The 55250-nt window shown below is 59.5% G+C and carries 63 protein-coding genes (2 of these 63 only partly in view); 24 read left to right on the top strand and 39 right to left on the bottom strand.

Annotation, left to right across the window (positions count from 1 at the left end; all coding sequences use genetic code 11):
- From KIG99_RS16425 to KIG99_RS16385, 9 genes are all read right to left on the bottom strand, one after another.
- On the bottom strand, positions 1-734 hold the 5' end (the start) of the coding sequence (locus KIG99_RS16425; RefSeq protein WP_226461120.1) for a transglutaminase family protein. Its footprint begins 2629 nt before the window's first position; 734 of the gene's 3363 nt are visible here — the first part of the coding sequence; it begins with the start codon at positions 732-734; its stop codon lies beyond the left edge, outside the window.
- 154 nt (positions 735-888) lie between these two features.
- Complete coding sequence (locus KIG99_RS16420) at positions 889-2016, bottom strand: aminotransferase class V-fold PLP-dependent enzyme (protein WP_226461119.1); 1128 nt, start codon at positions 2014-2016, stop codon at positions 889-891.
- A gap of 853 nt (positions 2017-2869) precedes the next feature.
- Complete coding sequence (locus tag KIG99_RS16415) at positions 2870-3817, bottom strand: alpha-E domain-containing protein (RefSeq protein WP_226461118.1); 948 nt, start codon at positions 3815-3817, stop codon at positions 2870-2872.
- Positions 3818-3820: 3 nt separating this feature from the next.
- Positions 3821-5233, bottom strand: a complete 1413-nt coding sequence (locus KIG99_RS16410) for a circularly permuted type 2 ATP-grasp protein (protein WP_226461117.1) — start codon at positions 5231-5233, stop codon at positions 3821-3823.
- 204 nt (positions 5234-5437) lie between these two features.
- Positions 5438-6619: an acetyl-CoA C-acyltransferase family protein gene (locus KIG99_RS16405; protein ID WP_226461116.1), complete on the bottom strand. Its 1182-nt coding sequence runs from the start codon at positions 6617-6619 to the stop codon at positions 5438-5440.
- Positions 6620-6642: 23 nt separating this feature from the next.
- The gene (locus KIG99_RS16400) at positions 6643-7566 is read right to left on the bottom strand and encodes a CobD/CbiB family protein (protein ID WP_226461115.1); all 924 of its coding nucleotides are present in this window, start codon (positions 7564-7566) and stop codon (positions 6643-6645) included.
- A gap of 63 nt (positions 7567-7629) precedes the next feature.
- A complete protein-coding gene (locus KIG99_RS16395; RefSeq protein WP_226461114.1) occupies positions 7630-8223 on the bottom strand; it encodes a CoA pyrophosphatase in 594 nt (197 codons plus the stop codon).
- Complete coding sequence (locus KIG99_RS16390) at positions 8220-8477, bottom strand: hypothetical protein (protein ID WP_226461113.1); 258 nt, start codon at positions 8475-8477, stop codon at positions 8220-8222. Before KIG99_RS16390 ends, KIG99_RS16395 begins: the two co-directional genes overlap by 4 nt.
- 10 nt (positions 8478-8487) lie before the next feature.
- On the bottom strand, positions 8488-9123 hold the full coding sequence (locus KIG99_RS16385) for a retropepsin-like aspartic protease family protein (protein ID WP_226461112.1): 636 nt from the start codon (positions 9121-9123) through the stop codon (positions 8488-8490).
- 25 nt (positions 9124-9148) lie between these two features.
- On the opposite strand from KIG99_RS16385, the gene KIG99_RS16380 reads away from it, so the two are divergent.
- On the top strand, positions 9149-9862 hold the full coding sequence (locus tag KIG99_RS16380; protein WP_226461111.1) for a type 1 glutamine amidotransferase: 714 nt from the start codon (positions 9149-9151) through the stop codon (positions 9860-9862).
- 81 nt (positions 9863-9943) lie between these two features.
- Here KIG99_RS16380 and KIG99_RS16375 read toward each other — a convergent pair whose 3' ends face one another.
- The 6 genes from KIG99_RS16375 to KIG99_RS16350 all read right to left on the bottom strand — a co-directional run bounded on the left by KIG99_RS16375 (position 9944) and on the right by KIG99_RS16350 (position 14522).
- Positions 9944-10438: a YajQ family cyclic di-GMP-binding protein gene (locus KIG99_RS16375; RefSeq protein WP_226461110.1), complete on the bottom strand. Its 495-nt coding sequence runs from the start codon at positions 10436-10438 to the stop codon at positions 9944-9946.
- 73 nt (positions 10439-10511) lie between these two features.
- Positions 10512-10829 (bottom strand): pyrimidine/purine nucleoside phosphorylase, encoded by a 318-nt coding sequence (gene ppnP, locus KIG99_RS16370; RefSeq protein WP_226461109.1) that lies wholly within the window; start codon positions 10827-10829, stop codon positions 10512-10514.
- Complete coding sequence (locus KIG99_RS16365) at positions 10830-11054, bottom strand: DUF2788 domain-containing protein (protein ID WP_226442994.1); 225 nt, start codon at positions 11052-11054, stop codon at positions 10830-10832.
- A gap of 3 nt (positions 11055-11057) precedes the next feature.
- A complete protein-coding gene (locus KIG99_RS16360; protein WP_226461108.1) occupies positions 11058-12401 on the bottom strand; it encodes an argininosuccinate synthase in 1344 nt (447 codons plus the stop codon).
- A gap of 24 nt (positions 12402-12425) precedes the next feature.
- Positions 12426-13346: an ornithine carbamoyltransferase gene (gene argF / locus KIG99_RS16355; protein ID WP_226461107.1), complete on the bottom strand. Its 921-nt coding sequence runs from the start codon at positions 13344-13346 to the stop codon at positions 12426-12428.
- Positions 13347-13349: 3 nt separating this feature from the next.
- Entirely contained in the window at positions 13350-14522 is a 1173-nt protein-coding gene (locus KIG99_RS16350) for an aspartate aminotransferase family protein (RefSeq protein ID WP_226461106.1), read from the bottom strand.
- A gap of 140 nt (positions 14523-14662) precedes the next feature.
- Here KIG99_RS16350 and KIG99_RS16345 point away from each other — a divergent pair, with 140 nt between their 5' ends.
- Positions 14663-15424 (top strand): ParA family protein, encoded by a 762-nt coding sequence (locus KIG99_RS16345; protein WP_226461105.1) that lies wholly within the window; start codon positions 14663-14665, stop codon positions 15422-15424.
- A gap of 8 nt (positions 15425-15432) precedes the next feature.
- Here the strand turns inward: KIG99_RS16345 and KIG99_RS16340 are convergent, their stop codons facing one another.
- Positions 15433-15663, bottom strand: coding sequence for a hypothetical protein (locus KIG99_RS16340; protein WP_226461104.1), 231 nt, complete (start codon positions 15661-15663; stop codon positions 15433-15435).
- A gap of 181 nt (positions 15664-15844) precedes the next feature.
- Here KIG99_RS16340 and KIG99_RS16335 point away from each other — a divergent pair, with 181 nt between their 5' ends.
- A complete protein-coding gene (locus tag KIG99_RS16335) occupies positions 15845-16144 on the top strand; it encodes a DUF3579 domain-containing protein (RefSeq protein WP_226442988.1) in 300 nt (99 codons plus the stop codon).
- Between the two features lie 70 nt (positions 16145-16214).
- On the opposite strand, the gene rpsT is transcribed toward KIG99_RS16335, so the two are convergent.
- On the bottom strand, positions 16215-16484 hold the full coding sequence (rpsT, locus tag KIG99_RS16330) for a 30S ribosomal protein S20 (RefSeq protein WP_226442987.1): 270 nt from the start codon (positions 16482-16484) through the stop codon (positions 16215-16217).
- Between rpsT and KIG99_RS16325 the strand changes: the two genes are divergently transcribed.
- Genes KIG99_RS16325 through KIG99_RS16290 form a run of 7 tightly spaced genes read left to right on the top strand, consistent with a single transcriptional unit; the run spans position 16483 to position 22831 of the window.
- Positions 16483-16653, top strand: coding sequence for a hypothetical protein (locus KIG99_RS16325; RefSeq protein WP_226461103.1), 171 nt, complete (start codon positions 16483-16485; stop codon positions 16651-16653). The two genes, rpsT and KIG99_RS16325, sit on opposite strands and share 2 nt — an antisense overlap.
- Before the next feature lie 7 nt (positions 16654-16660).
- Positions 16661-17125, top strand: a complete 465-nt coding sequence (locus KIG99_RS16320) for a GspH/FimT family pseudopilin (RefSeq protein WP_226461102.1) — start codon at positions 16661-16663, stop codon at positions 17123-17125.
- Between the two features lie 16 nt (positions 17126-17141).
- The gene (gene pilV, locus KIG99_RS16315) at positions 17142-17570 is read left to right on the top strand and encodes a type IV pilus modification protein PilV (protein WP_226461101.1); all 429 of its coding nucleotides are present in this window, start codon (positions 17142-17144) and stop codon (positions 17568-17570) included.
- Entirely contained in the window at positions 17567-18400 is an 834-nt protein-coding gene (locus KIG99_RS16310) for a PilW family protein (RefSeq protein ID WP_226461100.1), read from the top strand. The genes pilV and KIG99_RS16310 overlap by 4 nt, the downstream gene beginning before the upstream one ends.
- A 3-nt stretch (positions 18401-18403) precedes the next feature.
- Entirely contained in the window at positions 18404-19003 is a 600-nt protein-coding gene (locus KIG99_RS16305; RefSeq protein WP_226461099.1) for a pilus assembly PilX family protein, read from the top strand.
- A 31-nt stretch (positions 19004-19034) separates the two neighbouring features.
- A complete protein-coding gene (locus tag KIG99_RS16300; RefSeq protein WP_226461098.1) occupies positions 19035-22439 on the top strand; it encodes a pilus assembly protein in 3405 nt (1134 codons plus the stop codon).
- A gap of 2 nt (positions 22440-22441) precedes the next feature.
- Positions 22442-22831 carry a type IV pilin protein gene (locus tag KIG99_RS16290; RefSeq protein ID WP_319002400.1) on the top strand — a complete coding sequence of 130 codons (390 nt, stop codon included), beginning with the start codon at positions 22442-22444 and terminating at the stop codon, positions 22829-22831.
- Positions 22832-22879: 48 nt separating this feature from the next.
- On the opposite strand, the gene ispH is transcribed toward KIG99_RS16290, so the two are convergent.
- Genes ispH through KIG99_RS16265 form a run of 5 tightly spaced genes read right to left on the bottom strand, consistent with a single transcriptional unit; the run spans position 22880 to position 28444 of the window.
- On the bottom strand, positions 22880-23809 hold the full coding sequence (gene ispH, locus KIG99_RS16285) for a 4-hydroxy-3-methylbut-2-enyl diphosphate reductase (protein ID WP_226461097.1): 930 nt from the start codon (positions 23807-23809) through the stop codon (positions 22880-22882).
- Entirely contained in the window at positions 23810-24241 is a 432-nt protein-coding gene (locus KIG99_RS16280) for an FKBP-type peptidyl-prolyl cis-trans isomerase (RefSeq protein ID WP_226442980.1), read from the bottom strand.
- A complete protein-coding gene (gene lspA, locus KIG99_RS16275; RefSeq protein ID WP_226461096.1) occupies positions 24238-24723 on the bottom strand; it encodes a signal peptidase II in 486 nt (161 codons plus the stop codon). The genes KIG99_RS16280 and lspA overlap by 4 nt, the downstream gene beginning before the upstream one ends.
- Positions 24716-27514: an isoleucine--tRNA ligase gene (gene ileS, locus KIG99_RS16270; protein WP_226461095.1), complete on the bottom strand. Its 2799-nt coding sequence runs from the start codon at positions 27512-27514 to the stop codon at positions 24716-24718. The genes lspA and ileS overlap by 8 nt, the downstream gene beginning before the upstream one ends.
- 9 nt (positions 27515-27523) lie before the next feature.
- Positions 27524-28444, bottom strand: a complete 921-nt coding sequence (locus KIG99_RS16265; RefSeq protein WP_226461094.1) for a bifunctional riboflavin kinase/FAD synthetase — start codon at positions 28442-28444, stop codon at positions 27524-27526.
- A 167-nt stretch (positions 28445-28611) separates the two neighbouring features.
- Between KIG99_RS16265 and KIG99_RS16260 the strand changes: the two genes are divergently transcribed.
- The gene (locus KIG99_RS16260; RefSeq protein ID WP_226461093.1) at positions 28612-29664 is read left to right on the top strand and encodes a GGDEF domain-containing protein; all 1053 of its coding nucleotides are present in this window, start codon (positions 28612-28614) and stop codon (positions 29662-29664) included.
- 51 nt (positions 29665-29715) lie between these two features.
- Here KIG99_RS16260 and KIG99_RS16255 read toward each other — a convergent pair whose 3' ends face one another.
- From KIG99_RS16255 to tsaE, 3 genes are all read right to left on the bottom strand, one after another.
- Positions 29716-30567: a hypothetical protein gene (locus KIG99_RS16255; protein ID WP_226461092.1), complete on the bottom strand. Its 852-nt coding sequence runs from the start codon at positions 30565-30567 to the stop codon at positions 29716-29718.
- 95 nt (positions 30568-30662) lie between these two features.
- The gene (locus tag KIG99_RS16250; RefSeq protein WP_226461091.1) at positions 30663-32009 is read right to left on the bottom strand and encodes an N-acetylmuramoyl-L-alanine amidase; all 1347 of its coding nucleotides are present in this window, start codon (positions 32007-32009) and stop codon (positions 30663-30665) included.
- Positions 31943-32458 (bottom strand): tRNA (adenosine(37)-N6)-threonylcarbamoyltransferase complex ATPase subunit type 1 TsaE, encoded by a 516-nt coding sequence (gene tsaE / locus KIG99_RS16245; RefSeq protein ID WP_226461090.1) that lies wholly within the window; start codon positions 32456-32458, stop codon positions 31943-31945. Before tsaE ends, KIG99_RS16250 begins: the two co-directional genes overlap by 67 nt.
- On the opposite strand from tsaE, the gene queG reads away from it, so the two are divergent.
- Both queG and KIG99_RS16235 read left to right on the top strand, forming a co-directional pair.
- A complete protein-coding gene (gene queG / locus KIG99_RS16240; RefSeq protein WP_226461089.1) occupies positions 32453-33508 on the top strand; it encodes a tRNA epoxyqueuosine(34) reductase QueG in 1056 nt (351 codons plus the stop codon). The genes tsaE and queG overlap by 6 nt on opposite strands.
- Before the next feature lie 93 nt (positions 33509-33601).
- Positions 33602-35011 (top strand): YdgA family protein, encoded by a 1410-nt coding sequence (locus KIG99_RS16235; RefSeq protein ID WP_226461088.1) that lies wholly within the window; start codon positions 33602-33604, stop codon positions 35009-35011.
- A gap of 36 nt (positions 35012-35047) precedes the next feature.
- On the opposite strand, the gene KIG99_RS16230 is transcribed toward KIG99_RS16235, so the two are convergent.
- The 4 genes from KIG99_RS16230 to KIG99_RS16215 form a co-directional block, all read right to left on the bottom strand.
- Positions 35048-35890, bottom strand: a complete 843-nt coding sequence (locus KIG99_RS16230) for a sulfurtransferase (RefSeq protein ID WP_226461087.1) — start codon at positions 35888-35890, stop codon at positions 35048-35050.
- Positions 35887-36234 carry a SpoIIAA family protein gene (locus KIG99_RS16225; RefSeq protein ID WP_226461086.1) on the bottom strand — a complete coding sequence of 116 codons (348 nt, stop codon included), beginning with the start codon at positions 36232-36234 and terminating at the stop codon, positions 35887-35889. The genes KIG99_RS16230 and KIG99_RS16225 overlap by 4 nt, the downstream gene beginning before the upstream one ends.
- Before the next feature lie 40 nt (positions 36235-36274).
- Positions 36275-37126, bottom strand: coding sequence for a DMT family transporter (locus KIG99_RS16220; protein WP_226461085.1), 852 nt, complete (start codon positions 37124-37126; stop codon positions 36275-36277).
- Positions 37127-37192: 66 nt separating this feature from the next.
- The gene (locus KIG99_RS16215) at positions 37193-38329 is read right to left on the bottom strand and encodes an aromatic ring-hydroxylating oxygenase subunit alpha (protein WP_226461084.1); all 1137 of its coding nucleotides are present in this window, start codon (positions 38327-38329) and stop codon (positions 37193-37195) included.
- Positions 38330-38434: 105 nt separating this feature from the next.
- On the opposite strand from KIG99_RS16215, the gene xseB reads away from it, so the two are divergent.
- From xseB to folE2, 4 genes are read left to right on the top strand one after another with little or no spacing between them, the layout of a single operon-like run.
- Complete coding sequence (gene xseB, locus KIG99_RS16210) at positions 38435-38674, top strand: exodeoxyribonuclease VII small subunit (protein WP_226442966.1); 240 nt, start codon at positions 38435-38437, stop codon at positions 38672-38674.
- A complete protein-coding gene (locus KIG99_RS16205; protein ID WP_226461083.1) occupies positions 38671-39564 on the top strand; it encodes a polyprenyl synthetase family protein in 894 nt (297 codons plus the stop codon). The genes xseB and KIG99_RS16205 overlap by 4 nt, the downstream gene beginning before the upstream one ends.
- 1 nt (position 39565) lies before the next feature.
- Complete coding sequence (gene dxs / locus KIG99_RS16200) at positions 39566-41431, top strand: 1-deoxy-D-xylulose-5-phosphate synthase (protein ID WP_226461082.1); 1866 nt, start codon at positions 39566-39568, stop codon at positions 41429-41431.
- Between the two features lie 14 nt (positions 41432-41445).
- Complete coding sequence (gene folE2, locus KIG99_RS16195; protein ID WP_226461081.1) at positions 41446-42246, top strand: GTP cyclohydrolase FolE2; 801 nt, start codon at positions 41446-41448, stop codon at positions 42244-42246.
- A 97-nt stretch (positions 42247-42343) separates the two neighbouring features.
- Here the strand turns inward: folE2 and rplS are convergent, their stop codons facing one another.
- Genes rplS through rpsP form a run of 4 tightly spaced genes read right to left on the bottom strand, consistent with a single transcriptional unit; the run spans position 42344 to position 44313 of the window.
- Positions 42344-42724 carry a 50S ribosomal protein L19 gene (gene rplS, locus KIG99_RS16190; protein ID WP_226442962.1) on the bottom strand — a complete coding sequence of 127 codons (381 nt, stop codon included), beginning with the start codon at positions 42722-42724 and terminating at the stop codon, positions 42344-42346.
- 25 nt (positions 42725-42749) lie between these two features.
- Positions 42750-43514, bottom strand: a complete 765-nt coding sequence (gene trmD / locus KIG99_RS16185; RefSeq protein ID WP_226461080.1) for a tRNA (guanosine(37)-N1)-methyltransferase TrmD — start codon at positions 43512-43514, stop codon at positions 42750-42752.
- Between the two features lie 19 nt (positions 43515-43533).
- Entirely contained in the window at positions 43534-44046 is a 513-nt protein-coding gene (gene rimM / locus KIG99_RS16180; RefSeq protein ID WP_226461079.1) for a ribosome maturation factor RimM, read from the bottom strand.
- A 12-nt stretch (positions 44047-44058) separates the two neighbouring features.
- The gene (gene rpsP / locus KIG99_RS16175; RefSeq protein WP_226442959.1) at positions 44059-44313 is read right to left on the bottom strand and encodes a 30S ribosomal protein S16; all 255 of its coding nucleotides are present in this window, start codon (positions 44311-44313) and stop codon (positions 44059-44061) included.
- A gap of 176 nt (positions 44314-44489) precedes the next feature.
- On the opposite strand from rpsP, the gene KIG99_RS16170 reads away from it, so the two are divergent.
- Positions 44490-46004 (top strand): hypothetical protein, encoded by a 1515-nt coding sequence (locus tag KIG99_RS16170; protein WP_226461078.1) that lies wholly within the window; start codon positions 44490-44492, stop codon positions 46002-46004.
- On the opposite strand, the gene KIG99_RS16165 is transcribed toward KIG99_RS16170, so the two are convergent.
- Entirely contained in the window at positions 45976-46725 is a 750-nt protein-coding gene (locus KIG99_RS16165; RefSeq protein WP_264180426.1) for a YhjD/YihY/BrkB family envelope integrity protein, read from the bottom strand. The genes KIG99_RS16170 and KIG99_RS16165 overlap by 29 nt on opposite strands.
- Before the next feature lie 105 nt (positions 46726-46830).
- Between KIG99_RS16165 and wrbA the strand changes: the two genes are divergently transcribed.
- On the top strand, positions 46831-47427 hold the full coding sequence (wrbA, locus tag KIG99_RS16160; RefSeq protein ID WP_226461076.1) for an NAD(P)H:quinone oxidoreductase: 597 nt from the start codon (positions 46831-46833) through the stop codon (positions 47425-47427).
- Complete coding sequence (locus tag KIG99_RS16155) at positions 47424-47783, top strand: DUF2069 domain-containing protein (RefSeq protein ID WP_226461075.1); 360 nt, start codon at positions 47424-47426, stop codon at positions 47781-47783. Before wrbA ends, KIG99_RS16155 begins: the two co-directional genes overlap by 4 nt.
- Positions 47784-47819: 36 nt before the next feature.
- Here KIG99_RS16155 and KIG99_RS16150 read toward each other — a convergent pair whose 3' ends face one another.
- The 5 genes from KIG99_RS16150 to ilvB all read right to left on the bottom strand — a co-directional run bounded on the left by KIG99_RS16150 (position 47820) and on the right by ilvB (position 53530).
- Complete coding sequence (locus tag KIG99_RS16150; RefSeq protein ID WP_226461074.1) at positions 47820-49364, bottom strand: 2-isopropylmalate synthase; 1545 nt, start codon at positions 49362-49364, stop codon at positions 47820-47822.
- Positions 49365-49380: 16 nt separating this feature from the next.
- Positions 49381-50133: a CDP-diacylglycerol--serine O-phosphatidyltransferase gene (gene pssA, locus KIG99_RS16145; RefSeq protein ID WP_226461073.1), complete on the bottom strand. Its 753-nt coding sequence runs from the start codon at positions 50131-50133 to the stop codon at positions 49381-49383.
- A 144-nt stretch (positions 50134-50277) separates the two neighbouring features.
- The gene (gene ilvC, locus KIG99_RS16140; protein WP_226461072.1) at positions 50278-51294 is read right to left on the bottom strand and encodes a ketol-acid reductoisomerase; all 1017 of its coding nucleotides are present in this window, start codon (positions 51292-51294) and stop codon (positions 50278-50280) included.
- A 24-nt stretch (positions 51295-51318) separates the two neighbouring features.
- Positions 51319-51810: an acetolactate synthase small subunit gene (ilvN, locus tag KIG99_RS16135; RefSeq protein WP_226442951.1), complete on the bottom strand. Its 492-nt coding sequence runs from the start codon at positions 51808-51810 to the stop codon at positions 51319-51321.
- 19 nt (positions 51811-51829) lie between these two features.
- Positions 51830-53530, bottom strand: a complete 1701-nt coding sequence (gene ilvB, locus KIG99_RS16130) for a biosynthetic-type acetolactate synthase large subunit (RefSeq protein ID WP_226461071.1) — start codon at positions 53528-53530, stop codon at positions 51830-51832.
- A gap of 118 nt (positions 53531-53648) precedes the next feature.
- Between ilvB and KIG99_RS16125 the strand changes: the two genes are divergently transcribed.
- The 4 genes in view from KIG99_RS16125 to KIG99_RS16110 are tightly spaced (each overlapping or abutting the next) and all read left to right on the top strand, a layout consistent with a single transcriptional unit that may run on beyond the window.
- A complete protein-coding gene (locus KIG99_RS16125) occupies positions 53649-54212 on the top strand; it encodes an RNA polymerase sigma factor (RefSeq protein ID WP_226461848.1) in 564 nt (187 codons plus the stop codon).
- A complete protein-coding gene (locus KIG99_RS16120) occupies positions 54209-54595 on the top strand; it encodes a DUF3619 family protein (RefSeq protein ID WP_226461070.1) in 387 nt (128 codons plus the stop codon). The genes KIG99_RS16125 and KIG99_RS16120 overlap by 4 nt, the downstream gene beginning before the upstream one ends.
- Complete coding sequence (locus tag KIG99_RS16115) at positions 54565-55110, top strand: DUF3106 domain-containing protein (protein ID WP_226461069.1); 546 nt, start codon at positions 54565-54567, stop codon at positions 55108-55110. The genes KIG99_RS16120 and KIG99_RS16115 overlap by 31 nt, the downstream gene beginning before the upstream one ends.
- Positions 55110-55250 carry the 5' end (the start) of an RDD family protein gene (locus KIG99_RS16110; RefSeq protein ID WP_226461068.1) on the top strand. The gene runs 276 nt beyond the window's last position, so 141 of the gene's 417 nt are visible here — the first part of the coding sequence; it begins with the start codon at positions 55110-55112; the stop codon falls past the right edge of the window. The genes KIG99_RS16115 and KIG99_RS16110 overlap by 1 nt, the downstream gene beginning before the upstream one ends.

Genomic DNA, 55250 nt, shown 5'->3' with positions numbered 1-55250 from the left:
TCGAGGCCGATCCAGCCGGCGCCCGGCAAATAGACTTCGGTCCACGCGTGCAGATCGGTAAAATCCTTTTCCGGACCGGACGGGCCATCCAGCGACTTGACGTCAGCGGTCAACTGGATCAGGTAGCCGGAAACGAAACGTGCCGCCAGACCAAGGTGACGCAACACCTGCACCAGCAGCCAGGCGGAGTCGCGGCAGGAGCCGGAACGCTTGGTCAGCGTTTCCTCCGGCGTCTGGACGCCGGGTTCCATGCGGATGGTGTAGCCGATGTCGCGCTGGACCTGGGCATTGATCGCGACCAGGAAATCGACGCTGCGCAGCGGCTCGCGCGAAATGCCGGCCACGTACTTGTCGAACTCGGGGCCGTAATTGACCTTGTAGAGGTAAGGCGCCAGTTCGTGGCGCTCACCGGCCTCGTAGGCAAAGGGAATCTTCTCGGCGTGCGGCTCGAGGAAGAAGTCGAAGGGATTGATCACCGACATCTCGGCGACCAGATCGACCTCGACACGGAACTCGCGGGTCTTTTCCGGGAAGACCAGGCGGGCCAGGTAATTGCCCTGCGGATCCTGCTGCCAGTTGATGAAGTGCTTTTCCGGCCCGACCTTCAGCGAGTACGAAAGAATGCGCGTCCGCGAATGCGGGCAGGGGCGCAGGCGGATGACCTGCGGCCCGAGATTGATCAGGCGATCGTAGGAGTAATGAGTGACGTGATTTAGTGCGACATGAATGGACACTGGCTTGCTCCGGGCAGATAGACTGACAGCTTAAAAGCAAGACATGAACCAGCTTGTAAGCCATTGATTATTGGCAACGCGCCGACCCAGAGGCACCAAGCCAAGGCCTGCTTCAGCATGGTGCGCACCAGGCCGGTGCGCACCTCTTGTCGCATTATTTTACTTGCACCAATGCGTCAGCCAGATGACGCAGCGTGCGCTCGATGTTGTGCAACTTGTCGAGGCCGAACAGGCCGACCCGGAACGTCCGGTAATCGGCCGGCTCGTCGCATTGCAGCGGTACGCCTGCCGCCGTCTGCAGACCGAGACCGATGAACTTCTTGCCGGTCTGGATATCGGGATCGGTCGTGTAGCTGACCACCACGCCCGGCGCGCCAAAGCCCTCGGCCGCGACGCTGGGGAAACCCTGGCTGGCAAGCAGCGCCCGCACCTGATCGCCCAGCGCCTGCTGCTCGTCCATGATGCGATCGAAACCGTAGGCTTCCATTTCGAGCATCACTTCATGCAGGCGCGCGATGCCGTCGGTCGGCATCGTTGCGTGATAGGCGTGCGCGCCGCCCTCGTAGGTTTCCATGATCTGCAGCCACTTCTTCAGGTCGCAGGCAAAACTGGTGCTGGTCGTCGTCTCGATCGCCGTCCGCGCCCGCTCGCCCAGCATCACCAGCGCGCAGCACGGTGAAGCGCTCCAGCCCTTCTGCGGCGCGCTGATCAGCACATCGACGCCACTCGCCTGCATATCGACCCAGATCGCGCCGGAAGCGATGCAGTCAAGCACGAACAAGCCACCCACGGCGTGCACGGCTTCGGCTACCGCCTGGATGTACGCAGTCGGCAGGATGATGCCGGATGCCGTCTCGACATGCGGCGCGAAAACCACGGCCGGCTTTTCGCGCAAAATGGCCGCCACCACGACGTCGACCGCTGGCGGCGCAAACGGCGCCTGGCTCCCCTCGCCCTGGCGCTGCGCCTTGAGCACGACAGCCTCGGACGGAATCCGGCCCATCTCGAAAATCTGCGTCCAGCGGAAGCTGAACCAGCCGTTGCGAATCACCAGCACCTTTTTGTCGGTCGCAAACTGCCGCGCCACCGCCTCCATCCCGAAAGTGCCGCTGCCCGGCACGATGGCTACCGAATGCGCGCCATAGACCTGCTTGAGTATCCGCGACACATCGCGCATCGTGCCCTGGAAGGATTGCGACATGTGATTCAGGGCGCGGTCGGTATAGACCACGGAATATTCGAGCAGGCCGTCGGGGTCGACGGCGGGCAGCAGACGGGACATGGGGTGGCTCCTGAGGGTGTTTTTGTTGATCCGGGAGGATAACGCCGAAGGGGGCTTTCGGGCTATTCCGGTTGGCGGCAAATTGAGTTCTGGTTTGATTGGCGGCTGGTTTCCGCTCGGCGGGGTGTCCGTCTCGCTTACGGAAAATGCTGCTCTTGTTTGGCGTGGGGGTTCCGCCTTGCGGGCGGGCGTACTTTCTTTTGCTTCGCCAAAAGAAAGTAGCCAAAGAAAAGGCGCCCCCAGGTTACGCGGTCGGCTACGCCGACTCCCCTGCGCTACTCGAAGGACCGGGCGGCTGCGGAACTCGGCCCTACGGGCCTCAAACAGTCCTCGCCGAAGGCCCCCGGCCCTTCTCCGTTGCTCGGCGCTCCACATGGGGACCCGGAAAAGCGTCTCGGAACGACGGCTCTGCCCAAGAACAGAAAATGCCGCTTTTTAACGGTCGACCGCTGGGAAAAGCCCAAAACCATCTCCACTAGTTCGGCGGCGACGCCTTTCGGGTCCCCCTGAGAGGCGCTGAGCAACGCAGGCTGGCCGGGGGTTTCGGCTTGCGTCTGTCTGAGCCGCAGGCGAGTTTAGCAAGCCGCCCGGACAACCGAGTAGCGCAAGGGACCCGCGCAGCGGGCGCCGACCCGGGGGTCGCCTTTTCTTTGGCTACTTTCTTTTGGCGAAGCAAAAGAAAGTACGCCCGCCCGCAAGGCGGAACCATCACGCCAAACAAAAACAACATCATCCGTAAGCGAGACAGACGCCTCACAAGGCGAAACAAAGCCGCCAAAAAACGAAACACCCAATTACAGAGGACACGCCAGCCACGACCCGAAACCGGATCGTGGCCGGAGAAAAACCAACCTTAAGCCGCCTCCGCCATCGGCGCCAAAAAGTCCTTGCTGATCCCATCCCCCAGCATATAGATGTGATCCATGAAGTCAGTCAGCCACTCATGCAAACCCTGCTCGAGAATATCCTCGACCCGCGCGTAATGCAGCTTGGCATGCAGCAAACCCGCCTGGCGCTGGGTTTCGCCGGAATGGCTGTTGGCGATCAGATCGAGATTCTTGACCACGCCATTCATGCAGAAATGCAGCGAACGCGGCATATCGTCACGCAGGATCAGCAACTCGGCAACCCGTTCCGGCGTAATGGCATCACGGTAAACCTTGCGGTAGACCTCGAAAGCCGAAACCGAACGCAGCAAGGCGCCCCACTGGTAGAAATCAGTCGCGCCTTCGTCGCCCTGCGGGCGCAGGACGTGATATTTGACGTCAAGAATGCGCGCCGTATTGTCGGCCCGCTCCAACAGCGTGCCAAGGCGGATGAAGTGGTAAGCCTTGTCCTGCAGCAGCGTACCCAGCGTCGTGCCACGCGACAGCGAGGAGCGCATCTTGACCCACTCGAAAAACTCGCCGATCCCAGCGTTCAGGAGTTGCTCGAAGCTCTTTTCCCGCGCTTCCAGCCAGGTCGAATTCAGGGTTTCCCACATTTCCGTGGTGATCGTGCCACGCACGGCATGGGCATTTTCACGCGCCATGCGCAGGCAACTGTGGATGGAGGCGAAATTATCGGCATCGCTGACCATGAAACGCAGGACGTTTTCAGCGGTGATTTCCGAATACTTCTTGGCATAGGCCACCTCAAGGCTGTTCAGGGCAATGATGGCATTCCAGTTCTGGTTGGCGGCATCAAGCGATTGCGGCACCAGGGACATCTGCCAGGTAACGTCGAGCAGACGGGCGAGATTTTCGGCCCGCTCGATGTAGCGGGACATCCAGAAAAGGTGATCGGCAGTACGACTCAGCATGACTTAATCCTCCAGAACCCAGGTGTCTTTGGTACCGCCGCCCTGCGACGAATTGACGACCAACGAACCCTCGGTCAGGGCGACGCGGGTCAGACCACCCGGCACCATGTTGACGCACTTGCCCGAGGACAGTACGAAGGGACGCAGATCAAGGTGGCGCGGCGCAATGCCTTCCTCGACAAAAGTCGGGCAGTTGGACAAGGCCAGCGTCGGCTGGGCTATGTAGCCTTCCGGCTTGGCGATCAGCAATTGCCGGAAATGCTCGATCTGCTCCTTCGTCGAAGCCGGTCCGACCAGCATGCCGTAGCCGCCGGCACCATGCACTTCCTTGACCACCAGTTCCGGCAGATGATCGAGAACGTATTTCAGATCATCCGGCTTGCGGCACATGTAGGTCGGCACGTTGTTGAGTTTGGGCTCTTCGCCGAGGTAGAAACGGATCATCTCCGGCACGTACGGGTAGATCGACTTGTCGTCGGCGACACCGGTGCCGATCGCATTGGCCAGGGTCACGTTGCCGGCCTGGTAGGCCTTGAGAATGCCCGGCACGCCCAGCGTCGATTCGGCGCGGAAAACCCTGGGATCCATGTAATCGTCGTCAATCCGGCGATAGATCACATCGACGCGCTGCGGCCCCTGCGTCGTCTGCATGTAAACCACTTCGTCCTTGACGAAGAGATCGCGCCCCTCGACCAGTTCGACCCCCATCTGCTGGGCCAGGAAGGTATGTTCGAAATAGGCACTGTTGTAGGCGCCCGGCGTCATCACGACCACAGTCGGATTGCTGACGCCCTGCGGCGCGACGGCGCGCAACTTTTCCAGCAGCATGTCCGGATAGTGCTGCACCGGCGCCACCTTGTGCTTGGCGAACAACTCGGGGAAGAGGCGCATCATCATCTTGCGGTCTTCGAGCATGTAGGAAACGCCGGACGGTACGCGCAGGTTGTCTTCCAGGACGTAGAACTCGCCAGCACCGGCGCGCACGATATCGACGCCGGCGATATGGGCATAGACGCCCCCCGGTACATCAACACCCCGCATGATCGGACGGTACTGGGCGTTGTTGAGAATCTGCTCGGCCGGAATCTTGCCGGCCTTGAGAATTTCCTGATCGTGGTAGATGTCGTGCAGGAACATGTTCAACGCAGTGACACGCTGGCGCAGGCCAGCCTGCAGCGCCAGCCATTCGGCCGAGGGAATGATGCGCGGAATGATGTCGAAGGGAATCAGGCGCTCCTTGCCTGCCTCTTCGCCGTACACCGCGAAGGTGATGCCGACCCGATGGAAAGCCAGGTCCGCTTCAGCCCGCTTGCGCGCGATGCGCTCGGCAGGCGTCGCCTTGAGCCATTGATCGTAACCCTGATAGTGAGCACGGACGCCGTCGTTGGCGTCCATCATTTCGTTATAGAAGTTCATATTGGACTCGTCGCTGAGGATGCTCTCGAAAGTAATTCAGCAGATTCCATGCCACTGTCCAAAACATCACGAAATCAGTGAATTAGAAATCGACAGAACAGGGCAACGCCCTACCGTGGTGCATCTGTATTTCAAAGTGGTGCAAATAAAAAACCCGCCGGATTGCTCCGGCGGGTTTTCTGAACAACGGAAAGACCGAAGCGATCAGGCGCGTTCGAAAATGACTGCAATACCTTGACCACCACCGATACACATCGTAACCAGCGCATACTTGCCGCCAACACGTTCCAGTTCATACAGCGCCTTGGTGGCGATGAAGGCACCGGAACAGCCAACCGGGTGACCGAGAGCGATAGCGCCGCCGTTCGGATTGGTCTTGGCCGGATCGAGACCGAGCACCTTGGAAACCGACAGCGCCTGGGCAGCAAAGGCTTCGTTGGATTCGATGACGTCCATCTGATCCAGCGTCAGGCCGGCCTTCTTCAGCGCCAGCTTGGTGGCCGGAATCGGACCTTCGCCCATGACATCGTTCGGCACGCCGGCAACGGCGTAGGAGGCGATGCGGGCCATGGCCTTGTGACCAGCCTTGGCAGCGACGTCGGCAGCAGCCAGAACGAAGAAGGCAGCGCCGTCGTTGATACCGGAAGCGTTACCGGCCGTGACCGTGCCGTCCTTCTTGAAGGCCGGTTTCATCTTGGCCAGGGATTCCATCGTCGTGTTGGACTTGACGTGCTCGTCGGTGTCGAACACCACTTCGCCCTTGCGGGTTTGTTTGACGATCGGGAAAATCTGCGACTTGAAGTGACCGGCAGCAATGGCGGCGGTAGCACGACGCTGCGATTCGACAGCGAAGGCATCCTGCTCTTCACGGGTAATGCCATGCTTGGCAGCAAGGTTCTCAGCCGTGATGCCCATGTGGCCAACACCGAACGGGTCGGTCAGCACGGCAACCATGGAGTCGATGGCCTTGGTGTCACCCATGCGGGCACCCGAACGCAATGCCGGCATCAGGTAGGCGGCCTTGGACATGACTTCGACGCCGCCACCGATACCGTAGTCGGCATCACCCAGCATCAGGTTCTGGGCGGTAGTTACAATGCCTTGCAGACCGGAAGCACAGAGGCGGGAAACCTGCATGGCGACGGAATCCATCGACAGGCCGGCCTGGATGGAAGCAACGCGGGAAACGTAAGCGTAGCGGGAATCCGTCGGCATCGTGGTACCGACTGTGACGTAGTTGATTGCCTGCGGATCGACACCGGAGCGAGCAATCGCTTCCTTCATGACGATGCCGGCCAGTTCGGTACTTTCGAAATCAGCCAGGGAACCACCAAAGGCACCAATCGGCGAACGGACTGCGCTAAGAACGACGACTTCTCTGCTCATAAACATCTCCTTGTAAGAATCATTCAGCCTGCCAGACTGGCAAGCCCCAACAAAAACAGCAACACAATCCACATGACCGTGGCCCGCCAGACAAGGCCCACGGCACTCTGCATGAAATCTACATCGGCCGGATCACCCGTACCCAGCGCAGCACGATCCGTCACCAGGCCATCATCCAGCACCGGCATCCCGAGCTGAACTCCCAGCGCCCCGGCGCCACTGGCCAGCACAATCCCCTGATCACGCTCCGGCCATTGATCAGCCTGCGTCCGCCAGCAATAAACCGCGTCTTCGAAATCACCGACGATGGCGAAGATGGCCGCTGTCGCACGCAATGGCAGCCAGTCGATAATACCGAAAACCTGGCAGGAAAACGTGAAGAACACATTATGCTCAGTCACATTACGGTTGTGCCAGCGCTCGGCAATCACCGCCGACATCCGGTAAAGAACGGCACCACACGGCCCCGGCAACAAAACGAACCAGAGCAGCACGGCAAAAACATGCCGGTGCGAAGCAAGCAGCGCCTGCTCTATGGACAGTCGGGCAATATCCTCCGAGCCCAATTCACTGACCGAGCGCCCCAGCCATTCTGCGAGCAGCGCGCGGGCCCGAGGCAAATCTTCCTGGCGCAGCGCCAGCTGGATTTCGGTGTAATGATGGCTGAACTGACGAAAGCCCATGGTCAGATACAGCACGACAACGTTGAACGCCCAGGCCAGCAGAGGATTCAGCGAATAAAGCAGAGCATACAGCACGGCCACCAGGCCAACCGGCAGCAATACGGCGAGACACCAGGCGATGACGCCGTGACGATACTCCCCCGCATTGCAGCGAGACTCGATGAAATCTGCCCAGCCAGAAAGAGGGGCAACCACCACGCGGCGGTAAGAGAGGGGTTGTAGCTGCTCGATGAGAAAAACAGCAATCAGCGAGAAAAGACTCATGGGGCGGAGATTTCGCCGTAATCGGCATATTTTCTTATGCTAAAGCACCACCATACCACAAGCTCAGGCGGGATGCAGACCAAGGCGGGCTGTCAGCGACCGAATCATGCCGGCCGTCGCCCCCCAGATAAAATAATCGCCATAGGGCATGGCAAAAAAGTGCCGCATGGCCCCACGGTAGTGCAGCGAATGTTCCTTGTGATTCAGGGGATTGAGAAGAAAATCCAGCGGCACCTCGAAGGCTTCGGCCACTTCGAACGGATCAACGCTCAATTCAAAGGGCGGTTGCACCACTCCGACCACGGGCGTCACCCTGAAACCGGTACCGGTTCGGTACTCCGGCAGGAAACCGAGAATCTCGATGTGCTGACGCGCCAGCCCGATCTCTTCTTCCGTTTCACGCAGAGCGGTATCGACCGGCGATAAATCTTCATTTTCGACCCGTCCACCGGGAAAACTGATCTGCCCGCCGTGGTCGCGCAAATGTGCCGTACGCTGGGTGAGCAAAACGGTAGGCCCGGCTTCGCGCAGGACGATGGGAAACAGCACGGCGGCGGCAGTCAGCGACAAACCCTCGCCGCCCTCTTCCTGAATAAAGTCGCTCGCGGCAGGAGCCGCCAGCAGACAATTCCTTATGCTTTGCAGATCGGGATTCATGCTGCCGGAACGTTGTCCTCGATTTCGGCATGAACGGCATTCAGCGCATCCTGCAAAGTCTCTTCCGACAGGCAATTGATCGAAGTTGCAACCACATCGGCCGCCTCAATCGCGCCCACCGGCAAGCGCTTGCTGTCCAGACAGGCAATCAGTGCAGCCGCCGCACCAACAATCCGCAAAATCGACTGGCGCTCGCTCATCAGCATTTCCAATTCATGGCGCAACATGCTTATTTCCTGGTCACGGTCCGGCATGATCTTTCTCCTAGAATCGTTTTTTAAGTGTCATCGTACTGCCGTCGCGCTGCATTTCCATCCGGTTGAGGAAACTCATGCCCAGCAGCGCAATCGGCATTTCATTCTGGTGAACAACGGCATCGACGCCGTGCAAGGTGATATCACCCAGGCGAACAGTGTCGAGTTGCAACTTGCTGACCACGGTCTGGCCGTTGGCCGTTTGCGAAATCAGCTTCTGGCCGCGATTGAAATCGAGACCAATCCGGCGAGCATCGGTTGCCCCCAGGGAAATCATCGTCGCCCCAGTATCCACCACAAAGCGCACCGAGGTCCCGTTAATTGTCCCGGTCGTATAAAAATGTCCCTGACCATCGGCCGTCATGATGATCTTGCCCGAACCATCGCCATTCGAGACGCCAACCGCATGCTGGCCGACGCGCAGCGGCCGCTTCTTGCCACCGACCTCGACCACGACCTGATCACCCTGTACGGAGAGCAGCTTGACGCCATCCAGGCTCTGCCCAATGGCCACAGCCTGCGGCTCACCGCCATTGACCATGAGCATGGCCTTGCTCCCCATGATGCCAGCCAAACCAACCTCCTGCGCCGCTGCAAGCATGGGAAACAGACCTGCAACCAGCAGGGCCAGCGTAAAATGAAACATCATTTTTCCTGACGACTTTATTGCCATGCTACCTGTTGCCATCTTTCGCCACTCCCCGACTGAAGGTCCCGGTTATTTTGCCATATTCCTTGAGCAGCAAGGGATTCCATGGACACTGATCGCCCTTGACGAAGGCGAAGCCGTACCGACAACGGTCGACGCCTTTTCCGGCCTCTGTTTCATGGGCGGGCCGATGAGCGTCAATGACCCCCTGCCCTGGATAGAGCCAGTATGCACCCTGATTCGCCAGGCCGCGGCGAGCAACATCCCGGTCATCGGTCATTGCCTGGGCGGCCAGTTGCTGAGCAAGGCGCTGGGCGGCCAGGTCACCCGCAATCCGGTCAAGGAAATCGGCTGGAGCGAAGGCTGCGGCGAGGATGATGCGATCGCCCGACAATGGCTCGGCCCCTTTGCCGGCAATGCGGGCACCATCTTCCAGTGGCACGGCGAAACCTTCAGCCTGCCGGAGGGAGCCTCTCGTCTGCTGAGCAATGCGTATTGTGCCAACCAGATGTTCGTCAAGGGACCACACCTCGGCATGCAATGCCATGTCGAAATGACCCCGGAAATGATCGCCACCTGGTGCGAACAGTGGGCCGACGAGGCGATCACGGCCGCCGACCAGCCCAGCGTCCAGCTACCGGAAGTCATGCAGCAGGAAATCGCTGCCCGCCTGCCGACGATGCGCCTCTTGTCGGAACAGCTTTATTCGACCTGGATCAAGGGCCTGAAGCGCTGAGCCGGACTATCCGGCGAAAAGAAAACGGGCATCCGCGATGCCCGTTTTTGCCTTTTTCAGCCGGTCGACCGACAGGAATGTCTAGTCGCGGAAATTGCCGTACTTGATCGGGAAATCGGTAATCGATTTGGTGATCAACGCGATGCAGCCCTGCAGATCGTCACGCTTGGCACCCTGAACGCGCACCATATCGCCCTGGATCGAGGCCTGGACCTTGAGCTTGCCATCCTTGACCAGCTTGACGATTTTCTTGGCGAGCTCGCTGTCGATCCCGTCCTTGATCTTCATTTCCTGCTTGACCTTGTTGCCGGAAACGCTAACCACCTTCTGGTGATCGAGGCGCTTGACGCTTTCCTTTTCCTTCTTTTCCATGGCCGGGAAAAGCAGGTCCTTGATCTGGTCAAGCTGGAAGTCGGAGTCGCCCCACAGGGTGATGACCTTGTCCTTCTCGTTCAGTTCGACCTTGGCCGAAGTGCCCTTGAAGTCATAGCGATTGTCGATCTGGCGCGAAGTGACGTCGATGGCATTCTTCAGGCCAACCATGTCTGCTTCGGAGGTAAAGTCAAAGCTCGGCATGAATACTCCTTGTTTTCAAAAATCCCACAACACGCCGCGTAGCGGCTTGTTGCGGCGAAGACTAACCTTCAGGTTAGTCGGAGCCAAAATGGCAGACGTAGTGATACGGCTCGTCACAGGCAATTTCGAAGCTGGAATTGCCCGGCACGTTGAAGGACTGGCCATCACCATAGGTCGTCCATTCGTTTTCGCCCTTGAGCTTGACGCGGCACGAGCCGCCAACGCCTTCCATGATTTCCGGCGCGCCGGTATTGAAGGTCAGGCTGGACGGCAGGATCACGCCAACCGTCTTCTTGGTGCCGTCTTCGAGCACGACGGTATGGCTGACGCACTTGCCATCAAAATAAACATTGGCCTTCTTGACCACGGAAACCTTGTCGTATTGCGACATTTAAATACCCCAGATTTTCTGAATGACTGATTTGGCGACAAAACCGACCATGCCGAAAGCCAGCACGAAGAAGAGCACGAAGGTACCCGTCTTGCCGGCTTTCGACTTCCAGGCAATCTCGCCGATGATGAAGAGCATGAAAATGATGAAAGCCGCGACACCCCAGGTCGAGAAAAAGTCCGCGATCTGTTCTTCATTGAAACCGAATACGGTGCCGCTTTCCATCAATCAGCCCTTTTTCTTGGCAGCCGGCTTTTTGGCAGCAGCGGCCTTCTTCGGTGCCGCAGCCTTGGCCGGAGCGGCCTTGGCTGCCGGTGCAGCTTTCTTGGCCGTTGCCGGCTTGGCCGCCTTTTTGGCAGCCAGATTGGCGGCGATCCGCATGCGCAGCGCGTTGAGCTTGATGAAACCGCCTGCATCGCGCTGATCGTAAGCACCGGCATCGTCCTCGAAGGTGGCGATGGTCGAATCGAACAGCGAATCGGTCTGCGAGTCGCGACCGACGACGATGACGTTGCCCTTGTACAATTTGAGGCGAACCGTACCGTTGACCGTCTGTTGCGTATGGTCGATCAGCACCTGCAGCGCCTTGCGCTCCGGGCTCCACCAGTAGCCGTTGTACACCAGACTGGCGTAACGCGGCATCAGGTCGTCCTTGAGGTGGGCGACTTCGCGATCCAGCGTGACCGACTCGATGGCACGGTGTGCGCGCAGCAGGATGGTGCCGCCCGGGGTTTCGTAACAGCCGCGCGACTTCATGCCAACGTAGCGGTTCTCGACCAAGTCAAGACGACCGATACCGTGCTTGCCGCCAAGCTCGTTCAGCGTGGCAAGCAGTTCGTGCGCCTTCATCTTCTTGCCGTTGATTGCCACCAGATCACCGGCAACGAATTCAAGGTCGAGATACTCGGCCTTGTTCGGTGCCTTTTCCGGCGACACGGTCCAGCGCCACATCGATTCTTCGGCTTCAGCGGCCGGATCTTCCAGGTGACGACCTTCGTAGGAGATATGCAGCAGGTTGGCGTCCATCGAATACGGCGAGCCACCCTTCTTGTGCTTCATGTCGATTTCGATGCCATGCTTCTCGGCATAGGCCATCAGCTTTTCGCGCGACATCAGGTCCCACTCGCGCCACGGCGCGATGACTTTGATGCCCGGCTTCAGCGCATAGGCGCCGAGCTCGAAACGCACCTGGTCGTTACCCTTGCCAGTCGCGCCGTGACAAATGGCGTCAGCGCCGGTTTCATTGACGATATCGACCAGGCGCTTGGCGATCAGCGGCCGGGCAATCGAGGTACCGAGCAGGTATTCGCCTTCATAGACGGTATTGGCACGGAACATCGGGAAGACGAAGTCGCGGACGAATTCTTCGCGCACGTCGTCGATGTAGATGTTTTTCGGCTTGATGCCGGCCTTCAGCGCCTTGGTACGCGCCGGCTCCAGCTCCTCACCCTGACCGAGGTCGGCCGTGAAGGTGACGACTTCGCACTTGTACACATCCTGCAACCACTTGAGGATGACCGAGGTATCCAGACCGCCCGAATAGGCCAGCACTACTTTCTTGATGTCGCTCATTTCAGTTCCTTGTTTCAATTCAACTCAGCCGTTGATACGGCCCAACATTAAATATTCCATCAACGCCTTCTGGACGTGCAGACGGTTCTCCGCCTCATCCCAGACTACCGATTGCGGCCCGTCGATGACTTCGGCCGTCACTTCCTCACCACGATGCGCCGGCAGGCAGTGCATGAATAGCGCCCCCTCATTGGCGACACGCATCATGTCACCATCGACACACCAGTCGGCAAAAGCCTTGATCCGCGCTTCGTTTTCAGCCTCGAAGCCCATCGAAGTCCACACATCCGTGGTAACCAGATCAGCACCGCGGCAGGCATCCATCGGGTCGGCAAAGACCTGGAAATGCGACTCGTCGATCACGCCCACCAACTCGGGATTGATCTCGTACCCCGGCGGCGTTGACACATGCACCTTGAAATCCAGCACCTCGGCTGCCTGCAGCCAGGTATTGCACATATTGTTGGCATCGCCGACCCAGGCAACCGTCTTGCCCTGAATGCAACCGCGATGCTCGATGTAGGTGTAGATGTCGGCAAGGATCTGGCACGGGTGGTATTCGTTGGTCAGCCCGTTGATCACCGGCACGCGCGAATTGGCGGCAAAACGCTCGATGATGTCCTGCTCGAAAGTGCGGATCATGACGATATCGCTCATCCGCGAAATCACCTGCGCCGCATCCTCGACCGGCTCGCCACGACCCAGCTGGGAGTCGCGAGTATTCAGGTAGATCGCCGAACCGCCGAGTTGCTGCATGCCGGCCTCGAAGGAGAGACGGGTACGCGTACTGGCCTTTTCGAAAATCATCACCAGCGTACGGTCGCTCAGCGGCCAGTACTTCTGGTAGGACTTGAACTGGTTTTTGATCCAGCGCGTACGGTCGAAGACGTACTCCAGCTCGTCGCGGGTGAAATCCTTGAATTGCAGAAAATGTTTGATCGCCATGGTTCAGGCCGCCAGAAATTCCTTGATAAGGGGAGCGCTACGGTCGACCAGCTCCCGAGCATCATTTTCGCTGAAAATCAGTGGCGGCAGAAAGCGCACCACCTTGTCAGCCGTCACATTGATCAGCAAGCCGGCGGCCAGTGCCTTGCCGACCAGTTCGCCGCACGGACGATCCAGTTCGATACCGATCATCAGACCATGACCACGGATCTCGACCAGACCCTTAACGCCCGCCAGCGCTTCAGCCATCAGAGAACGAATCAAGGCACCGATGCGTTCGGCACTGGCCATCAAGCCATCCTGTTCGATGGTCTGAATCGTCGTCAGCGCTGCCGTCGATACCAGCGGATTACCGCCAAAAGTCGAGCCGTGGTTACCCGGCCCGAACAACCCGGCCGCCTTGCCACCCGCCATGCAGGCGCCAATCGGCACGCCCGAGCCAAGGCCCTTGGCCAGAGTAGCAATATCAGGCTGGATGCCGGCGTGCTGATAACCGAACCACTTGCCGGTGCGTGCCATGCCGCATTGCACCTCGTCGCAAATCAGCAACCAGCCCTGCTCGTCGCACAACTGGCGCAGGCCACGCTGATACTCGAGAGAAGCCAGATGGATGCCGCCTTCGCCCTGGATCACTTCCAGCATGACCGCGACGATATTCTTGTTGTGTTCGGCAACCGCCCGGATCGCCTCCAGATCATCGTAGGGAACGCGGACAAAGCCGGAAACCAGCGGCTCGAAGCCCGCCTGTGCCTTGCGGTTGCCGGTCGCCGAAAGCGTCGCCAGCGTCCGGCCATGGAAAGCCTTTTCCATGACGATGATGGTCGGCGACTCGATACCCTTCTTGTGGCCATAAAAACGAGCCAGCTTGATCGCTGCCTCATTGGCCTCGGCACCGGAGTTGCTGAAAAAAACTTCCTGCATACCGGAAAGCTCGCACAGCTTGTCGGCGAGCTCTTCCTGCTCGCGAATCCGGTACAGGTTGGAGGTGTGCAACATCCGGCCAGCCTGCGCAGAAATGGCCGCGACCAGTTTGGGATGAGCATGCCCCAGTGTAGAAACAGCAATACCGGACAGCGCGTCGAGGTACTCTTTGCCTTCGGTATCTGTAATCCGGCTTCCCTGACCATGACTGAAAGCCACCGGCAACCGGGCATAGGTATTCATGACATGCGACATGAGCACAACCCCAAAAAACGAAAACGGCGGCCAGCGCCGCCGAAACGACTACAACACTTTACGGATCGCAATAACCGGAAAGAGTTGCAGAAAACCAGATGTTAAGTGAAAAATAGAGCCTTGTATAGAACGGCAAAACCATGCGCATCGCTATATTCAACCAGAAAGGCGGCGTCGGCAAAACGACAACCGCACTCAATCTCGGCGCAGCGCTGCATCGTGCCGGTACGCCTCCGCTCTTGATCGACCTTGATCCGCAAGGGCATCTGTCAAGCATCCATGGCACGCTGCCCACCGAAGCCAGCCGCAGCCTGTTTGCCTTCTACCAGGACAGCCGCAGCCTCGCCGAACTGGAAGTCGAGTGGGAAAACATCGGTCAACTGATTCCTGCGCACCAGCAATTGATCAAGGTCGACTCGATTTTCGGCAAAGGCCCCGCCATTCTCAACAAGCTGCGCAGCGGCCTCGACCTGCTCGAAAGCGAGAAGCCCCAGCGAACGACCATCATCGATTGCTGCCCTTATATCGGTGTACTTGCCTTGAATGCCATTTTTGCCTGCGACCGCCTGCTCATTCCGATTTCAACCGATTATTTGTCTTTGCAGGCAGCCGAGCACATCACTCGCACTCTTCAAGTACTGGAGCCGGTACTAAAAAGGAGGGTTGAACGACGCTACCTGCTCACCCGCTTCGACCGCCGCCGCCGCATGAGTGACGATGTCCGCAACAAACTGCGCGAACGCTACGGCAGCGAAGTCTGCGACACCGTCATTTCAGAAAATGTCGCCGTAGCGGAAAGCCCGTCGGTTAACCGCGACGTCTTTCGCCACAACGCATCGAGCGCGGGCGCCCACGATTACAAAGCACTGCTCGATGAGTTGCAGCACAAAGGCGACCTCTAAAAAGCTGCCTAACCAGCCACGATCATATCGACCACATCCTCGTAACTACAGGCCGCATTACGCGCCCCCAAGGCCATCGGCTGGCTGCGCGCCTCAAGAATCTCGCAGTCGTTGTACATCTGGCACAACTTGCGCCTTGCCTCTACTTCGTCCCGACCGTAGATCGACAAATTCTCAACGACGACGCCGCTGCGGGTACGAATGCGAAACAGATATTTCAGAACGGTATGGGGCACCATAAAACCCTCTGCATATCAATGAAGTAGCTTCAGTATATGCAGACGATTCAACAAAAACAACGCATCCCTTTCTGTTAAAACAAGTTTTCTAGCAATAGTGGCAAAGGCGCCACAGCCACAACGCTTCTGCTAGAATGCCTCCACCAAAGGTCGCAACGCCCGATAAAAGCAGAGTAGAACAATGACAACATCAGAATCGACCACCTTCATCATTGTTGGCCTGACCAAACAAGGAAAGAAATTTCGCCCCAGCGACTGGGCAGAACGCCTCTGTGGCGTCATGTCGGCCTTCGGAGCCGAACGCAAGATGAAATACTCCCCCTACGTCGGCCCCGGTGATTACAACGGTGAAAAGGCGGTTTTCGTTGACGGCCGCCTCGGCGAAGTCGAACCGATGGCCTATCGCTTCATGCTCAACTTTGCCCAGGACAACGATCTGCAGATCATCGATGGCGTCTGCTCCCTGGAAGAAAAAAAATAAGCCTCCCAGCAAAACAACAGACAATAAAAAAGGCACCCGAAGGTGCCTTTTTTATTGTCATCCAGCCGGATCAGGCAGCTGCAATAGCCTTGATCTGAGCAGACAGGCGGCTCTTGGTACGAGAAGCCTTGTTCTTGTGGATGATTTTCTTGTCAGCAATACGGTCGAGAACCGCAACGGATTGCTGGAAGACGCCCTGTGCGGCGGCTTTATCACCAGCTTCGATCGCCTGGCGCACGCGCTTGATCGCGGTACGCAGGGTCGAACGCAGGCTGGCGTTATGGGAGCGCTGCTTGTCAGCTTGACGGGCGCGCTTGCGGGCTTGTGCGCTATTGGCCATGAATAAAGTCCAAGGAAATAATGAAATTAAGCTGGCAATTATAGCCGAACAAATGACTCATTCGCAACAACAAACCATAACAACGAGCAATCCATTCATCCGCTTAAATATGCCGCTCGTAGAAAACTACCGCCTCCATCAATCACTCTCCCCTAAACTGGGCACATGAAAACTTCTTGCTCCACTCCTTCACCTTGAAAACAATCAATCACCGCTTCGTGCCCTCCGGGTTCTCGCTAGTTGAGTTGATGGTCACGATTGCCATCTTGGCCATTCTGGCCATGATGGCCGCACCATCGATGCAAGGCCAAATAGCATCAAGTCGAGTCACGGCCGCCACCAATGACCTCTTAACCACCCTGGCCCATGCCAGATCAGAAGCTGTCCGGCGCGGCATCACAGTCACAGTGACAGCCACCGGCGGAGACTGGAAAAACGGCTGGACCAGCACAGCAGGCAGTTCCGCCGGTGCACAAGCTGGCGACATACAGTTCAACAACGCCATCAGCATCGTCGCTTTCGCTTCCGATGGCACAAGTGCAAACACTGGCACGATAGCCGTATCCTCGACATCGACGTACACATCAAAAGCCAAAAGCATTCAAATTCTTGGCAGCGGAAAAGTCTTCGTCAACGAATAGCGCAACTAAATACATCATGACATCTGCCCTCTCCCCCTCCGAGAAACGCTGGCAATCCGGCATGAGCATGATCGAAGTTCTTGTCGCATTGATCATCCTTGCCCTGGGTGCCCTCGGCATCGCCGCCCTTCAAACGCGCGCCCTGAAAGGCAATGAAAGCAGCTTGCAACGTAGCCAAGCCGTAATGGCCGGGACGTACATGCTTGAAGCCATGCGAGCCGACAGCACCCTACGCAGCCACGCGATGACCTGCGCCTCGGGTGGTGGCGACACATTCAACAAATGGATCGAAGACATAGGAAGATCTGTCGGACCCAACACCTGCGGCCAAGTCAATTGCGCAGCAAACGCTCGCGGCACGCTATGCACCGTCACCATTCAGTGGAATGACAGCAGAGCAAAAGGCAGCGCCGCAGAGCAAGTATTATTGAGTTCACTCCTATGAACACCTGCACATTTATGCAAAAAAGCCAGTACGGGTTGAGTCTGGTTGAATTAATGGTCGCCATGGCGATCGGCCTGGTTCTGATGCTTGGTGCCACTGGCGTTCTGCTCACCAATCAACAAGCCTTCAGGACCACGGAAAGCCTCGGAGCCATACAGGAAAACGCGCGCGTAGCCATTGACCTGATGACAAGAGACATCCGGGCCGCAGGTGGACACCCCTGCCTTAGCATGGAGGTGAGAGACATGACAGGTGGCAACGCCGCAGCCGTCGCTCTGAAAGCTGGCATTTCGAGTGGAATCACAATAAATCCTGGCACCAACCCCGGCAATCGGGTCATGGCACAAGGCGCAATACAAGTGATCACCGCATCAACAATCCAGACCATCACGGGCTATAACATGGGCTCTACCACCATCACCGCCACTAACGACCTGAAGGCCAACGACATAGTCATCACCTGCACCAGCAAATCGGCCTATCTGTTACGAGTCACCTCGGCGACCCCCAACTCCTTTACAGTTTCTGCCGTACCAGGTGTCAATCTCCTCAATGCAACCCTGGTTTCCGGCCTTGCAAACCAGCTCTGGTACATAGGCAACGCAGGGCGGGCCCTGCCATCGCTGTATCGCAGAACAGAGGGCAACAACCCGGAGGAAATGGTCGATAACGTGACCGGCCTGGCCGTTCAGAACCTTAACGGCGCAACCAAACTAACCGTGACCCTGTGCGGTAGAAGTGTTGAGCAAAACATGGCGACCGCCGCACCAACTTGCCCAGGACGCGTTGAACGGACTTCATTCAGCGTAGCCCAACGTCGTACGAGCTGAAACATGAGCACTCTTACCCCACCGAAAAAGCAGCGCGGCATCGTACTGATCGTCGCAATGATCATGCTGGTGATCATGAGCATCCTTGGCATCTCGAGTGTGCGCAATATTGCGCTGGAAGAAAGGATGAGCGCCGCCTCCCACGACAGAAGCATTGCCCTGCAAGCGGCAGAGGCCGCGCTTCTGGCCGGCGAACAAGATGCTCGCAACAAAACCGGGATGGCAGTAAACCCGGAAGTCGAATTCGCTGCGGGCGGCTGCGCGCCAACGATCGTCAATGGTTTTGTTGCCACACCCATCCGCGCATGTTCGCCGGACTGGATGACTGACAGCAAGTTGATCAACTGGACGACCCAAGCCCGCAAGCTTGACAAAGCCAGCGTAAACCTCGGCCCCCTGGCCGGTGACAACACCCGTTACCTTATCGAGTTCCGCGGCACCCAGGTATGCAAACCCAAAGCGGGAGAAGCAATGGCAACAGATTGCGAGAAAGATAAAACCAATCCCTTCTGCTATTGCAATCTATTCAGAATCACCGCCATGAGCAACCCCAGCAACGATCGCGCCAACGTCATGCTGCAAACCCTGATGACCACTTACTGAGCCGCACAATCAAGCGCTCCGGGAGTACTCCATGAAAATCCAAAACAATTCCAGCCAGTTCGTTCAGCGGCTCGTTGCCCGAACGGCAGCCATCGCCCTATGCCTTGGCTCCTCGCCTTTCTCGTATGCCGCAGACATTCCAACGGTACCCTTGCAGGCGAACGTCTCAACCGACCCGAACGTCATGATGATTCTCGACGATTCGGGATCAATGCAATTTGAGATCATGCCTGACGATTACACACTGGGGGCCACCTATTATGTATTTCCCCGAGCCAATAACGTCTACGGCAGCACGGACTACAACAACGAAGTCGCAACAGTAGACAGCACCAAGATATTTGCAGCCCTGACACGCTCCCCACAAGTCAATACGATTTACTACAACCCGGCGATAACTTACACCCCCTGGGCCAATCAGGATGGCAGCCTTTACCCTCCCGCCTCGCCCACCTGTGCTCTGCACAACCCTATGCGATCAGGAACCACCACTGCGTACTGTCGTAACCTGACCACCAACATGGTCAATTACAACGGCGTGTACTGGAATACCTGCACCTCCGCAAGCGACAACAATTGCTCCCCGACAACAACATTACCGAGTTCGAGTTTTTGGACAGCTACTTATTTTTGGTTTACAGGCACCAGCAGTGAAAAATGGACTCTGTCGAAGTATGCAAAACGCGAAATCCGTTCCACAACGCCCACTTATAACGGCGATGGACGTACCGCACGGACTGACTGCACCGCCGGAGTATGCACTTACGCCCAGGAAATTCAGAATTTTGCCAACTGGTACACCTACTATCGCTCACGCGTCCTGACGGCACGCGCCGGCATCGGCCGGGCATTCTCGGCCCAGGGAACCGGCCTACGGGTCGGGTTCGCCGCTATTAACGAAGGCAGTTCAAGCATCGATGGCGTATCAACCACCACGCTCATCAGTGGCGTACGCCAATTTAGCGGTACAGATCGCAGCAACTTCTTCTCTGACCTTTATGGTCACACCATTCCTGCGGCAGGCACACCGTTACGCAAGGCACTCGATGCAGCCGGTCAGTATTACAGCCGCACAGACGACAAAGGGCCGTGGAGCAGCACACCGGGCACAACGGGGGGCACACTCTACGCCTGCCGGCAGAGCTACAGCATCCTGATGACCGATGGTTACTGGTCGGAAGGGAGCACAGCGTATGAAGCAACCACCAGCGCCGCCAAAAATGATAACGACAGCACCGATGGCACAACCATCACCGGCCCCAATAGCCAAAGCCTAAAATTCACTGCCGTCTCTCCGTTCACCGATGGCCGAGACAACACGCTGGCAGACGTAGCCGCTTATTACTGGAAACGGGATCTGAACACCAATCTGACGAATGCGGTACCAACCAGTACGCGCGATCCTGCATTCTGGCAACATATGGTCACCTTCGGGGTTGGCCTTGGTGTAAACGGGACAGTCGACCCCGACACAGCTTTCAGTGCCATTGGAAAAACCTCACCAACCATTACATGGCCCACACCATTTGGCAGCAACCCAGGAAAACTTGATGACCTGCTGCACGCCTCCGTGAACAGCCGCGGCGCTTTTTTTAGCGCCAAAGACCCGCAGGAATTTGCTGCCGCCCTGACCGCCATGCTCAACGACATCGCCGACCGGAAAAGCTCATCTGGATCGGTCAGCGCCAACAGCACCCGTCTGACTACCTCATCACTGGTATTCAGCGGCAGTTTCAACACGGCTGACTGGGGCGGGGAACTGGCGGCTTATCAGATTACGGCGAGCGGCGTAACGAGCACTCCGGTGTGGGAAGCATCAAGCCTGATTCCCGCCTATGGCAGCAGAAAGATATTCACGATCACCGGCGGCAACAAGAAGGAATTCCTGTGGAGCAACTTGGGCGCCACTGACCTGACCGCCCTGACCAGCCAGGCTATCGTCGATTATCTGCGTGGCGACCGGAGCCAGGAAACAAGCAACGGCGGCACGCTACGCAAACGGAAGACATTGCTTGGCGACGTTGTCAACTCGTCGCCGGTCTACCAGAAGTCGACAAAGACTGTTTACGTCGGCGCCAATGACGGCATGTTGCATGCCTTCAATGCAGAAACCGGCGTCGAGCGATTCGCCTACATTCCGAGTCCAATGCTCGCAAAAATGAAGTCATTAAGCGACTCAACCTACGTCCACCAGTTCTATGTCGACGGTGACATGGAAATAGCCGATCAGTCCGATACCGGCCTGAGCAAGTCCTATCTGGTTGGCACGCTGGGACGTGGCGCCAAAGGCCTGTACGCACTCGACATCACCACACCAGCCTCTTTTGGCGCAGCAAATATTGCCTGGGAGTATGTTGATAGCACAGACAAAAGTCTTGGCTACATGCTCGGAAAGCCGGTGTACGCGAGGATGAATGATGGATCGGACGTGGTCATCCTCGGCAATGGTTACAACAGCGCGAACGGTACCGCCGTCCTGTACATCATCAATCTGGAGACGGGGGTTGCAAAGAAAATTGACACCAACATAGGAAGTGATAACGGCCTGGCCACACCAGGGGTCGTCGACAACAATGGCGATGGTTATATCGACTACATCTATGCAGGCGACCTGAAAGGCAACGTCTGGAAGTTTGATGTATCCAGCAGCACAGCAACAAACTGGAAGGGCTCTGTTTTCTTCACCGCCAAGGACTCCAACAATCTTGCCCAGCCCATCACCTCCGAAATCACCTCCAGCGTCAATTACCTGACAAGTGACCCCAATGCCGGCAAGCGCTACATCTTCTTTGGTACCGGCGCCTATTTCCGCAAGACCGACCCGGATGACAAATCAGTACAAACCTGGTATGGCCTGATTGATAATGGCAGCGCCATTTCCGGACGGTCCTCGCTAACAGCACGAGGCCTGGCCGCCGAATTTACCGCCGATGGCAAGCCGGCACGCTCCTTCAAGAGTGCCACAGCGGGAGACATGACAGGAAAAAGCGGCTGGTATCTCGACTGGATCAACGCAGATGGAACAACGAAGATCGGAGAGAGAATGGTGACCGCGTCGGCACTTTACCGCCTGACCGAGCCAACTCTGCTGGGCAGTTCCATCATCCCAAAAGCTGACGATCCATGCCAGCCGGGCGGCACGGGCTATATCAACGCCATCAACGCCTTTACCGGTGGCAGCCTGAAAGCCTCGATCTTCACCTTCACAACCAGCCCGGGTGCGAGTACTGTGGGCTCCCTCGACTTTGGTGTAGGGATGCCAAGCCAGGCTTCGCTCTTCGTCGGTGACTCGAGTACCGGCCAAATTGTAGTTAGCGGAACAGGGAACAGTTCTGGTACTGGCACTGGCACTTCTAATTCTGGTCTTGGTGGGAATGGCTTCATCCCTGACGATAAAGGTGGCCGCATCTACTGGCGTGAAATTAACAGGAAATAGCAATGAAAAAAATGCAAACCGGCTTTACCCTGATTGAACTGATGATCGTTGTGGCGATCATCGGCATCTTGGTTGCAATCGCCCTGCCGAACTATCAGGAGCATGTACGCAGTGCGCGCCGAACAGCAGCCATGGGCTGCCTGATGGAGCGCAGCCACTTCATGGAGCGCTGGTATGCGGGCAATATGACCTATGCCGGAGCAGCGGGAATTCCAGGCTGCGATGGAACGGTCGCGCAGTTCTATGTTATCGGCGCCCCCGCTAACCTGACGGCGACCACCTTCACCTTGTCGGCAACCCCGACCGGCGCCCAGGCGGATGACCGCTGCGGCGTTTTATCGGTCAATCAGACGGGAACAAAAACCGCTGACGTGGGCGATTGCTGGCGTTAAACCAGCACAATCATGTGTAAAAAAGGGAGGCGATTCGGCCTCCCTTTTTCATGCACCTGAAGCCAGTTCCTTCGGCAGCGCGAACGAAACGCCCTCCTCCACGCCAGCCAGTTGCGCGACCGTCGCGCCGGAGAGCGAGCGGATACGGTCAACCACGCGGCTGACCAGGATTTCGGGGGCCGAGGCGCCGGCGGTGATGCCGACATTTTTCTTGCCGACCAGCCAGACCGGATCGACTTCATCCGGCCCATCGACCAGGTAGCCATCGATCCCGCGCGCCACGGCCACTTCCTTGAGGCGGCGCGAGTTGGAGCTATTCGGGCTGCCGACGACGATCACCAGATCACACTGTTCGGCCAGCGCCTTGACGGCATCCTGGCGGTTTTGCGTGGCGTAGCAGATATCGTCCTTCTTCGGCCCCTGGATTTCCGGAAAGCGGGCACGCAGGGCAGAAATGACCACCGACGCATCGTCGACCGACAGCGTGGTCTGGGTGACGAAAGAAAGCTGCCCGGGATGACTTACGTTCAGTGTGGCGACTTCCTCGGCCGTCTCAACCAGGTACATGCCTTGCGGGCTTTGCCCCATGGTGCCTTCGACTTCGGGGTGGCCCTTGTGGCCGATCATCACCACTTCGCGCGTCTGGTTGCGCATCTTGCCGACTTCGACATGCACCTTGGTGACCAGCGGACAGGTCGCATCGAACACCTTTAGACCGCGCTCTTCGGCTTCGGCGCGGACCGCCTTCGAGACGCCATGAGCGCTGAAGATGACCGTGCTGCCGGCCGGCACTTCGGCCAGCTCCTCAATGAATACCGCTCCCTTGGCACGCAGGTCGTCGCAGACGAACTTGTTATGCACGACTTCGTGGCGCACGTAGATCGGCGCACCGAACTTTTCCAGCGCGCGCTCGACGATGGCGATGGCACGTTCGACGCCGGCACAGAAGCCGCGGGGATTGGCGAGGAGAACTTGCATTTACATGATTCCGATGATTTTCACCTCGAAGCGGATCGTTTTTCCGGCCATCGGGTGGTTGAAGTCGAACAGGGCGTGCGTCGCATCCAGCTCGCGCAGGAAGCCGGCAAAGGTACCGCCGTTGGGCGCGGTGAATTCGACGACGGAATTCTCCTTCAGTTCCATCTCGGCAGGCAGGCCGCTGCGCGCGATGCGCTCGACCAGGCGCTCGTTGTGCATGCCGAAGGCTTGTGCCGGCTCCAGTTCGAAGACGAAGTTTTCCTGGGCAGGCAAACCGATCAGGACATTTTCGAGGTTTTCGGCGAGTTGACCGCTGCCCATCTGCAAGGTAGCCGGGCTCATGTCGAAGGTAGACAGGAATTCCTCGCCGTCGAGCGTGGTAATGCGGTAATGCAGGGTCAGATAGCTGTCGGAACGGACGGTACTGCTCATTTTGTATCCTTGTCGTGGCCGCCGGCGGTCAACTGCGCCAGAACCAGCAAAATGGCGCCGAGCGTGATGGCCGAATCGGCGACGTTGAAGGCTGGCCAGTAATAACCGGCGACATGCCATTGAATGAAATCGACAACCGCGCCGAAACGTACGCGGTCGATGACGTTGCCGAGCGCACCGCCCATGACCAGGGCGAGTGCCAGCGACAGCGTCTTCTGTTCCGGGTGGCGGCGCAGTTCGAGCGCGATCCAGCCCGACACGCCGATGGCCAGGGCCGAGAACAGCCAGCGCTGCCAGCCCGGCTGATCGGCCAGAAAACTGAAAGCCGCGCCCTGGTTGAAGGCCAGCACCCAGTTCCAGAATGGCGCGACATAGATCGTTTCACCAAACTGGATGTGGGCAAGAACGAAATACTTGCTGAGCTGGTCAAGCACAATGACCAGCCCGGCCAGGGCGTACCAATGAACCGCCTTGTTAGGCACAGTGACGTGCCTCGCCGGCGCCATGCAGGTTGCTGACGCAACGCCCGCACAAGCCCGGATGCGCTGGATCGGCACCGACATCGTCACGCACGTGCCAGCAGCGTTCGCACTTGGCGTGCGCCAGCGGCGAGGCAACTACCTGCTCGGCCTCATCGCGCACCAGTACGGTCGACGAGCAAATCAGCACGAATTTCAGATCATCGCCCAGCGCGGCCAGCGCTTCGTATTTCTCGCCGGCACAACGGATTTCGACCGCCGCCTGCAGCGCCGAGCCGATCTTTCCGGCTTCGCGTTGTTCTTCCAGGGCCTTGGTGACATCGGCGCGGACGGCACGCACGATGGCCCACTTGGCGAGCAGCTCACCTTCATTGGCCAGGGCCGGCAGGTCGTGCCAGAGCTGGAACATGATCGAATCGTCGGCCTTGCCGGTCAGCACGGACCAGACTTCTTCCGCCGTGAAGGAGGCGATCGGCGCCAGCAGGCGGGTGAAGGCCTGGGTGATGTGCCACAGCGCGGATTGCGCCGAGCGGCGCGCCTGCGACTTCGGTGCCGTCGTGTACAGGCGGTCCTTGAGGATATCGAGGTAGAAACCGCCGAGATCTTCGGAGCAGAAGGTTTGCAGCGCCTGCACGACGCGATGGAATTCATACTTGTCGTAATCGGCGCGGCAGCTTTCCTGCAGTTCGCGGGTCAACGCCAGCGCATAGCGGTCGATTTCCAGCCATTCTTCGACCGGCAGCATGTCGGCGGCGGCGTCGAAGTCGGAGACATTGGCGAGGAGGAAGCGCAGCGTGTTGCGGATGCGGCGGTAGCCTTCGACGACGCGCTTGAGGATTTCATCGGAAATGGTCAGTTCGCCCGAGTAATCGGTCGACGCCGTCCACAGGCGCAAAATCTCGGCGCCCATCTTGTCGGAAACCTGCTGCGGCGCGATGACGTTGCCCTTGGACTTCGACATCTTGTGGCCCTTCCCGTCGACGACGAAGCCGTGCGTCAGCAGCGCCTTGTATGGCGCCTGGCCGTCGATGGCGCAGCCGGAAAGCAGCGAGGACTGGAACCAGCCGCGATGCTGATCGGAGCCTTCGAGGTAAAGATCGGCGACATAGGCGAGGTCGGCGGCATGCGTGCCGCGCAGGACATGCCAGTGCGTCGTGCCGGAGTCGAACCAGACGTCCAGCGTATCCTTCATCTTGACGTACTGCTCGGCCTCGGCGCCGAGCAGTTCGGCGGCATCCAGGCTGAACCAGGCTTCGATGCCGGCCTTTTCGACGCGCTGGGCAACCAGCTCGACCAGTTCGGCCGTGCGCGGATGCGGCTGGCCGGTTTCCTTGTGCAGGAAGAAGGGAATCGGCACGCCCCAGTTGCGCTGGCGCGACACGCACCAGTCCGGGCGGGTCTTCATCATGCCTTCGAGGCGGGCGCGGCCCCAGGCCGGGAAAAACTGCGTTTCATCGACGGCTCGCTCGGCGATCCAGCGCAGGCTCGGCGCGTTCTCGTCCTGCTTGCGGTCCATGCCGATGAACCACTGCGTCGTGGCGCGGAAGATGATCGGTGTCTTGTGGCGCCAGCAATGCGGATAGCTGTGGCGGATTTTCTCTTCGTGCAGCAGTCGACCGCTGGCGGCCAGTTCGGCGAGCACGAGCGGATTGGCTTCCCAGACCGTCTTGCCGGCCAGCTCACCGGTCGACAGCGCGGGAACGGTCGAAATGAAACGACCGTCGTTGCCGACCGGGTTGTTCACCGGCAGACCGTACTGGCGGCCGACGTTGTAGTCGTCCACGCCGTGCGCCGGCGCGGTGTGCACCAGACCGGTACCGGCCTCGGTGGTGACATGCTTGCCGCAGATGATGGCGACATCGCGCGGCTGGAACGGATGCTTCAACAGGATCTGGTCGAGCTTGTCGCCGGTCGTCGAGGCGATCACCGTGCCTTCGAGTTCATAGCGCTTGAGTGCCGACTCGGCCAGTTCGTGCACCAGGATCAGGGCGCCCTTCGCCGTTTCGACGAGGTCATAAGTCAATTCCGGATGCACGCTGACCGCTTCGTTGGCCGGCAGCGTCCATGGCGTCGTCGTCCAGATCACGGCGAAGGCCGGGCTGCGCAGATGCGTCAGGCCGAAAGCCGCAGCCAGCTTGGCGGCGTGGTTTTCATGCACTTCGAAGGCGACGTCGATGGCCGGCGAAGTCTTGTCCTCGTGCTCGACCTCGGCTTCGGCCAGCGCCGAACCGCAATCCAGACACCAGTTCACCGGCTTCAGACCCTGATACAAGTAACCGCGTTCGAGAATCTTGCCCAGCGCGCGGATTTCGCCGGCTTCAGCCGCGAAATTCATGGTCAGGTAGGGATTGTCCCAGTCGCCAAGCACGCCGAGACGGATGAAATCCTTCTTCTGGCGCTCGACCTGTTCGCCAGCGTAAGCACGCGACAGTTCGCGCACCTTGTCGGCCGGAATCGCCTTGCCGTGCAGCTTCTCGATCTGGTGCTCGATCGGCAGGCCATGGCAGTCCCAGCCCGGCACGTAGGGCGCATCGAAACCGGACAGCGTCTTCGAGCGGACGATAATGTCCTTCAGGATCTTGTTGACCGCGTGGCCAATGTGGATGTCACCGTTGGCGTAGGGCGGGCCGTCGTGCAGCACGAAGCGCGGCCGGCCGGCGCAGATTTCGCGGATGCGCTGGTAGAGCTTCTTTTCCTGCCACAGGGCGACCCATTGCGGTTCGCGCTTGGGCAGGTCGCCGCGCATCGGGAAAGCCGTATCCGGCAGGTTCAGGGTGTCTTTATAATCAGCCATTTTGCGTGCTCACAGCTTGAAGAAGGCCCGGGCGGCCGCGGCATCTGCCGCGATCTGCGCCTTGAGGGCATCAAAATTGGGAAAGCGTTGCTCGTTGCGCAGCTTATGCACGAAACGAACGGAAAGGTGGGTGCCGTAGATGTCGCGGTCGAAATCGAACAGGTGCACTTCGAGCAGCGGCCGCGTACCACCGAGCGTCGGCCGGATGCCGAGATTGGCGACGCCAGGCAGCAGCTCTTCGCCCAGACCGCCGACCTCGACGGCGAAAACGCCGGTCATCGGCAGCGGATTGTGGCGAATGCGGATATTGGCCGTGGCAAAACCGAGCTGGCGCCCGATCTTGTCGCCATGCCGGACGCTGCCGTCGATCATGTAGGGGCGCCCGAGCAGGGCTGCCGCATGCTTCATGTCGCCGGCCGCCAGGGCACGCCGGACGCCGGAACTGGAGACTCTTTCGCCGTCGACCGTGACGCTCTGCATGGCTTCGACGGTAAAGCCGAAACGCTTACCTGCCGTCTTGAGCAGGGCGAAATCGCCAGTGCGGCCACGTCCGAAACGGAAGTCGTCGCCAATGATCAGGTGCTTGACCTGCAGGCCGCGCACCAGCACCTGCTCGATGAATTCATCCGCCGACAATGCCGCAAAGGCGGCATTGAACGGGCAGATCATCGCCTGGCTGGCGCCGCAGTCGGCGAGCAGCTCGAGCTTTTCGCGCAAGGTGGTGAGGCGGGCCGGGGCCGAATCGGGCGCGAAAAACTCGCGCGGATGCGGCTCGAAAGTCAGCACCGTCGGCGCCAGTTGCAGGCGTGCGGCGGCGGCCGCCAGTTGTTGCACAAGCGCGGCATGGCCGAGATGGACGCCATCGAAATTGCCGATGGCGAGCACAACGGGAGAAGGAACGGGACGCGAGTGACCGCGAAAGACGCGCATGGGCTTCGGAGCGAAAAAAACGTTGAATTATAACGGCCCCGGTCCGCCGACAGCCACTAAAGAGAAATAAGAAAAATAACAGCCGGCGCAAGATAAGGCGCCTGCCAGGATAAGCGTTTGGCTATAATTACCGATCATCGACCAATTCCGCCAACACGCCCGGCTTCATGCTCAATCTGATCGCCCACATCGTCAAACTTTCGTCGTGCCGCGATCGCACCGAGATCAATGCCGCCATGGTCGATGCGCTGACCGAGCTGTTTCATCCAGAGTCGGTCACCATTTACCGCTGCTATCCGGGCAAGAAGAAATCCACGGTTTTTTCCTGTGCCGGCAATGGCCGGGATGGGCGCTTCGTCCATAACGCCTATCTGCCGGACCATCGTTTCTGCCAGCCGATCGACCGCGACCCGCTGCTCAACCGTTGCCGCAAGGAGGCATCGGCTGTTCTCGACATGCTCGAAGATGGTTCGCACCGGATCGTCTTCCCGGTCAACCGTCTGGATCAGCCGATTTACATGATCGATCTGGCGCTGTCGGAGGAGTTTTCCGCCGACCAGCGCGTCTCGCTGATGGGCCTGATCGAATACTTCGGCAACCATATCGCCCTGCTCGATTACGGCGAGGCCGATACGCTGACCGGACTGGCCAGCCGCAAGACCTTTGACAAGCATTTGTTCGAACTGCTCGGCAAATCAGCGGCCGACGAACAATTGCGCAACGACACGTTGCAGGCGCCCCTGCGCCGGCGCGGTGAATCGACGCTGAGCAGCCACTGGCTGGCGGTCTGCGACATCGACCACTTCAAGCAGGTCAATGACAATTTCGGCCACCTGATCGGCGACGAAGTGCTGATCATGCTGGCGCAAGTCATGCAGAACTCCTTCCGCTTCGACGATCAATTGTTCCGCTTTGGCGGCGAAGAGTTCATCGCCCTGCTCCAGCCGACCGACCAGGCCTCAGCCATGGCCACGCTGGAACGCTTCCGCAAGGATGTCGAAAAACAGGTTTTCAGCCGGATCGGGCATGTTACGGTCAGCATCGGCTTCAGCCGACTGCTGCCCAACGACACGCCGACCGATGCCATCGACCGCGCCGACGAAGCGCTCTATTACGCCAAGGAACACGGCCGCAACCGGGTCGAATGCTACGAGATGCTGGTTGAACAAGGCGAACTCAAGCTGCGGACCCCGGCCAACGGCGAGGTCGAACTGTTCTGACTCGCCCGGTCGGAAAACCGGTCAAAAAAAGACGTTGACCGCGACAGCCGCTTACTTCGCCGGGCTGGCAAAATAGGGCAACAAGGCTTTGGCCGCCTCGATTCGATGGCAGGCGCTGACCGATGCGTCATTCATCACCGCCAGCAGGAAAGCAGCCGGATCCGTGAAATTACTGCCGACGTCAAGAAGATCGGCCGACTGTCGCTGCAGCGGACTGGCATCACGCTCGCCGGCAGCAAGGGCGGGCATCGAGTTCTCCGCTTCGACAGGCGCCAGCAGCAGTTCGAGTGCCCGGACGAAGTCTTCCGACTTGATGCTTTTGAGCGCCGCCAGCATGTCCGCCTGGCGCTCCATGTTGGGCGCCATGTCCAGCCCGGATTCCTCGACAAACATGCTGCCCATGCTCGGATCGATGAAAGCTGACCACTTTCCGCTCGCCGACTGCAGCGCCGGCACCAGCGTCACACCGGCGGCGTTGTCGTCGCCGGGAAAAAACGCAATGTGCGCAACCGGGACTTCAGCCAGGTATCTGCGCCGCAAAGCCTCGAGAAAGGACCTTGCCGACTCGACCGAAATCGGTTCAAGCAAGGAAAACCAGAGGTGAAAACCGCTCTCGGCGGAAACCGAAACCGCCGGCCGCGGCAGGTCGAGTTCATCCTGCACCGCCTGATAAACCCGGGCGACCGCCTCCCAGTCACGCGCTTTCGTGAAATTCAGCCGCATGAACCGGACTTGCTCCGCCGCAACGGGCTGCCGGAGTTCAATGGCAAACTCGCCATCCAGACTGCGCGCCAGCGCATCGGCGATGGCGGCGCCAGACCGGGAATCATCACCCTCATCGCTCTGCCAGTGCTGACCGGGAAGAAAATACAGCCGCTGGAGTTCGGCAATCAGTTTGCGCATGCATCACCCAAAGAAAACACTGAAATAAAAAAGGCGCGAATCGGTGATTCACGCCTTGCCGGCAGACAAGCAGACAGCGACCTGATTTTGCGCGATCAGCCCAACGTTGCCAGTTTCGCTTTCGGCCCCGGCGGATTCTTGCTGAAATACTGGCGCACGCCGCGCACAATGGCCTCGGCCAGCTTGTCCTGGTAGGCATCGTCATTCAGGCGACGCTCTTCTTCCGGATTGGAAATGAAGGCCGTCTCGATCAGTGCCGAAGGAATATCCGGCGCCTTCAACACGGCAAAACTCGCCTGCTCGACATTGTTCTTGTGCAGCGTATTGACCGAACCCAGTTCGCCAAGCAGGTACTTGCCCAGTTTCAGGCTGTCGTTGATCGTTGCCGTCTGCGACAGGTCGAGCAGGGTGCGCGCCAGGAACAGGTCCTTGGCGCTGATATTGACGCCGCCGACCAGATCCGCCTCGTTTTCGCGCTGCGCGAGCAGGCGCGCCTGCGTGCTCGATGCGCCGCGCTCGGAGAGCACGAACACAGAGGAACCACGCGCATCCGGCTTGATCCAGGCGTCGGCGTGGATCGACAGGAAGAGGTCGGACTGGACGCGGCGCGCCTTCTGCACGCGCATGCCCAAAGGCACGAAGAAATCGGAATCGCGCGTCAGCACGGCCCGCATGTTGGGTTCGGCATCGATGCGCGCCTTGAGGCGCTTGGCAACCTGCAGCGTGACGTTCTTTTCGTAGGAGCCGCCCTGCCCTATCGCCCCCGGATCTTCGCCGCCATGGCCGGGATCGAGCATGACGGTGACCAGGCGGTCGACCACCGGTTTACCCGATTTTTTGCTGGTGTGAACTTCGGGCGCTTCCGGCAGCTTCTCGGCCTTTTTCAGCGGCGCATCTTCCGGCTCTTTCTTGCCGATCTGGAAATCCTGTTCGAGGCGCGGCGGCTCGACCGCATCCTTACGCCCTTCAAGCAGCGCCATCAGCGGGTCGGGCGGATTGACCGGATAGACGTCGAGGACCAGCCGGTGGCCGTATTCGCCAGCCGGCTTGAGTTCGAAAACCTGCGGTGTGACCTTGGTCTTGAGCTCCATGACCAGGCGCACGACACCGGGTTTGAAACGCCCGGCACGCAGCAGCTTGATGTAGGGATCGTCGGTCGCGACCTTGCGCGCCAGACTGTCGAGCACGCTGTTGAATTCGACACCTTCGATATCGACGACCAGACGGTCCGGATTCTCGACGGTGAATTGCGTGTATTTGAGCGGCGCGTCGCATTCGAGCGTGACCCGCGTGTAATCGGGTGCCGGCCAGATGCGCACGGCGAGCACCGAGGGCGCCTTGATGGCGGCCCCGGCCAGTGGTGAAACAGAGAGGATCAGCGAGGCGCCGGCATAGCGGAGTAGCTGCCGTCGGTCCAGGCTGACTTTAGCCCTCTTATGCATTGCGTCCCTTCCGGTGTATCTGCCACGGCTTCGAGGACACGCCCGAGACCTGCATGATGAAGGCGCAACCGCAGGTCTGGCGACGGTACGCAGCCTGCAGCGCGTTCCGGCCATTCGACAAGGCAGAGCGCATGCTCGTTAAAGTATTCAGAAAAGCCCGCATCGAGGAACTCCTCCGGTGACTCGAACCGATAAAAATCAAAGTGATATAAGTATAAGCTCGAAATTACGTAAACTTCAACCAGAGAATAGGTCGGACTTTTGACCGGCCCGGCATAACCGAGCGCCCGAATCAAGGCCCGCACCAGCGTCGTTTTGCCCGCCCCGAGGTCACCTTCGAGGAAGACGACGCGCCCGCCGGCGAGCAGCGGCGCCAGGCAGGCACCGAGGCGCTGCGTTGCGGCCTCGTCGGGCAATTCAAAAACGGCGGTAACATCGGGGCTATGCACGATCAGGACTCCACTGTGGATTACGCGGCACTGAAGGAAGACATCCGTCAGGCCGGAGAAAAACTGGGCTTTGCCGCCATCGGCGTGGCGCGCGCCGACGTGGGCGCTGCCGCCGGGCATCTGCGCGACTGGCTGGCCGCCGGCTGCCATGGCGGGATGGATTATATGGCCCGGCACGCCGAATTGCGCGCCCAGCCGGCCTTGCTGCAGCCCGGCACGATCACGGTGATTTCCGTAGCGGTCGACTACCTGCCACATGCAAAAATCGCCGACCAGCCCGGCCAGGCCGCGATTTCCCGCTACGCCCAGGGCCGCGACTATCACAAGGTGGTGCGCAGCCGGCTGCAGAAACTGGCGGATGCAATCAGCGCCCGGATCGGCCCCTTCGGCTATCGCGCCTTTTCTGATTCGGCACCGGTCATGGAAGTCGAATTCGCCAGCCAGGCCGGCCTCGGCTGGCGCGGCAAGCACACGCTGCTGCTCTCGAAACAGGGTTCCTGGCGCTTTCTCGGCGAAATCTACACCGACCTGCCGCTGCCGCCCGATGCGCCGATTGCCGAACACTGCGGCAGCTGCACGGCCTGCCTGAGCGCCTGCCCGACCGGCGCCATCATTGCGCCCTACCGCGTCGATGCGCGGCGCTGCATTTCCTACCTGACCATCGAACTCGACGGCGCCATTCCCGAGGAATTCCGCCCGCTGATCGGCAACCGCATCTACGGCTGCGACGACTGCCAGTTGTGCTGCCCATGGAACCGCTTTGCGCAGCAGGGGGATGGCGAATTTGCGCCGCGCCACGGCCTGGACACGGCGCAACTGACCGAGCTGTTCGCCTGGAGCGAACAGCAATTCAACGATCGCCTCGCCGGCAACCCGATCCGACGCATCGGGCATGAACGCTGGTTGCGCAATATCGCCATCGGACTGGGCAATGGCGAAGCGACGCCAGCCACGCTGGCCGCACTGAATAGCCGGGCCGACCATCCTTCGCCGTTGGTACGCGAACATGTCGCCTGGGCACTGGCCCGCCTGGGCGAATGCACCGACTGAACTGCCCGCGCGCCGCTTGCCGGACAAACTATAACAATGGCATGATGCGCCGCACCCGCGACTCTGCTCGCTCTTCCTCCGACTGATCCGACCATGAAAAAACCCGCCCTTCTCGCCCTCGGCGCCGCCCTCGTCGCCATCGCCTACCCCGCCAGCGCCTGGTTTCTCGGCATGCGCATCGAAGCCATGCAGGACGAGCAATATCGCTCCTTCGAGCAGCAGCCCTACGTCAAACTGGTCAGCCGTGATTTCCAGCGCGGCATTTTTTCCTCGAGCGAAACCACCACCATCGAACTGGTCGGCATTGACGAACTGACCGCCCTTGCCAAGGCCGACGACAGCGCCAGCAGTGGAGAAACTCCGCCCGCCGAACCGATCCGGATCACGCTGCGCACCGATTTCCAGCATGGCCCGTTCCCAGGTTTCTCGACAATGGCAGCAGCCGTCGCCGACAGCGAACTGGTGCTGACCGCCGAACAGCAGCAACAAGCCAAGACCCTGTTCGGCGACCAGAAACCGCTGCAAATTCACAGCGAATTGCACCTGCTGGGCGGCGGCGTCAGCACAGCAAGCAGCCCGGCATTTGCCTTCGACCTGCCCAAAACCGAAGACGGCAAAGGCGGCCGGGCAAGCTGGGGTGGCATCCGGATGGTGGTCGATTTCAGCAACCACCTGCAGCACTACACGCTGCAGGCCGACGCCCCCGGCCTGGAAATCACGAATGAGCAGGGCGGCCTTTTCCAGATGAACGGACTGCATCTGGAAGCCGACCAGCAGCGCCTGTTTGACGACGAGCCCCGCTTTTATGTCGGCAGCAGCAAGATGACGCTGGCGCAGCTGAATTTCAACGAAGGCAAAAATCCCGAAGGCGTTGAAAAGCCGGCCTTCCTGCTCAAACAGCTCACCTACGACGCGGCTGCGCCGCTCAATGGCGAGTTCATCGACCTGATCGGCAAGATCGGCGTCGAAGTGGCGCAAATCGGTGCCCAGAACTACGCGCCGGCTCACTACGACTTTTCGCTGCGCCACCTGCATGCACGCACGCTGGCCAATCTGCATCGCGCCCTGCTGCAATGGTATGCCGACCCGAGCCGCCGCTCCGCCAGGGAGCCGGCGGCCATGCTGCAGAGCATGACAGCGCTGCGCGACCCGGCACTGGCGCTACTCAAATTCAGCCCGGAAATCCGTGTCGACCGGATCAGCTTCCAAAGCCCGCAAGGCGAAGCCCAAATCTCGGCCAGCGCCAAGCTGGGCGAACTGAAACCGGAAGAACTGGCCAATCCTTTCATGCTGCTCGGCAAACTCGAGGCCAGCGCAGATATCGCCCTGCCCGCCAGCCTGCTTGGCGACACCGCCCAGGCACCGCAGATCGCCGGGCTGATCGAGCAAGGCTATGTGCAGCAGGACGGCAGCATGCTGCGCAGCAAGATCGGTTTCAGCAAGGGGCAGCTCAACGTCAATGGCGTGCCGTTCAACCCGCAGGCGGTCAACCCGGCCCAATAAGGAAAAAAGCCCCGCCACATCGGGCGGGGCTTTGTTTCAACCGGTGCTGACCGGCCGCGCCGGATCAGCGCACCACTCGCTCCACGAACCGGCGTAGAGCCGGGAGCCGGTCAGGCCGGCAATTTCCATGGCAAGCATGTTGTGACAGGCGGAAACGCCCGAACCACACTGGTGCACGACCTGCTCGGGCGTCGTGCCGGCGAGTATCGCCAGCCACTCGGCACGTAGCTCCGCGGCCGGCTTGTAACGGCCATCGGCCTGCAAATTGTCGCGAAAAAAGCGGTTGACCGCGCCGGGAATATGGCCGCCGACCGGATCCATCGTCTCGTTCTCGCCACGAAAACGATCCGGTGCCCGCGCATCGACCAGATGCATGCGCGAGGTCTGCATGAAAGCGCGCACGTAGTCTGCATCAACGCAGGACTCGCACATAGTGGCCACAAAAGTTGTTGGCGAGCGGCGCGGCATTTCCGGCGTCAATGGGCCGTTGACCGCCTGCCAGGCCTGCAGGCCGCCATCGAGCAAGGCCACCCGGTCATGGCCGAGCCAGCGCAACAGCCACCACAGGCGACCGGCGATCATGCCCTGCGCATCGTCGTACACCACGACCTGCGTTTGCGGCCCGATACCGATCCCGCCGAAACACTGCGCCAGTTTTTCCGGTGCCGGCAGCGGATGGCGGCCATTGGCGCCATTCATCGGCCCCGACAGATCGCGGTCGCAGTGCAGGAAGACCGCGCCGGGAATATGGCCGGCCGCATAGGCGCGCTCGCCATAGCCGGTATCGGCCAGCTGGTGGCGCACATCGACCACCAGCCAGTCCGGATCAGCAAGATGTGCCGTCAGCGTCGCGACGTCGACCAGGGTCGTGTAACTCATGCTGCGGCGAGCCAGCCTTGCGCTTCTTCGGCGTTATCGAACACTTCGACGTCGGCATTGACGAAGGTCTGCGACAACCAGGCACTCCACGTCACCCACTGACTGTCGGTGACCACGGCAACACGCTTGAAGTCGTTGGCATGGGCGCGCGAGAACTTGATTTCTTCCCAGGCGACGTCGATGGTCAGGTCGGCCATCTGGCTGAGATCGAAACAGAGATCGACCGGACCTTCGAACTTGACCTTGTAATTGACGACCTCTTCGAATTCCTTGTAATCGGCCAGCGTGAATTCGCCAAAGACGGAAACGTTGACGCGGCTGAGTTGGTGGTCGATGACAATCATGGTTTGACTCCGTTGTTGTTTGCTTCGAGTTTAACGCCGTTTAATCCTGTTCCACCGGTGCGGCGCGGGAAAAGTGTGTCGCCGCGATGCCGGACAGGATGATCAGGCCGATCGCGAACCACGCCTCGCCATCGAGCACCTCGCCCCAGAACAACGCGCCGAACAGGCTGGAAAAAATCACCGTGCTGTAAGCCAGCGCCGCCGACATCAGGGTCTTGCCGCGCGTGTAGGCGCGGGTCATGGCGAGTTGGGCAACCGTCGCGAAGCAGGCGACGCCGAGCAAAAGCAGGCCGCTATGCAGGTCGACCGCGTGAAGTTCGCTGAACAACAGCCAGGCGCCGCCACAGACCGAGGAAACCAGGGAAAAGTAAAACACCGTGCGCGCCTCCGGCTCGCCCCGCTCACCCAGTTCGCGCACACTGAAGTAAGCCATGCCGGCCAGCACGCCGGAGCCCAGACCAACCAGGCCACCAAGCAGTTGTTCGGCGCCCAGCGTCGGTCGCAGCAGCAAGGCGACGCCGAGCAGGCCGACCAGCAGCGCCCCGAGAATGCCGGCGCGCAGGCGCATGCCGGCCAGCGCCAGGTAGATGGCAAGGAAAATCGCCGAGGTGTAGTTGAGCGTCACCGCCGTCGCCAGCGGCAACAGGGTGATTGCATAAAAATAGGCAAACAGGGCGATAAAGCCGACCACGCCACGGCTGATTTGCCAGCGCCAGTGCGGTGTCGCCAATGGCACGCCACGCAGGCGCACCAGGCAGAACATCAGGATCAGCGAGATGAAGCTGCGGTAAAAGGTGATTTCGACCGCCGAGTGCGTTTGCGCGGCATATTTGACGCACACCCCCATGCAAGCGAAAAGCAGGCTGGCGACGACCATCCAGAGTGATTGCATGAAGCGGCTCGAAAATAAAAAAGGCGTCGGATTCTACCCCGACGCCCCTTGCCTTGCATGCCGTGATCAGCGCGCCTCGATCTGCTCCTGCATGATCCGGCGGTAGAACTCGTGGAAGTGCTGCATGCCGTCTTCCATCGGGCTCTGATACGGACCGACTTCGTTGCGACCTTCGGCGAGCAGCGCCTTGCGGCCGCGATCCATGCGTTCGCCGATGTCGTCATCCTCGATCGCGGTTTCCATGTAGGCCGCACGTTCAGCCTCGATGAACTCGCGCTCGAAATCGACGATTTCCTCGGGGTAGTAGAACTCGACGACATTCATCGTCTTGTTCGGCCCCTGCGGAATCAGCGTCGACACGACCAGCACGTGCGGATACCACTCGACCATGATGTTCGGATAGTAGGTCAGCCACACCGCGCCCTGCGGCGGCGTCTGGCCACGATCGCCGTAATATTCGCGCACCACCTTCTGCCAACGGTTGTAGGCAGAGGAGGAAGAATCCTTCAGCAGCGAGGTGATGCCGACCTTCTGCACCGAATACCAATCGCCGAACTGCCAGCTCAGATCGTCACAGGTGACAAAATTGCCCAGCCCCGGGTGGTAGGGCACGACGTGATAGTCCTCGAGATAGACCTCGATGAAGGTCTTCCAGTTGTAGTTGCACTCGTGCATCTCGACATGGTCGAGCTTGTAGCCGGAAAAATCGAATTCGCCGGCAACGTTCATCCCGGCCAGATCGGCATTGGCCGAACGCGGCCCCTTGAAGAGCAGGCCGCTCCAGTTTTCCAGCTTGGCCTTGTTCAGGTTGAGGCAGGGATTCTGCGGAAAATGCGGCGCCCCGATCAGTTGACCGGCGGTATCGTAGGTCCAGCGGTGGATCGGGCAGACGACATTGCCCTGCAGCTTGCCCGAGCCCTGCAGCATGATCGCCTGGCGATGCCGGCAGACGTTGGACATCTGCCAGATACCTGCGTGCTCACCCGACTGGCCGCCGTTGAGCAGCATCTGGCCGTGGTCCTTCCATTCCAGCGAACGATAATTGCCCGCTTCGGGCACCATCAACTGGTGGCCGACATATCCCGGACCGGCATCGAAGATGAGCTTTTTCTCCAGCTCATGAATTTTTTCATCGAAATACCAGTCCACCGGCAGTTGGGAAACTGCGGGGGCCAAACGGGACAAGCTCGCCACGTCGGACATTCCACGCCTCCAGCGGGTTAAAAAAGCGGGATTTTACCCTGCCCTCAATTTGACCAGAAGCCCCCGGATGGAGTATTTTCGCGTGTTTCCTTGAAACCCGTTGACATGGATCAATCCCCCATCGCCGACATGAAATTCGAAACCGCCATGGGCGAGCTCGAAAACATCGTCTCCAGCATGGAAAGCGGCAAACTCGAACTCGAAGCCTCCATCGCCGCCTATCGTCGCGGCATGGAACTGATGCAACACTGCCAGGCCCAGCTGAGCGCTGCCGAGACGCAGATTCGTGTTCTCGAAAATGGCCAGTTCAAGGACGTTGACCGTACAAGCCTGGAGGCTGAGTGAGCGCTACCCCGTTTGCCGAATGGATGGCCGCTACCCAGGCCCGCACCGAAACCGCGCTCGCCCGGCATCTGCCCGGCCTTGACTGCATTCCTGCCCGCCTGCACGAAGCGATGCGCTACGCGACGCTGGGCGGCGGCAAGCGCGTCCGCCCGCTGCTCGCCTTCGCCGCTGGCGAACTGACCGGGGCCAGCCCGGAGCAACTCGACGTTGCCGCCTGCGCCGTCGAACTGATCCACGCCTACTCGCTGGTGCACGACGACCTGCCGTGCATGGACGACGATGTGCTGCGCCGCGGTCGACCGACCTGCCACGTCGAATTTGACGAACCGACCGCCCTGCTCGTTGGCGACAGCCTGCAGACGCTCGCCTTCGAACTGCTCGCCAGCCAGCCTGATGCCAATCCGGCCCGCCAGCTCGAAATGATCAGCCTGCTCGCCCACGCCAGCGGCTCGCGCGGCATGGCCGGCGGCCAGGCGATCGATCTCGCCTCGGTCGGCAAGGCGCTCGATCAGCCCGAACTCGAACTGATGCACGCCCTCAAGACCGGCGCCCTGATCCGCGCCGCCGTGCTGCTCGGCGCCCTCGCCGGCCAGCCGCTGTCGGCCGAAGAGCGCAGCAATCTCGACCGTTTCGCCAAACGCGCCGGCCTGCTCTTCCAGGTCGTCGATGACATCCTCGACTGCACGGCAAGTACCGCCACGCTCGGCAAGACGGCCGGCAAGGACGAAGCGGCCGACAAGCCGACCTATGTCAGCCTGCTCGGCCTCGACGGCGCCCGCCAGTACGCCGACGAACTGCGCGCCGATGCACTTGCCGCCCTCGCCATCTTCGGCGACCGCGCCAGCCGCCTGACCGAGCTGGCCGATTTCATCTGCCACCGGCAATTCTGAGATGAGCTACCCCCTGCTCGAAAGCATCAACAGCCCGGCCGAGCTGCGCAGCCTGGAACGCAAGCAGTTGCCGCAACTCGCCAGCGAGCTGCGCGACTTCCTGATCGATTCGGTCGCCCGGACCGGCGGCCACCTGTCGTCCAATCTCGGCACCGTCGAACTGACGATTGCCCTGCACGCCGTTTTCAATACGCCGGACGACCGCCTGGTCTGGGACGTCGGCCACCAGTGCTACGCCCACAAGATCCTCACCGGACGCCGCGAAGGCATGAGCCGCTTGCGCATGCACGGCGGCATCTCCGGCTTCCCGAAGCGTTGCGAAAGCCCCTACGACACCTTCGGCGTCGGCCATTCCTCGACCTCGATCTCGGCTGCCCTGGGCATGGCACAGGCCGCCAAACTCAAGGGTGAGAACCGCAAGGCGGTGGCCATCATCGGTGACGGCGCAATGACCGCCGGCATGGTCTTCGAGGCCATGAACAATGCCGGTGTCGGCGATACCGACATGCTGGTCATCCTCAACGACAACGAGATGTCGATCTCCGAGCCGGTCGGCGCGCTCAACAACATCCTGACCCGCCTGATGTCGGGCAAGACCTTCAACGTCGCCCGCTCGGCCGGCCGCCACATGCTCGGCTTCGCGCCACCGCTGCTCGAACTGGCGCGCCGCGCCGAAGAACACGTCAAGGGCATGATCGCGCCGGGCACGCTGTTCGAGGAATTCGGTTTTCATTACTACGGCCCGATCGACGGCCACGACCTCGACGCCCTGATCCCGACGCTGGAAAACCTGCGCGACCTGAAGGGCCCGAAGTTCCTGCACGTCATCACCAAGAAGGGCCAGGGCTACAAGCTGGCCGAAGCCGATCCCATCCTCTATCACGGCGTCGCCAAGTTCGCGCCGGATGAAGGCATCAAATCCGGCAAGGGCGGCGGCAAGCTGACCTACACCCAGGTTTTCGGCGACTGGCTGTGCGACATGGCCAAGGCAGACACCCGCCTGATCGGCATCACGCCGGCAATGAGCGAAGGCTCCGGCATGGTCCGCTTTGCCCGCGAACACGCCGAGCGTTATTTCGATGTCGGCATCGCCGAGCAGCATGCCGTGACCTTTGCCGCCGGCCTCGCCTGCGAAGGCCTGAAGCCGGTCGTCGCGATCTACTCGACCTTCCTGCAGCGCGCCTACGATCAACTGATCCACGACGTCGCCCTGCAGAATTTACCGGTGATTTTCGCGGTCGACCGCGGTGGCCTGGTCGGCGCTGATGGCCCGACCCACCACGGCACCTTCGACCTCTCCTTCGTCACCTGCATTCCCAACATGGTGGTCATGGCCCCGGCCGACGAAGCCGAATGCCGCAAGATGCTGTCTACCGCCTACGAACTCGATTGCCCAAGCATGGTGCGCTACCCGCGCGGCGGCGGCAGTGGCAAGACTCCAGCAACGGATCTCACCGGTCTACCTGTCGGCAAGGGCGAAATCCGCCGCCAGGGCAAGGATATCGCGCTGCTCGCCTTCGGCAGCCTGGTCACCGCCGCCGAGGCCGCCGGCAATGAACTCGACGCAACGGTCGCCAACATGCGCTTCATCAAGCCGCTCGATGTCGAACTGATTGTTGCACTGGCCGGGAACCATTCCCTGCTGGTCACTATCGAAGAGAATGCGATCATCGGCGGCGCCGGTTCGGAAATCGAACGGGTGCTGGCGGAACGCGGGCTGAAGGTGCCGGTATTGCGCCTCGGCCTGCCCGACCGCTTTATCGACCACGGCGAACAAGGCCAGTTACTGGCCGAACTTGGCCTCGACAAAGACGGCATCGTGCGCGCCGTACGTGCGGCTTCGCCCGCAACAACCCACAATAATTGATTGAAGAACAGCCCATGAGCACCCCGAACAGCACCATCCCCGACGTCCAGAACTCTGCCGACACCCGCCAGATCGCTATCAACAAGGTCGGCATCAAGTCGATCCGCCATCCGGTCAAGGTCCAGGACAAGTCCGTCGGCGTCCAGCACACTATCGCCGTGTTCAACATGTACGTCGGCCTGCCCCACAATTTCAAGGGCACCCACATGTCGCGCTTCGTCGAGATCCTGAACAGCCACGAGCGCGAAATCTCGGTCGAGAACTTCCCGGCCATGCTCAGCGACATGGTCGTCAAGCTCGAAGCCGAAACCGGCCACATCGAGATGAACTTCCCGTTCTTCATCAACAAGACGGCCCCGGTTTCCGGCGTGCAGAGCCTGATGGATTACGACGTGACCTTCATCGGTGACATCTGCCACGGCAAGGTCACCACCTCGGTCAAGGTCGTCGTGCCGGTGACCAGCCTGTGCCCCTGCTCGAAGAAAATCTCCGAATACGGCGCCCACAACCAGCGCTCACACGTCACGGTAACGGCCAGGACGAACGATTTCGTCTGGATCGAGGAGCTTGCCCAACTGGTCGAACAGGAAGCCTCCTGCGAGCTTTACGGCCTGCTCAAGCGCCCCGACGAGAAGTACGTCACCGAACGCGCCTACGACAATCCGAAATTCGTCGAAGACATGGTGCGCGACGTTGCTGCCCGTCTCAACGCAGAAGCCCGCATCGACGCCTACGTGGTCGAATCGGAAAATTTCGAGTCCATTCACAACCATTCGGCCTACGCGCTGATCGAAAAGGACAAGACGGCAGCCTGAACGGCTTCCTCACCGGTCGACGCCCCGCCAGGGGCGAAAACCGGAAAATAAAAAAGGGCGCCGAAGCGCCCTTTTTTTTGTGGTCTTGATCTGCGTATTAAGCAGCGGCGACCGGCTTTTCCTTGCGGACCAGCTTTTCCTTGATACGAGCCGACTTGCCCGAACGCTCGCGCAGGTAGTACAGCTTGGCGCGACGCACATCACCACGGCGCTTGACTTCGATCGAAGCGACCAGCGGCGAATAGGACTGGAAAGTACGCTCGACGCCTTCACCGGAAGAAATCTTGCGAACGGTGAAAGCAGAGTTCAGACCGCGGTTACGCTTGGCGATGACAACACCTTCGTAAGCCTGCAGACGCTCGCGGTTACCTTCCTTGACCTTCACTTGCACGACAACGGTGTCGCCCGGTGCGAAGTCAGGAATGGTCTTGCCGAGACGGGCAATTTCTTCTTTTTCCAGCTGTTCAATCAGGTTCATGTGAGATCCTCTAATTTATAAACACTTACTCACCGCATTGCTCCTCTCCGGAAATCTCCGTGAGTAGTTGCGTTTCTTCCGCGCTCAACACGCGGTGCGCCAGCAAATCCGGCCGGCGCTTCCGGGTCCGGGCCAGCGACTGTTTCAGCCGCCAGCGTCGAATTCTTTTGTGGTCACCGGACATCAAGGCCTCCGGCACCGCCGCGCCCTCGTATATCTCGGGCCGCGTGTAGTGCGGACAATCCAGCAAACCACCGACAAACGAATCTTCCACCGCCGAAGCGGCATCGCCCAATACGCCCGGCAACTGGCGGACGACGGCATCAATCAGCACCATCGCCGGCAACTCGCCGCCGGACAGGACAAAATCCCCGATCGAAATTTCTTCATCGACACAGCGCTCGATCAGACGCTCGTCAATTCCTTCATAACGCCCGCAAAGAAGAATCAAACCTTCCTCGCCAGTCGCCAGCTGCATCACCCGTTCATGAGTGAGCGGCGCACCCTGCGGCGAGAGGTAGATGACCCGACTGTTCGCCAGACCCGCCTCGCGCTGCTGCGCCTTGGCAGCATTGATCGCCTTTTCCAGCGGCGCGGCCTGCATCAGCATGCCAGGGCCGCCACCAAAGGGACGATCATCCACCCGCCGCCAGGCATTTTCGGCGAAATCACGCGGATTCCAGCCTTGCCAGGCCCAGCGCTGCTCTTCCAGCGCCCGACGGGTAATGCCACTTTCCGTTACTGCCGCGAACATCTCCGGGAAGAGGGTAATGCAATCAAAGCGGATCACCCCTTGCTGCCCCTGCGACTCACCAGTCGCTCCCCCACTCCACGCGGATCAGTTGCGCTTCCTTGTCCACCGTCAGCACGACTGCCGCCACAAACGGCAGCAGACGTTCGACTTCGTCATCACCAACGACGCGCAAAACATCGTGCGCCCCCGTTTCGAGCAGCCCGACCACCTTGCCGAGCCGCTCATCAGCGGTATTGATGACTTCCAGACCGATCAGATCGGCCCAGTAAAACTCATCTTCATCAGTCTCGGGCAACGCATCGCGCGGCGCCCCGACCAATACACCCTTCATGGCTTCGGCTGCAGTCCGGTCGTCAATGCCGTCAAGCAGCACCACGACACCATTACCGTGAACTTTCAGGCCTTTCAGCCCGCATTCACGCCACGACTCGCCGTCCTTGCTGATCCACCAAACAGGAATTTCATCCCAGTCCAGCGGGTCATCGCCAAAAGGATGCAGCTTCAGCCAGCCACGAATTCCATAGGGGTCGGCAAGCCGCCCCAGAATAACAATATCGTTGCCGGTCAAAGCGAAAACTGCTTAGGCGGCTTGCTGAGCAGCGTGCTGCTTGACCAGACGGGCAACCGTCGGGGAGAGCTGGGCGCCATTTTCTTGCCAGTAAGCCAGGCGATCGGTAGCGATGCGCAGACCTTCAGCATTGCCGGAGGCAACCGGGTTGTAGAAGCCGATGCGCTCGACAAAGCGGCCATCGCGACGATTGCGCGAATCGGTAACAACCATGTTGTAGAAAGGACGCTTCTTGGCGCCACCACGTGCAAGACGAATAACAACCATGTGATTCTTTCGTAAGCTGGAAAAAAGACCCGAGATTATATCTCTTTACCAAGGAAAAACAAGCCACTTAGCCAATCTAAAAACGATGGGCGCCTGATGCCACCCGGAGGACGGAACAGACCTTTGGTCGCCGCACAGATGGTCAGAATGTAAATTTTTGTTTATTCTCGCCCGAAATGAGCACCGAGCCGGAGAACCATCTAGCAATATCAGCCGAAGCCAACATCAAGAGCATTCTTGAGTGGCTGGCTCTGACGCACGACCAGCCGGCAGCCGAAAACCTCGAGCCACTCTACCGGCAACTCCTGCTGCTGCGGGAAACCCCCATTCCAACAGCCCAGCGCATCAAGCTCCTCGACCTGCTGTACGGACAGGCGGAAAAGCTGGTCGAAGCCGAACGCCCCAGCCTTTACGAAGTTGCGCTGCCGATTTCACGCAAACTGCGCCAGCGTATCCGGCTGACCCTGAAGCTGCTGGAAACCCTGACCCAGGATTATTTCAATACACTTGCCGAGCTCTTCGACCCGCTGGGCGGCTCGCCATCCCGCACGCCGCAGACCACACTGCGCCGCGTCATGTACTGCATCAGTTGGCAAATCCGGATCAACCACCTGGTTGCCTCACCGACCGGAATCGGCTTGTGGCAGCAACTTCATTCCGCATTCCGCACCGCACGCCGCCTGGGGGTTGCCGAACTGCCCGGCCCTCGCGACAGCCAGTCGATCCTGCAGATTTACACCAGCGCCCTGCTCGCAGCAATCGCACAACCGGCCTCGTTCAACTCGCGCGAACTCGAATTCATCAGCCAGTACATCGAACAGAACAACCACAACCTCAATCTTTACGACAGTCCGCCGGACAACTCCGGCGTATTCTGGATCGATCAGGAAAAAGACCTGCCGGCCCACGCGCTGATCAGACGCATTCCTGCCGCCGAGACACGAATACTTTATTTTTCCTGCGAAGAAATCGCCAGCAAGGCCCGCGAAGACCTTTCCCTGCTCAAACAAGGCGTCAAGGCAGCCGCACTCGGCCTGAGCACTTTTGCTGAAACCAGCTCGGGGCAAGGCACCCTGCGTCGCCTCAACCTGCTCTGGGGGCAACCGGCAAAACGCCGTTTCCCTCGGCGTCGCCAGTCTTATCGTGTGCAACTGTGCGTTGGCCTTAATAATCTGTGGCGCCTGTTCAAGGCCCCGCACGAGGAAAACACCAGCCTCAGCGAATGGATGGTGATCAATGAAAGTCCGGACGGCTACGCCTTGATGCACATGGCCGGACAGACCCATCGCCTGAGGGTTGGCGACGTCGTCGCCCTGCGGCCAAGCGGCGAGCGCAGCGAAACAGAGCCCCTGTGGCACATCTGCATTGTCCGCTGGGCGCTCTCCGAGAATCCGGAACACATCGAACTGGGCTTGCAACTCCTTGCTTCACAGGCCATCGCCGCAAAAATCACGCTCCCCGATTCGCGCGATGCCAGAAGCATTTCCGCTCTCGTCCTGCCGGAAAAACTGACGCCCCCCCGCGCACAATCGCTGATCATGCCAAGCGGCGTCCTCAAGGACGAAAGTCACCGGATCATCGTTCTGGTGGAAAAACACAACCTGGAAATTCGCGAAGTACGCGCCACCAAGCTTGATGAGCAAACCGGCCTGATCGAGATATTCAGCGTTGCGCCGGACGGGACAGACTAGCCGCAATCAGGCCGCCAAACAGTACTACCGCCCAGGACAGGTGCAGCCAGATCAAAAACACCGGAAATGCGGCAAAGGCGCCGTAGATGCTTTTCAGCATCGCCGAACTGACCAGATACAGTTCGAACACCTTCTGCATGGCAGCGAAAGCCAGCGTAGCAAAAAGCCCGGCCAGCAAGGCTGCCCGTCGTGGCACATTGACATTGGGAACGGCGTAATAAACGAAGGAAAAAAACAAGCCAAGCAAGGCGATTGAAACCCCCTTCAGCAGAAAGCGGCGAATCCAGACCGGCTCGTCGAACAAACCGAGCGAGGTTGTCACGGCAAACGACATCGCTGCCGCCACCGCCCCCAGGATAAACGGCCAGACCGCCATCGCCAGTGCGTAGAGACGCAAGCGCGCCAGGAGCGGCCGCGGCCCAACCTGCCACAAATGATTCAGCGCACGCTCGATGGTATTCATCAACAAAAACGCCGTAATGCTGAGAAAGGCAATGCCGGCCACGGTCAACTGCTGCGCCTTGTGCGAAAAGCGGCCAATACTGCCGGCAATCGTACCCGCCGCGCCTTGCGGCAGCATCGCCCCCTGGATCAGCAAATCCAGGCGACCGAGCAGCACATCGAGATAGGGAACCGTATCCGCCACTGAAAGCACCACGGCAACCAGCGGCACCAGCGCCATCAGGGTGGTAAAAGCCAGCGCCGAACTCGTCTGCATCATGTTCTCGTTATGAAAACGCTGAAATATGCTGATGGCGCGGACCGGCTTCGGCCGGGTTCGACGATAACGGGAGTGCGTTTGCATGGGGCCGTATAATAGCCGACCATGCAAGACATCCTCGTTCTCTATTACAGCCATCGCGGCTCGGTTCGCGCCCTCGCCGAACGCATTGCACGCGGTATCGAATCCGTCCCCGGCGCCCAGGCCCGGCTGCGCACCGTGCCGCGCGTCTCCACCGTCTGCGAAGCCAGTGCTGACGCCATCCCGGACGCCGGTGCGCCCTATGTCGAACTCGCCGATCTTGAAGAATGCGCCGGTCTTGCCCTGGGCAGCCCGGTGCGCTTCGGCAACATGGCCGCACCGATGAAATATTTCTGGGACAGCACCATTGCCGCCTGGCAAAACGGCAGTCTGGCCGGCAAGCCGGCCTGCGTTTTCACCTCCAGCGCCAGCCAGCACGGCGGTAACGAAAGCACCCTGCTCAGCATGATGCTACCCCTGCTGCACCATGGCATGCTGCTCGCCGGCCTGCCCTTCACCGAGCCCGACCTCGCCCATACCAGCAGCGGTGGCACGCCTTATGGCGCCAGCCGGGTGGCTGGCAGCGACGGCAACCCGCAACTCTCTGAAACCGAAAGCCGGCTCGCCTTTGCCCAAGGCAAGCGCCTGGCAAATATTGCCCTGAAACTGAGTCGACCGTGAGCAAGCACTACCAACTGACCGCGAGCATCAGCCTCGTCGCCCTGACTTTTCTTTGCCTTGTCTGGGAAGGCTGGCTGGCTCCGCTGCGCCCGGGGGGCTCATGGATGATCCTGAAAGCCGTCTTTTTGCTGATTCCGCTGTTCGGCATCCTGCGCGGCAAGCGCTACACCTACAAATGGCTGTCGCTCTTCATCCAGTTCTACCTGATGGAAGGCCTGCTACGCGCCACCAGCGATCACGGACTTTCACAGTGGCTGGCCGCCGGCGAAACCCTTCTCGCCACCATCTTGTTTGTTTCGGTGATTCTCTACATTCGCAGCACGCGCCTCCCGCAAGAAGAAAAGGCCGCCCAGTAACACCGGAGCGGCCTTTCTGCGGGGCGCAAGCGCTTTTTAGACGTCGCCCTGCGCCCGCACCTTGTCGAGCGTCGAATGCAGCTTGTTCAGGGCGTTCAGGTAGGAACGCGCCGAGGCAATGACGATGTCGGTATCCGCACCATTGCCGTTGACGATGCGCCCGCCCTTGGCAAGTCGCGTCGTCACCTCGCCCTGGGCATCGGTCCCGGTCGTGATCGCATTGACCGAATAGAGCAGCAGCTCGGCACCACTACCGGCAATGCTTTCGATCGCCTTGAACGTGGCATCCACCGGTCCACCGCCGCCAGCCTCGCCTTTTTGCTCGACGCCACCGACATTGAGGATCACCGAAGCATGCGGCATCTCGCCGGTTTCCGAGCAGACGTACGAATAGACCAGCTTGTAATGCTCCTGCTCCGGCGTCACCACCTCATCGGAAACCAGCGCATGCAGGTCTTCGTCGAAAATTTCGTGCTTGCGGTCAGCCAACTCCTTGAAGCGGGCAAAGGCGGCGTTCAACGCCTCGTCGCTATCAAGCTCGATTCCCAGCTCCTGCAGGCGGGTCTTGAAGGCATTGCGCCCGGAGTGCTTGCCGAGGACCAGCTTGTTCTGCGACCAGCCGACATCCTGGGCGCGCATGATCTCGTAGGTTTCGCGATGCTTGAGCACGCCGTCCTGGTGAATGCCGGACTCGTGCGCAAAGGCATTGGCTCCGACCACCGCCTTGTTCGGCTGCACCGGATAACCGGTGATCTGCGAAACCAGCTTCGAAGCCGGCACGATCTGCGTCGTGTCGATGCGGGTTTCCACCGGGAACACATCGGCACGCGTGCGCACCGCCATCACCACTTCTTCCAGCGAGGCATTGCCGGCCCGTTCGCCAAGGCCGTTGATCGTGCACTCCACCTGGCGCGCCCCGGCCAGCACGGCAGCCAGCGAGTTGGCGACACCGAGACCGAGGTCGTTGTGGCAATGCACCGACCAGATCACCTTGTCGGAGTTCGGCACGCGCTCGATCAGCTGACGAATCGTCTCGGCATACTGCTGCGGAATGTTGTAGCCAACGGTATCCGGCACATTGATCGTCGTTGCCCCCGCCTTGATCACTTCATCGAAGATGCGGACCAGGAAATCGATTTCCGAGCGCCCGGCATCTTCGGCCGAGAATTCGACATCGTCGGTGTATTCACGCGCCCAGCCGATCGCCTTGACCGCCTGCTCGACCACCTGATCGGGCGTCATGCGCAGCTTTTTTTCCATGTGAATGGGAGAAGTCGCGATGAAGGTATGGATACGCCCGGACTTGGCCGGCTTGATCGCCTCGCCGGAACGGCGGATGTCGTTCTCGTTGGCGCGTGCCAGCGAGCAGATGGTCGAATCCTTGATGACCTGGGCAATCGCCTGAATGGAATCGAAATCGCCCGGCGAAGCAGCGGCAAAACCGGCCTCGATCACGTCAACCCGCATTTTTTCCAGCTGGCGGGCAACGCGGATCTTTTCTTCCTTGGTCATCGATGCGCCGGGGCTTTGTTCGCCGTCGCGCAGGGTGGTGTCAAAAATTACCAGATGTTGCTTGTTCATGAGTTGCTCCGAGTTGTCACAGCGCCTTGCGCTTGAAAAGGCCAAGCGTGGCCAGCACGTAGCCGGACAAACCGTAAAGGACAAAGAACCCGAAAAGGGCGATTTCCGGACTGTAGGCGACCAGCGCGAAACCCAACGCGATGGCAGCGATCACGAAGAAAGGCACGCTTTTCTTCAGATTGACGTCCTTGAAACTGTAGTAGCGGATATTGGAGACCATGGTCACGCCGGCCACGATGGTCAGCACACAGGCCAGCCAGCGCACATCAGCACCGGACACACCGGAAACGATCATCACCCAGACCAGGCCGGCCACCAGCGCTGCCGCTGCCGGCGAAGGCAAGCCCTGGAAGAAACGCTTGTCCATGACTTCCAGCGTCGTGTTGAAGCGCGCCAGGCGCAAGGCAGCACCGGCACAGTAGATGAAGGCGGCAATCCAGCCCAGACGCCCCATGTCACGCAACGCCCACTCATAAATCACCAGCGCCGGCGCCGCACCGAAGCTGACCATGTCGGACAGCGAATCGTACTCGGCGCCAAAGGCTGACTGGGTATGCGTCAGACGCGCCACCCGACCATCGAGGCCATCGAGCACCATGGCGATGAAGATGGCCATTGCAGCCCGCTCGAAATCGCCCTGCATCGCTTGCACAATGGCAAAGAAGCCGGCAAACAGCGCCGCCGTGGTGAACAGGTTGGGCAGGATGTAAATGCCGCGCCGTTTGAGTTCGGGATTAAACAGTGCTTTACGTGGCTTGAGTTCAGTCATTGATCACGACAATTTGGCCGGAAGGGGCTTGAAGGATACACCCTAGCCCACATCAAATTCCAGAAGCGACAAGGGCGGTGCGAGATTCCGCACCGCCCGAGAGCGAAGGTAGGGCAAGGCTGCCCTACCGGGCACAGAACAAACTTAGTTCTTGGTCTGGTCGACCAGCTTGTTCTTCTTGATCCACGGCATCATGTCGCGCAGCGCGCCGCCGACCGTTTCGATCGGATGCACGGCGTTCAGACGACGACGGGCCGTCATCGAAGGATAGTTGGTCTTGCCTTCGAGGATGAACATCTTGGCGTATTCGCCCGTCTGGATGCGCTTCAGGGCATTGCGCATGGCTGCACGCGACTGCTCGTTGATGACTTCCGGACCGGTCACGTACTCGCCATATTCGGCGTTGTTCGAGATCGAGTAGTTCATGTTGGCGATGCCGCCTTCGTACATCAGGTCGACGATCAGCTTGAGTTCGTGCAGGCACTCGAAGTAAGCCATTTCCGGAGCGTAGCCGGCTTCGGTCAGGGTTTCGAAACCCATCTTGACCAGCTCGACGGCGCCACCACACAGAACAGCCTGCTCACCGAACAGGTCGGTTTCGGTTTCTTCGCGGAAGTTGGTCTCGATGACGCCACCCTTGGTACCGCCATTGGCAGCAGCGTAAGAGAGGGCGATATCCTTGGCCTTGCCGGACTTGTCCTGGTAAATGGCGATCAGGGACGGCACACCGCCACCCTTGAGGTATTCGGAACGCACGGTGTGGCCCGGGCCCTTCGGAGCAACCATGATCACGTCGAGGTCGGCACGCGGCACAACCTGGTTGTAATGCACGTTGAAGCCGTGTGCAAAAGCCAGGGTTGCACCCTTCTTGATGTTCGGCTCGACGTCGTTCTTGTAAACCTCGGGAATGTTTTCGTCCGGCAGCAGAATCATGACCAGATCAGCAGCAGCAACGGCTTCGGCAACTTCGGCAACCTTCAGGCCAGCACCTTCGGCCTTGGACCAGGAGGCACCGCTCTTGCGCAGGCCAACGGTCACGTTCACGCCGGAATCGCGCAGATTCTGGGCGTGGGCATGGCCTTGCGAACCGTAGCCAACGATGGTGACGTTCTTGCCCTTGATGAGGGAGAGATCAGCGTCCTTGTCGTAATAAACTTTCATGAAATCCTCTTTATTTATAGATAGTCAGACTTTAAGAATACGATCACCGCGACCGATGCCACAGACACCGGTACGAACGGTTTCGAGAATCAGGCCGGCATCGAGCGCGGCGATGAAGGAGTCGAGTTTTGAACTGGCACCGGTCAACTCGATTACGAAGGTCGATTCCGTGACATCAATGATGCGGCCACGGAAAATATCGGCCATACGCTTCATCTCTTCGCGGTCCTTGCCGGTAGCACGAACCTTGATCAGCATCAGCTCACGCTCGACGTGGGCAGCTTCGGAGAGATCGACCACCTTGACGACATCAACCAGCTTGTTGAGCTGTTTGGTGATCTGTTCGAGCACCTCGTCGGAACCCCAGGTCAGGATGGTCATCCGGGACAGCGAGGGATCTTCCGTCGGTGCCACGGTCAGCGATTCAATATTGTAGCCGCGCGCCGAGAACAGCCCGGCAACACGGGAGAGAGCACCCGATTCGTTTTCGATCAGGATGGAAATGATATGACGCATTTTTCTTTTCCTCCCCCGCTTACAGATCTTCAGCGAGGATCATTTCGGTCAGGCCCTTGCCGGCCGCCACCATCGGGAAGACATTGGCACCCGGATCAATGATGAAGTCCATGAAGACCAGATCATTCTTGTGTTCCGTGAAGGCCTTGCGCAGCGCCGGCTCGACATCCTCCGGCTTCTCGATTTTCATGCCGACGTGACCGTAGGCTTCAGCCAGCTTGACGAAATCGGGCAGCGAGGTGACATAGGACTGCGAGTAGCGCTTGGAATAGAACATTTCCTGCCACTGACGGACCATGCCGAGCATGCCGTTGTTCAGGTTGATGATCTTGATCGGCAAGCCGTACTGCTTGCAGGTCGACATTTCCTGGATACACATCTGGATCGAACCTTCACCGGTGACGCAGGCGACCTGAGCATCCGGATTGGCCATCAGGACGCCCATGCCGTACGGCAGACCGACCCCCATCGTGCCCAGACCACCGGAGTTGATCCAGCGGCGCGGCTTGTCGAATTTGTAGTACTGCGCGGCAAACATCTGGTGCTGACCGACGTCGGAGGTGATGAAGGCATCGCCACCCGTGACTTCGTACAGTTTTTCGATGACGAACTGCGGCATGATGTGTTCGCTCTGGCGATAACGCAGCGAATCGCGACCACGCCATTCGTCGATCTGCTTCCACCATTGAGCAACTTCCGGATCGGTCTTGAAATTGCCATCCATCAGCTTGAGGATTTCATCGAGCACGTCCGGCACATTGCCGACGATAGGCACATCAACCTTGACTCGCTTCGAAATCGACGACGGATCAATATCGATATGGATGACGCGACGCTTTTCACCACTGAAATGCTCGGGACTGCCGATCACGCGATCGTCGAAACGGGCACCGATGGCGAGAATAACGTCGGCGTAGTGCATCGCGTTATTGGCTTCGAAAGTACCGTGCATGCCCAGCATGCCGACGAACTGACGGTCGGTGGCAGGATAGCCGCCCAAGCCCATCAGGGTATTGGTGACCGGGAAATTCAGTTTGTGCGCCAGTTCGGTCAGTTTTTCTGCGGCATCGGAAAGAATCACGCCACCGCCGGTGTAGATGATCGGACGCTTGGCTTCCTGCAGCAACTGCACGGCCTTCTTGATCTGCCCCAGATGCCCCTTGACCACCGGGTTGTAGGAGCGCATCTGGATGCTCTTCGGGTAATCGAATTCGCAGAGCTGGGCGGTGATGTCCTTGGGGATATCCACGACCACCGGACCGGGGCGACCGGTCGACGCGATATGGAAGGCCTTTTTGATCGTGACCGCCAGATCCTTGACGTCCTTGACCAGGAAATTATGCTTGACGCAGGGTCGGGTGATACCGACCGTATCGCATTCCTGGAAGGCATCCTGGCCGATATACTGGGTCGGCACCTGGCCGCACAGCACGACCATCGGGATCGAGTCCATGTAGGCAGTCGCAATACCGGTCACGGTATTGGTCACGCCCGGACCGGAGGTCACCAGCGCAACGCCGACTTTCTGCGAGGAACGCGAGTAGGCATCGGCCGCGTGAACAGCTGCCTGCTCATGGCGAACCAGAATATGCTTGACCTGCTCTTGCTTGAAAAGGGCATCATAAATGTGCAGTACGGACCCACCTGGGTAACCGAATACACAATCGACCTTTTCTTCCTGCAGGCACCTGATTACAATTTCCGCACCGCTGATCATCATTCTTGAGCCCAAAAAGCTGTTGCCTAAAAGGGCGTAACCTTAATCGACCGCCCTTGTTCGGTCAAGGTTTGCCGACATAACCATATAATACTCAAGGCCTTTAGCAAAAGAGACTACCCTGGCATCCTCCCGCGAATTATCAAGCTTTCTCGAATCCGTCGAACGCCGCGCGTTCAAACAAGCCATGTTTGCTGTTCATGACGAAGACGCAGCTCTGGACATCGTTCAGGACAGCATGCTCAAGCTCGCCGAAAAATACGGCGATCGACCGGCAGAAGAGTTTCCGATGCTCTTCCAGCGCATCCTACAGAACACCATCCGCGACTTTTATCGACGCAGCAAGGTTCGATCGATGTGGACCACCCTGCTCTCGGCTTTCTCGCCCGATGACGACGAGGATCACGACCCACTGGAAACACTGGCGGCCGATGAGGATGCCGGTGGCACACGCACCCCGGAAAGCCAGCTGCTGCAAGCCCAGACTCTGAACGCGATTGACGACGAAATAAAAAAATTGCCGACACGACAACGCGAAGCCTTCCTCATGCGCTACTGGGAGGACATGGACGTAGCCGAGACCGCGGCTGCGATGGGCTGCTCGGAAGGCAGCGTCAAAACCCATTGCTCGCGCGCCACGCACGCGCTGGCAGCCGCCCTGTCGGCCAAAGGGATCAAGTTATGATGAATGAAGAACGCTACGCCTACCGCGTACGCCAGGCGCTGAACCACGGACTCAACGAAATCCCCGCTCCCGCAGCTCGACGCCTTGAAGCAGCTCGTCACTTTGCGTTGTCCAGGCAAAAGCAGGGCGCCACCGAACTGGCGATGGCGGGACAAAATACGTCCTCACTCCGCTTTGGCTCGAACATCCCCTACTTGAAACAGGCGCTGGCAATTGCTGCGCTGCTGCTCGGCATGTGGATATCCTTTTACTGGCACAGCGTCGCGTACGTCACCGAACTTGAGGAAGTCGACAGTTCGTTGCTTTCCGACGACCTGCCACCCGAGGCCTTTTTGGATAATGACTTCTTCGAATGGTTAAAAGACGACTCGCCGGAGGAGTAATCCTCTGCTTTGCACTGGCCGCACCTCTCGGCGCCGAAACGCCGACCGCGATCATCATCGGTACGCCGCCCCAACCCACGTGGACACAATTGAATACTCAGCAAAAAAATATCCTGGCACCGCTCGCTGTCGACTGGGACAAGATGGAAAACATTCGTCGCAAGAAGTGGCTGGGCATTACCGAACGCTATCCGAACATGACCCCCAATGAACAGGCTCGGGTTCAGCTGCGCATGCGCGAGTGGGCAAACCTGACGCCGGAACAACGCGCCAAGGCCAGGGACACCTACAAGGATTTCAACCAGCTCCCTGCCGAACAGAAAAAGATCGTCAAGCAAAAATGGGAGGCTTACTCCAATTTGCCGTCCGAAGAAAAGCAGCGAATTCGCGAAAACAGCAAGTCTTCGAAGCTACTAAGCCCTCCGGCACAGGAAACAAGCAACACCTCGCCCAGCAGCGAGCCCGCGCCCCTGGCAACGGCAACCGACGCCAGCGGCGAAGCGGGGAAACGCTGATGCCGGGCCAGATCGCCAGCCTCGGCCGTCGCCTGACCTGCCTGCTGTATGAGAGCCTGGTCGTTTTTTCCATCCTGCTGATCGGCTTCCTGATCCCGCAATCGGTATTCTTTGCCTTTGGCCTGCAACTTGGCGGCAAA

Source organism: Quatrionicoccus australiensis (assembly GCF_020510425.1).
Taxonomy (GTDB): Bacteria; Pseudomonadota; Gammaproteobacteria; order Burkholderiales; family Rhodocyclaceae; genus Azonexus; species Azonexus australiensis_A.
This window is presented reverse-complemented; position numbering and strand designations above follow the sequence as displayed.

Coding starts and splice junctions, on each gene's coding strand:
- KIG99_RS16420 (WP_226461119.1), bottom strand. CDS start 2,016: ATGTCCCGTCTGCTGCCCGCCGTCGACCCCGACGGCCTGCTCGAATAT.
- KIG99_RS16415 (WP_226461118.1), bottom strand. CDS start 3,817: ATGCTGAGTCGTACTGCCGATCACCTTTTCTGGATGTCCCGCTACATC.
- KIG99_RS16410 (WP_226461117.1), bottom strand. CDS start 5,233: ATGAACTTCTATAACGAAATGATGGACGCCAACGACGGCGTCCGTGCT.
- KIG99_RS16405 (WP_226461116.1), bottom strand. CDS start 6,619: ATGAGCAGAGAAGTCGTCGTTCTTAGCGCAGTCCGTTCGCCGATTGGT.
- KIG99_RS16400 (WP_226461115.1), bottom strand. CDS start 7,566: ATGAGTCTTTTCTCGCTGATTGCTGTTTTTCTCATCGAGCAGCTACAA.
- KIG99_RS16395 (WP_226461114.1), bottom strand. CDS start 8,223: ATGAATCCCGATCTGCAAAGCATAAGGAATTGTCTGCTGGCGGCTCCT.
- KIG99_RS16390 (WP_226461113.1), bottom strand. CDS start 8,477: ATGCCGGACCGTGACCAGGAAATAAGCATGTTGCGCCATGAATTGGAA.
- KIG99_RS16385 (WP_226461112.1), bottom strand. CDS start 9,123: ATGTTTCATTTTACGCTGGCCCTGCTGGTTGCAGGTCTGTTTCCCATG.
- KIG99_RS16380 (WP_226461111.1), top strand. CDS start 9,149: ATGCTACCTGTTGCCATCTTTCGCCACTCCCCGACTGAAGGTCCCGGT.
- KIG99_RS16375 (WP_226461110.1), bottom strand. CDS start 10,438: ATGCCGAGCTTTGACTTTACCTCCGAAGCAGACATGGTTGGCCTGAAG.
- ppnP (WP_226461109.1), bottom strand. CDS start 10,829: ATGTCGCAATACGACAAGGTTTCCGTGGTCAAGAAGGCCAATGTTTAT.
- KIG99_RS16365 (WP_226442994.1), bottom strand. CDS start 11,054: ATGGAAAGCGGCACCGTATTCGGTTTCAATGAAGAACAGATCGCGGAC.
- KIG99_RS16360 (WP_226461108.1), bottom strand. CDS start 12,401: ATGAGCGACATCAAGAAAGTAGTGCTGGCCTATTCGGGCGGTCTGGAT.
- argF (WP_226461107.1), bottom strand. CDS start 13,346: ATGGCGATCAAACATTTTCTGCAATTCAAGGATTTCACCCGCGACGAG.
- KIG99_RS16350 (WP_226461106.1), bottom strand. CDS start 14,522: ATGTCGCATGTCATGAATACCTATGCCCGGTTGCCGGTGGCTTTCAGT.
- KIG99_RS16345 (WP_226461105.1), top strand. CDS start 14,663: ATGCGCATCGCTATATTCAACCAGAAAGGCGGCGTCGGCAAAACGACA.
- KIG99_RS16340 (WP_226461104.1), bottom strand. CDS start 15,663: ATGGTGCCCCATACCGTTCTGAAATATCTGTTTCGCATTCGTACCCGC.
- KIG99_RS16335 (WP_226442988.1), top strand. CDS start 15,845: ATGACAACATCAGAATCGACCACCTTCATCATTGTTGGCCTGACCAAA.
- KIG99_RS16325 (WP_226461103.1), top strand. CDS start 16,483: ATGAATAAAGTCCAAGGAAATAATGAAATTAAGCTGGCAATTATAGCC.
- rpsT (WP_226442987.1), bottom strand. CDS start 16,484: ATGGCCAATAGCGCACAAGCCCGCAAGCGCGCCCGTCAAGCTGACAAG.
- pilV (WP_226461101.1), top strand. CDS start 17,142: ATGACATCTGCCCTCTCCCCCTCCGAGAAACGCTGGCAATCCGGCATG.
- KIG99_RS16310 (WP_226461100.1), top strand. CDS start 17,567: ATGAACACCTGCACATTTATGCAAAAAAGCCAGTACGGGTTGAGTCTG.
- KIG99_RS16305 (WP_226461099.1), top strand. CDS start 18,404: ATGAGCACTCTTACCCCACCGAAAAAGCAGCGCGGCATCGTACTGATC.
- KIG99_RS16300 (WP_226461098.1), top strand. CDS start 19,035: ATGAAAATCCAAAACAATTCCAGCCAGTTCGTTCAGCGGCTCGTTGCC.
- KIG99_RS16290 (WP_319002400.1), top strand. CDS start 22,442: ATGAAAAAAATGCAAACCGGCTTTACCCTGATTGAACTGATGATCGTT.
- ispH (WP_226461097.1), bottom strand. CDS start 23,809: ATGCAAGTTCTCCTCGCCAATCCCCGCGGCTTCTGTGCCGGCGTCGAA.
- KIG99_RS16280 (WP_226442980.1), bottom strand. CDS start 24,241: ATGAGCAGTACCGTCCGTTCCGACAGCTATCTGACCCTGCATTACCGC.
- ileS (WP_226461095.1), bottom strand. CDS start 27,514: ATGGCTGATTATAAAGACACCCTGAACCTGCCGGATACGGCTTTCCCG.
- KIG99_RS16265 (WP_226461094.1), bottom strand. CDS start 28,444: ATGCGCGTCTTTCGCGGTCACTCGCGTCCCGTTCCTTCTCCCGTTGTG.
- KIG99_RS16260 (WP_226461093.1), top strand. CDS start 28,612: ATGCTCAATCTGATCGCCCACATCGTCAAACTTTCGTCGTGCCGCGAT.
- KIG99_RS16255 (WP_226461092.1), bottom strand. CDS start 30,567: ATGCGCAAACTGATTGCCGAACTCCAGCGGCTGTATTTTCTTCCCGGT.
- KIG99_RS16250 (WP_226461091.1), bottom strand. CDS start 32,009: ATGCATAAGAGGGCTAAAGTCAGCCTGGACCGACGGCAGCTACTCCGC.
- queG (WP_226461089.1), top strand. CDS start 32,453: ATGCACGATCAGGACTCCACTGTGGATTACGCGGCACTGAAGGAAGAC.
- KIG99_RS16235 (WP_226461088.1), top strand. CDS start 33,602: ATGAAAAAACCCGCCCTTCTCGCCCTCGGCGCCGCCCTCGTCGCCATC.
- KIG99_RS16230 (WP_226461087.1), bottom strand. CDS start 35,890: ATGAGTTACACGACCCTGGTCGACGTCGCGACGCTGACGGCACATCTT.
- KIG99_RS16225 (WP_226461086.1), bottom strand. CDS start 36,234: ATGATTGTCATCGACCACCAACTCAGCCGCGTCAACGTTTCCGTCTTT.
- KIG99_RS16220 (WP_226461085.1), bottom strand. CDS start 37,126: ATGCAATCACTCTGGATGGTCGTCGCCAGCCTGCTTTTCGCTTGCATG.
- KIG99_RS16215 (WP_226461084.1), bottom strand. CDS start 38,329: ATGTCCGACGTGGCGAGCTTGTCCCGTTTGGCCCCCGCAGTTTCCCAA.
- xseB (WP_226442966.1), top strand. CDS start 38,435: ATGGATCAATCCCCCATCGCCGACATGAAATTCGAAACCGCCATGGGC.
- dxs (WP_226461082.1), top strand. CDS start 39,566: ATGAGCTACCCCCTGCTCGAAAGCATCAACAGCCCGGCCGAGCTGCGC.
- folE2 (WP_226461081.1), top strand. CDS start 41,446: ATGAGCACCCCGAACAGCACCATCCCCGACGTCCAGAACTCTGCCGAC.
- rplS (WP_226442962.1), bottom strand. CDS start 42,724: ATGAACCTGATTGAACAGCTGGAAAAAGAAGAAATTGCCCGTCTCGGC.
- rpsP (WP_226442959.1), bottom strand. CDS start 44,313: ATGGTTGTTATTCGTCTTGCACGTGGTGGCGCCAAGAAGCGTCCTTTC.
- KIG99_RS16170 (WP_226461078.1), top strand. CDS start 44,490: ATGAGCACCGAGCCGGAGAACCATCTAGCAATATCAGCCGAAGCCAAC.
- KIG99_RS16165 (WP_264180426.1), bottom strand. CDS start 46,725: ATGATGCAGACGAGTTCGGCGCTGGCTTTTACCACCCTGATGGCGCTG.
- wrbA (WP_226461076.1), top strand. CDS start 46,831: ATGCAAGACATCCTCGTTCTCTATTACAGCCATCGCGGCTCGGTTCGC.
- KIG99_RS16150 (WP_226461074.1), bottom strand. CDS start 49,364: ATGAACAAGCAACATCTGGTAATTTTTGACACCACCCTGCGCGACGGC.
- pssA (WP_226461073.1), bottom strand. CDS start 50,133: ATGACTGAACTCAAGCCACGTAAAGCACTGTTTAATCCCGAACTCAAA.
- ilvC (WP_226461072.1), bottom strand. CDS start 51,294: ATGAAAGTTTATTACGACAAGGACGCTGATCTCTCCCTCATCAAGGGC.
- ilvN (WP_226442951.1), bottom strand. CDS start 51,810: ATGCGTCATATCATTTCCATCCTGATCGAAAACGAATCGGGTGCTCTC.
- ilvB (WP_226461071.1), bottom strand. CDS start 53,530: ATGATGATCAGCGGTGCGGAAATTGTAATCAGGTGCCTGCAGGAAGAA.
- KIG99_RS16120 (WP_226461070.1), top strand. CDS start 54,209: ATGATGAATGAAGAACGCTACGCCTACCGCGTACGCCAGGCGCTGAAC.
- KIG99_RS16115 (WP_226461069.1), top strand. CDS start 54,565: ATGGTTAAAAGACGACTCGCCGGAGGAGTAATCCTCTGCTTTGCACTG.